The 56,439-nt window shown below is 63.8% G+C and carries 52 protein-coding genes and 1 tRNA gene (2 of these 53 running past the window's edge); 23 read left to right on the top strand and 30 right to left on the bottom strand.

Annotated features, from left to right (window positions below; translation table 11 throughout):
* Positions 1-203 carry the 3' end of an MFS transporter gene (locus CAF92_RS08675; protein WP_085600247.1) on the top strand. Its footprint begins 973 nt before the window's first position, so the window shows 203 of its 1,176 coding nt (coding positions 974-1,176); its start codon lies beyond the left edge, outside the window; it ends in the stop codon at positions 201-203.
* A gap of 142 nt (positions 204-345) precedes the next feature.
* A complete protein-coding gene (locus CAF92_RS08670; protein WP_046615704.1) occupies positions 346-810 on the top strand; it encodes a nuclear transport factor 2 family protein in 465 nt (154 codons plus the stop codon).
* Here CAF92_RS08670 and CAF92_RS08665 read toward each other — a convergent pair whose 3' ends face one another.
* Together CAF92_RS08665 and CAF92_RS08660 are read right to left on the bottom strand one after the other, a co-directional pair.
* A complete protein-coding gene (locus CAF92_RS08665; RefSeq protein ID WP_085600245.1) occupies positions 811-2,166 on the bottom strand; it encodes an ATP-binding protein in 1,356 nt (451 codons plus the stop codon). It lies immediately after the preceding gene.
* Positions 2,163-2,873, bottom strand: coding sequence for a response regulator (locus CAF92_RS08660; RefSeq protein ID WP_085600243.1), 711 nt, complete (start codon positions 2,871-2,873; stop codon positions 2,163-2,165). Before CAF92_RS08660 ends, CAF92_RS08665 begins: the two co-directional genes overlap by 4 nt.
* Before the next feature lie 169 nt (positions 2,874-3,042).
* Between CAF92_RS08660 and CAF92_RS08655 the strand changes: the two genes are divergently transcribed.
* The 5 genes from CAF92_RS08655 to CAF92_RS08630 all read left to right on the top strand — a co-directional run bounded on the left by CAF92_RS08655 (position 3,043) and on the right by CAF92_RS08630 (position 7,616).
* Entirely contained in the window at positions 3,043-3,825 is a 783-nt protein-coding gene (locus CAF92_RS08655) for a VacJ family lipoprotein (RefSeq protein ID WP_085600241.1), read from the top strand.
* Positions 3,815-4,048 carry a hypothetical protein gene (locus tag CAF92_RS08650; RefSeq protein ID WP_256573704.1) on the top strand — a complete coding sequence of 78 codons (234 nt, stop codon included), beginning with the start codon at positions 3,815-3,817 and terminating at the stop codon, positions 4,046-4,048. The genes CAF92_RS08655 and CAF92_RS08650 overlap by 11 nt, the downstream gene beginning before the upstream one ends.
* Before the next feature lie 269 nt (positions 4,049-4,317).
* Positions 4,318-5,550: an MFS transporter gene (locus tag CAF92_RS08640; RefSeq protein WP_046615709.1), complete on the top strand. Its 1,233-nt coding sequence runs from the start codon at positions 4,318-4,320 to the stop codon at positions 5,548-5,550.
* 36 nt (positions 5,551-5,586) lie between these two features.
* Positions 5,587-6,360, top strand: a complete 774-nt coding sequence (locus CAF92_RS08635; RefSeq protein WP_085600237.1) for a helix-turn-helix domain-containing protein — start codon at positions 5,587-5,589, stop codon at positions 6,358-6,360.
* 107 nt (positions 6,361-6,467) lie between these two features.
* Positions 6,468-7,616: a M14-type cytosolic carboxypeptidase gene (locus tag CAF92_RS08630; RefSeq protein WP_085600235.1), complete on the top strand. Its 1,149-nt coding sequence runs from the start codon at positions 6,468-6,470 to the stop codon at positions 7,614-7,616.
* Between the two features lie 193 nt (positions 7,617-7,809).
* Here CAF92_RS08630 and CAF92_RS08620 read toward each other — a convergent pair whose 3' ends face one another.
* From CAF92_RS08620 to CAF92_RS08590, 7 genes are all read right to left on the bottom strand, one after another.
* Positions 7,810-8,778: a spore coat U domain-containing protein gene (locus CAF92_RS08620; RefSeq protein WP_085600234.1), complete on the bottom strand. Its 969-nt coding sequence runs from the start codon at positions 8,776-8,778 to the stop codon at positions 7,810-7,812.
* The gene (locus tag CAF92_RS08615; RefSeq protein WP_143516090.1) at positions 8,775-11,072 is read right to left on the bottom strand and encodes a fimbria/pilus outer membrane usher protein; all 2,298 of its coding nucleotides are present in this window, start codon (positions 11,070-11,072) and stop codon (positions 8,775-8,777) included. The genes CAF92_RS08620 and CAF92_RS08615 overlap by 4 nt, the downstream gene beginning before the upstream one ends.
* 108 nt (positions 11,073-11,180) lie before the next feature.
* Positions 11,181-11,957, bottom strand: a complete 777-nt coding sequence (locus CAF92_RS08610) for a molecular chaperone (protein ID WP_046615713.1) — start codon at positions 11,955-11,957, stop codon at positions 11,181-11,183.
* A gap of 39 nt (positions 11,958-11,996) precedes the next feature.
* Positions 11,997-12,500 (bottom strand): spore coat U domain-containing protein, encoded by a 504-nt coding sequence (locus tag CAF92_RS08605; RefSeq protein ID WP_085600230.1) that lies wholly within the window; start codon positions 12,498-12,500, stop codon positions 11,997-11,999.
* A 3-nt stretch (positions 12,501-12,503) separates the two neighbouring features.
* On the bottom strand, positions 12,504-13,034 hold the full coding sequence (locus CAF92_RS08600; protein WP_085600228.1) for a spore coat U domain-containing protein: 531 nt from the start codon (positions 13,032-13,034) through the stop codon (positions 12,504-12,506).
* A gap of 18 nt (positions 13,035-13,052) precedes the next feature.
* On the bottom strand, positions 13,053-13,589 hold the full coding sequence (locus CAF92_RS08595; RefSeq protein WP_046615716.1) for a spore coat U domain-containing protein: 537 nt from the start codon (positions 13,587-13,589) through the stop codon (positions 13,053-13,055).
* Positions 13,590-13,619: 30 nt separating this feature from the next.
* Complete coding sequence (locus tag CAF92_RS08590) at positions 13,620-14,147, bottom strand: spore coat U domain-containing protein (protein ID WP_046615717.1); 528 nt, start codon at positions 14,145-14,147, stop codon at positions 13,620-13,622.
* Positions 14,148-14,410: 263 nt separating this feature from the next.
* Here CAF92_RS08590 and CAF92_RS08585 point away from each other — a divergent pair, with 263 nt between their 5' ends.
* Genes CAF92_RS08585 through CAF92_RS08575 form a run of 3 tightly spaced genes read left to right on the top strand, consistent with a single transcriptional unit; the run spans position 14,411 to position 19,535 of the window.
* A complete protein-coding gene (locus CAF92_RS08585) occupies positions 14,411-16,660 on the top strand; it encodes an ATP-binding protein (RefSeq protein ID WP_085600226.1) in 2,250 nt (749 codons plus the stop codon).
* 12 nt (positions 16,661-16,672) lie between these two features.
* Positions 16,673-17,134, top strand: a complete 462-nt coding sequence (locus CAF92_RS08580) for a response regulator (RefSeq protein ID WP_046615719.1) — start codon at positions 16,673-16,675, stop codon at positions 17,132-17,134.
* 13 nt (positions 17,135-17,147) lie between these two features.
* Complete coding sequence (locus tag CAF92_RS08575; RefSeq protein ID WP_085600224.1) at positions 17,148-19,535, top strand: response regulator; 2,388 nt, start codon at positions 17,148-17,150, stop codon at positions 19,533-19,535.
* Positions 19,536-19,628: 93 nt separating this feature from the next.
* On the opposite strand, the gene CAF92_RS08570 is transcribed toward CAF92_RS08575, so the two are convergent.
* Positions 19,629-19,703: transfer RNA gene (locus tag CAF92_RS08570), tRNA-Gln, on the bottom strand.
* A 260-nt stretch (positions 19,704-19,963) separates the two neighbouring features.
* Between CAF92_RS08570 and CAF92_RS08565 the strand changes: the two genes are divergently transcribed.
* Entirely contained in the window at positions 19,964-20,206 is a 243-nt protein-coding gene (locus CAF92_RS08565; protein WP_046615721.1) for a DUF465 domain-containing protein, read from the top strand.
* A gap of 1 nt (position 20,207) precedes the next feature.
* Here the strand turns inward: CAF92_RS08565 and CAF92_RS08560 are convergent, their stop codons facing one another.
* Positions 20,208-20,633: a DUF1810 domain-containing protein gene (locus CAF92_RS08560; RefSeq protein ID WP_046615722.1), complete on the bottom strand. Its 426-nt coding sequence runs from the start codon at positions 20,631-20,633 to the stop codon at positions 20,208-20,210.
* A gap of 158 nt (positions 20,634-20,791) precedes the next feature.
* On the opposite strand from CAF92_RS08560, the gene zapE reads away from it, so the two are divergent.
* A complete protein-coding gene (gene zapE, locus CAF92_RS08555) occupies positions 20,792-21,862 on the top strand; it encodes a cell division protein ZapE (protein ID WP_046615723.1) in 1,071 nt (356 codons plus the stop codon).
* A 127-nt stretch (positions 21,863-21,989) separates the two neighbouring features.
* Here the strand turns inward: zapE and CAF92_RS08550 are convergent, their stop codons facing one another.
* Positions 21,990-23,879: a propionyl-CoA synthetase gene (locus CAF92_RS08550; protein WP_085600222.1), complete on the bottom strand. Its 1,890-nt coding sequence runs from the start codon at positions 23,877-23,879 to the stop codon at positions 21,990-21,992.
* Positions 23,880-24,059: 180 nt separating this feature from the next.
* Between CAF92_RS08550 and CAF92_RS08545 the strand changes: the two genes are divergently transcribed.
* Positions 24,060-24,926 (top strand): LysR family transcriptional regulator, encoded by an 867-nt coding sequence (locus CAF92_RS08545; protein ID WP_085600220.1) that lies wholly within the window; start codon positions 24,060-24,062, stop codon positions 24,924-24,926.
* On the opposite strand, the gene CAF92_RS08540 is transcribed toward CAF92_RS08545, so the two are convergent.
* The 5 genes from CAF92_RS08540 to CAF92_RS08520 all read right to left on the bottom strand — a co-directional run bounded on the left by CAF92_RS08540 (position 24,900) and on the right by CAF92_RS08520 (position 28,927).
* The gene (locus CAF92_RS08540; RefSeq protein ID WP_085600218.1) at positions 24,900-26,054 is read right to left on the bottom strand and encodes an HPP family protein; all 1,155 of its coding nucleotides are present in this window, start codon (positions 26,052-26,054) and stop codon (positions 24,900-24,902) included. The genes CAF92_RS08545 and CAF92_RS08540 overlap by 27 nt on opposite strands.
* A 262-nt stretch (positions 26,055-26,316) precedes the next feature.
* The gene (locus CAF92_RS08535; protein WP_046615726.1) at positions 26,317-27,636 is read right to left on the bottom strand and encodes a sensor histidine kinase; all 1,320 of its coding nucleotides are present in this window, start codon (positions 27,634-27,636) and stop codon (positions 26,317-26,319) included.
* On the bottom strand, positions 27,633-28,301 hold the full coding sequence (locus tag CAF92_RS08530) for a response regulator transcription factor (RefSeq protein WP_039614066.1): 669 nt from the start codon (positions 28,299-28,301) through the stop codon (positions 27,633-27,635). The genes CAF92_RS08535 and CAF92_RS08530 overlap by 4 nt, the downstream gene beginning before the upstream one ends.
* Entirely contained in the window at positions 28,302-28,616 is a 315-nt protein-coding gene (locus CAF92_RS08525) for a PepSY domain-containing protein (protein ID WP_085600216.1), read from the bottom strand.
* The gene (locus tag CAF92_RS08520) at positions 28,616-28,927 is read right to left on the bottom strand and encodes a PepSY domain-containing protein (protein ID WP_085600213.1); all 312 of its coding nucleotides are present in this window, start codon (positions 28,925-28,927) and stop codon (positions 28,616-28,618) included. Before CAF92_RS08520 ends, CAF92_RS08525 begins: the two co-directional genes overlap by 1 nt.
* A 273-nt stretch (positions 28,928-29,200) precedes the next feature.
* On the opposite strand from CAF92_RS08520, the gene CAF92_RS08515 reads away from it, so the two are divergent.
* Together CAF92_RS08515 and queD are read left to right on the top strand one after the other, a co-directional pair.
* Positions 29,201-30,280: a hypothetical protein gene (locus CAF92_RS08515; protein WP_085600211.1), complete on the top strand. Its 1,080-nt coding sequence runs from the start codon at positions 29,201-29,203 to the stop codon at positions 30,278-30,280.
* A 53-nt stretch (positions 30,281-30,333) separates the two neighbouring features.
* Positions 30,334-30,690, top strand: coding sequence for a 6-carboxytetrahydropterin synthase QueD (gene queD / locus CAF92_RS08510; protein ID WP_025338446.1), 357 nt, complete (start codon positions 30,334-30,336; stop codon positions 30,688-30,690).
* 38 nt (positions 30,691-30,728) lie between these two features.
* Here the strand turns inward: queD and CAF92_RS08505 are convergent, their stop codons facing one another.
* Positions 30,729-31,988: a hypothetical protein gene (locus tag CAF92_RS08505; protein ID WP_085600209.1), complete on the bottom strand. Its 1,260-nt coding sequence runs from the start codon at positions 31,986-31,988 to the stop codon at positions 30,729-30,731.
* 71 nt (positions 31,989-32,059) lie between these two features.
* Entirely contained in the window at positions 32,060-32,527 is a 468-nt protein-coding gene (locus CAF92_RS08500) for a DUF1289 domain-containing protein (RefSeq protein ID WP_161795747.1), read from the bottom strand.
* Positions 32,528-32,933: 406 nt separating this feature from the next.
* Between CAF92_RS08500 and acnB the strand changes: the two genes are divergently transcribed.
* Complete coding sequence (acnB, locus tag CAF92_RS08495) at positions 32,934-35,543, top strand: bifunctional aconitate hydratase 2/2-methylisocitrate dehydratase (RefSeq protein ID WP_046615732.1); 2,610 nt, start codon at positions 32,934-32,936, stop codon at positions 35,541-35,543.
* 177 nt (positions 35,544-35,720) lie between these two features.
* On the opposite strand, the gene prpD is transcribed toward acnB, so the two are convergent.
* From prpD to CAF92_RS08465, 6 genes are all read right to left on the bottom strand, one after another.
* On the bottom strand, positions 35,721-37,205 hold the full coding sequence (prpD, locus tag CAF92_RS08490) for a 2-methylcitrate dehydratase (RefSeq protein WP_085600207.1): 1,485 nt from the start codon (positions 37,203-37,205) through the stop codon (positions 35,721-35,723).
* A 109-nt stretch (positions 37,206-37,314) separates the two neighbouring features.
* Complete coding sequence (gene prpF / locus CAF92_RS08485) at positions 37,315-38,505, bottom strand: 2-methylaconitate cis-trans isomerase PrpF (protein WP_046615734.1); 1,191 nt, start codon at positions 38,503-38,505, stop codon at positions 37,315-37,317.
* 157 nt (positions 38,506-38,662) lie between these two features.
* The gene (gene acnD / locus CAF92_RS08480; protein WP_046615750.1) at positions 38,663-41,251 is read right to left on the bottom strand and encodes a Fe/S-dependent 2-methylisocitrate dehydratase AcnD; all 2,589 of its coding nucleotides are present in this window, start codon (positions 41,249-41,251) and stop codon (positions 38,663-38,665) included.
* Positions 41,252-41,420: 169 nt separating this feature from the next.
* A complete protein-coding gene (gene prpC, locus CAF92_RS08475) occupies positions 41,421-42,548 on the bottom strand; it encodes a 2-methylcitrate synthase (protein WP_085600205.1) in 1,128 nt (375 codons plus the stop codon).
* Between the two features lie 167 nt (positions 42,549-42,715).
* On the bottom strand, positions 42,716-43,606 hold the full coding sequence (gene prpB / locus CAF92_RS08470) for a methylisocitrate lyase (RefSeq protein WP_085600202.1): 891 nt from the start codon (positions 43,604-43,606) through the stop codon (positions 42,716-42,718).
* A complete protein-coding gene (locus tag CAF92_RS08465; protein WP_025338439.1) occupies positions 43,603-44,319 on the bottom strand; it encodes a GntR family transcriptional regulator in 717 nt (238 codons plus the stop codon). The genes prpB and CAF92_RS08465 overlap by 4 nt, the downstream gene beginning before the upstream one ends.
* 329 nt (positions 44,320-44,648) lie before the next feature.
* On the opposite strand from CAF92_RS08465, the gene CAF92_RS08460 reads away from it, so the two are divergent.
* The 5 genes from CAF92_RS08460 (at position 44,649) to CAF92_RS08440 (ending at position 50,111) form a co-directional block, all read left to right on the top strand.
* Positions 44,649-45,185 (top strand): ATP-dependent zinc protease, encoded by a 537-nt coding sequence (locus tag CAF92_RS08460; RefSeq protein WP_046615736.1) that lies wholly within the window; start codon positions 44,649-44,651, stop codon positions 45,183-45,185.
* 5 nt (positions 45,186-45,190) lie between these two features.
* Positions 45,191-46,726 (top strand): inactive transglutaminase family protein, encoded by a 1,536-nt coding sequence (locus tag CAF92_RS08455; RefSeq protein ID WP_025338437.1) that lies wholly within the window; start codon positions 45,191-45,193, stop codon positions 46,724-46,726.
* Entirely contained in the window at positions 46,726-47,706 is a 981-nt protein-coding gene (locus CAF92_RS08450) for an alpha-L-glutamate ligase-like protein (RefSeq protein ID WP_046615737.1), read from the top strand. Before CAF92_RS08455 ends, CAF92_RS08450 begins: the two co-directional genes overlap by 1 nt.
* 193 nt (positions 47,707-47,899) lie before the next feature.
* A complete protein-coding gene (pabB, locus tag CAF92_RS08445) occupies positions 47,900-49,243 on the top strand; it encodes an aminodeoxychorismate synthase component I (RefSeq protein WP_085600200.1) in 1,344 nt (447 codons plus the stop codon).
* Positions 49,244-49,376: 133 nt separating this feature from the next.
* A complete protein-coding gene (locus CAF92_RS08440) occupies positions 49,377-50,111 on the top strand; it encodes a phosphoadenylyl-sulfate reductase (RefSeq protein ID WP_085600198.1) in 735 nt (244 codons plus the stop codon).
* A 126-nt stretch (positions 50,112-50,237) separates the two neighbouring features.
* Here the strand turns inward: CAF92_RS08440 and cysB are convergent, their stop codons facing one another.
* From cysB to CAF92_RS08420, 3 genes are all read right to left on the bottom strand, one after another.
* Positions 50,238-51,212 (bottom strand): HTH-type transcriptional regulator CysB, encoded by a 975-nt coding sequence (cysB, locus tag CAF92_RS08430; protein ID WP_013971904.1) that lies wholly within the window; start codon positions 51,210-51,212, stop codon positions 50,238-50,240.
* A gap of 128 nt (positions 51,213-51,340) precedes the next feature.
* Positions 51,341-51,838 carry a universal stress protein gene (locus CAF92_RS08425; protein WP_015269711.1) on the bottom strand — a complete coding sequence of 166 codons (498 nt, stop codon included), beginning with the start codon at positions 51,836-51,838 and terminating at the stop codon, positions 51,341-51,343.
* 123 nt (positions 51,839-51,961) lie between these two features.
* A complete protein-coding gene (locus CAF92_RS08420) occupies positions 51,962-52,909 on the bottom strand; it encodes a putative 2-dehydropantoate 2-reductase (protein ID WP_085600507.1) in 948 nt (315 codons plus the stop codon).
* A 231-nt stretch (positions 52,910-53,140) separates the two neighbouring features.
* Here CAF92_RS08420 and CAF92_RS08415 point away from each other — a divergent pair, with 231 nt between their 5' ends.
* A complete protein-coding gene (locus CAF92_RS08415; RefSeq protein WP_085600196.1) occupies positions 53,141-54,217 on the top strand; it encodes a 3-deoxy-7-phosphoheptulonate synthase in 1,077 nt (358 codons plus the stop codon).
* Between the two features lie 131 nt (positions 54,218-54,348).
* Here the strand turns inward: CAF92_RS08415 and CAF92_RS08410 are convergent, their stop codons facing one another.
* Complete coding sequence (locus CAF92_RS08410) at positions 54,349-54,630, bottom strand: GNAT family N-acetyltransferase (RefSeq protein WP_046615741.1); 282 nt, start codon at positions 54,628-54,630, stop codon at positions 54,349-54,351.
* 508 nt (positions 54,631-55,138) lie between these two features.
* Here CAF92_RS08410 and oprI point away from each other — a divergent pair.
* Positions 55,139-55,390: an outer membrane lipoprotei OprI gene (gene oprI, locus CAF92_RS08405; protein WP_003259780.1), complete on the top strand. Its 252-nt coding sequence runs from the start codon at positions 55,139-55,141 to the stop codon at positions 55,388-55,390.
* 131 nt (positions 55,391-55,521) lie between these two features.
* Here the strand turns inward: oprI and CAF92_RS08400 are convergent, their stop codons facing one another.
* Positions 55,522-56,439, bottom strand: the 3' portion of a protein-coding gene (locus tag CAF92_RS08400; protein ID WP_046615742.1) for a L,D-transpeptidase family protein. 60 nt of this gene lie beyond the right edge of the window; 918 of the gene's 978 nt are visible here — the last part of the coding sequence; its start codon lies beyond the right edge, outside the window — the gene reads right to left on this strand; its stop codon occupies positions 55,522-55,524.

Genomic DNA, 56,439 nt, shown 5'->3' with positions numbered 1-56,439 from the left:
TGGCCTCGTCGATCAACGTGGGCGCGTTCAACCTGGGCAATGCCGTGGGCGCGGCGCTGGGTGGTGCGGTGATCAGCCTGAACCTGGGCTATGCGGCAGTGCCGATGGCAGGTGGCGTGCTGGCGGCTGCCGGGCTGCTGCTGGTGTGGCTGGGCGGGCGTAGCAAGGCTACCGGGAAAACCGCAGCCGACGCAGCCAGATAGAGCCCCCCCGCAAGAGCGCGCCTGGCATGGCACCTCGGCATTGTTCCACGCACTGCAATTATGATGTGCCAGGCGCACCCATTCTCTGTTCGGTCAGCGGCTACTACTCTCCTACAAGCCAATCGAACTGAGGAGTACCGCGATGTCCCGTCCACCCCTGCCGCCCTTCACCCGCGAAAGCGCCATCGAAAAGGTCCGCCTGGCCGAGGATGGCTGGAACGGCCGCGACCCGGCCAAGGTTGCGCTTGCCTATACCGTCGACACCGTGTGGCGTAACCGCGCCGAGTTCCCGCGTGGCCGTGCCGAGGTCGAGGCGTTTCTGACGCGTAAGTGGAACCATGAACTGGAGTACCGCCTGATCAAGGAGCTGTGGGCCTTCACCGGCAACCGCATTGCCGTGCGCTATGCCTACGAGTACCACGACGACAGCGGCCAGTGGTACCGTGCCTATGGCAACGAGAACTGGGAGTTTGCCGACGACGGGCTGATGCAGAACCGTCATTCGAGCATCAACGAGCACCCTATCAGCGAAGCCGAGCGCAAGTTCCACTGGCCGTTGGGCCGGCGCCCGGATGATCACCCAGGGCTCAGCGAGATGGGGCTCTGATCAACCCTGCGGCAGCATGATCCTGACTTCCAGCCCACCGCCCGGGCGGTTGCCCAGGGTCATGCTGCCACCCTGCTCCAGCACGATGGCCCGTGCTGCGGGCAGGCCCAGCCCAACGCCACCGGTATTGCGGTTGCGTGAACCTTCGATACGGTAGAACGGCACGAATACCTGCTCATGCAGCTCCGGCGCGATGCCCGGCCCGCGATCCAGCACGGTAATCTCGATCTGCCTGGTGCTCACCGCCAGCACCACCGTTGGCTCACAGCCGTACTTCGCTGCATTGTCGATCAAGTTGACCAGCACACGCCTGATACCCACTGGCCGCCCCGTGTACACGCAGCGGCGCGGCCCGCTGAGGCCGACCTCGACCCCCGCGTCCTTGAAGTCGTCCACCACGGTCAGCAGCAACTCGCCCAGGTCGAATACGGTCGTCTGTTCCAGCCGTGCATCATCACGGAAGAACTCCAACGCCGCATCGACCATCGCCTGCATCTCGTCGACGTCCTTGAACAACTTGGCCTGCAACTGGGCATCGTCGACGAACTCGGCGCGCAAGCGCATGCGCGTCAGCGGTGCACGCAAGTCATGGGAAATGGCCGCGAGCATCTGGGTGCGGTCGTTGAGAAAATGCTTGAGCTGCGCCTGCGTGGCATTGAACGCGAGAATGGCCTGGCGCAGGTCGTGCGGGCCGACCACCGGAATCGGCGGGGCGTTGAAATCCTTGCCAAAACGCCGCGCCCCTTCGGCAAAGCGCTCCAGCGGCTTGGCCAGGTAGCGCGTGGCCAGCAGCGCGACGGCAAGGCTGGAAACCAGCATCAGGCCAAGGATGATCAGGTTGCGAGGCAGTTCATCCAGCCCCCAGCTACGGTTGGTGGCGCGGAACAGCACCCAGGACTTGTCGCTCAGCTCGATCATCAGCGCATAGCCGCGCTCAGGTGCGTATTCCGGCATGTCGGACGGTGCAAAGGCCTCGACCCTGGCATCCGGGCGCTTGAGCAGCGCGCGCAGGATAGGCGTGCCCTCGCTGAACTCGGCATCGACCAGCACTGGCACGCCCGCTTCGTCATGCCGGCGCAACCATCGCACGGAGTATGAGCCGTCGCCCGCCGCACTGGCGATGTTGGCACGTTGCGCCATGGGCGCGGCGTCGAGGATGCGGGTAACCGCTGCAACCTTCTCGATAACCCCGCTCTCCAGCAGCGGAGGCTGCGCCCAGGCACTCAACAGCAGGCTGAACAGTCCCTTGAGCAGCAGCAGGAACAGCATCGCCGTCAGGGTGGTGAGCGCGATCCAGCGGGCAATGGTGATCCTGGGCCTTGGCAGCGCCTGGCGAACCCTGGCCAGCAGCTTCATCGCTTCGCGACCGTGGGCGTGAAAAGGTAACCGGCATTTCGCAGGGTACGGATCAAGGGCTCGTTGCCGTTGTCGGTTTCAAGCTTGCGGCGCAGCCGGCTCACCTGGACATCGATGCTTCGGTCATAGGCGTCATACGCATCGCCACGAGCCATATCCAGCAACTGCTGGCGGCTGAGCACCCGCCGCGGATGTTCGGCGAACACCAGCAGCAGCTCGAACTCACCGTTGGACAGAGGGATCATGACGTTGTCCGGCGAACGCAGTTCGCGCCGCACCACATCCAGCCGCCACCCGGCAAACTCCAGGGTCGCGCAGGCATGGTTCGCCGTGCCACCGGCCGCTTCCCCGGCACGGCGCAGCACTGCCCTCACCCGGGCCAGCAGTTCACGGGCGGCGAACGGTTTGGTCAGGTAGTCGTCTGCCCCCAGCTCCAGGCCAACCACCCGGTCACTCAACTCGCCCATGGCGGTGAGCATGATCACTGCCACTTTGTGCTCGGCCAACAGGCGCTGGCACAACACCAGGCCACTGTCGCCAGGCAGCATCACATCCAGGATGACCAGGTCCGGCACCCGCCGCTCAACGGCTTGCCAGAGCGCCTTGCCATCCGTGGCCACATCAACCTCGTAGCCATGCTGGCAGAGAAACTTCTGCAGCAGGTCGAGCACCTCGACATCATCGTCGACTATCAGCAAATGGCTCACAAAAAAGCACCGCAATACAAGGGTTACCAAGCCGTACTTTAAGGCCATCCCCGCGCAACCGTCATATATTTCAACTTGGAAACAAAGTGTCGACGCCGAGAAAATCCAGACATTTCCAGGCAAAGAAAACCGCGCAGCATTGCCGCCAGTTCTTGCCAGGAATGTATCCATGTCCCTTTCATCATCCGCCTCCCGCTCAGCGCGCTCTGCCGCGCTGGCCTTGTCGCTGCTTGCGGCGGGAGGCTGCAGCCAACGTGCACCGGCCACGGCGGCCTGCGGCAATGTCGCCTATCAGGTCAGTGACCCGGCGGAGCCCGCCAACCGCGCCGTATTCGCCTTCAACCGCACGGTCGACGACTATCTGCTGGCCCCCGTCGCCAGGGGCTACACCGCGCTGCCCGGTTTTGCCCGGCAGGGCATGCACAACTTTGCCAGCAACTTCGGTGAGCCCAAGGTGTTCGTCAACGACCTGCTGCAGGGCAACGGCGAACGAGCGATGACCAGCCTCTCCCGCTTCATCTTCAACACCACCTTGGGTGTGGCGGGGCTGGTCGATGTGTCTGGCAAGATGGGGCTGAGCCAGCATCGCTCGGACTTTGGCCAGACCTTCGGGGTGTGGAACATCGCCGCTGGCCCCATCGTCGAGTTGCCGCTGCTGGGCACCCACAACCTGCGCGATGCCACCGGCACGCTGCTGGGCCTGGCACTGGACCCGTTTAGCGGCAACAGCGATACCGTCGAAACCATGGGCAACGTAGCCACAGCCGGCGGCATCGTCGATACACGGGCCGAAGCACTGCCTTTGACAGACCTGCTGCGCACCTGGCCTGACTACTACCTTGCGCTGCGTGATTACACCGCGCAGCGGCGCAGCAACCGGGTGGCAGAAGGCAAGGCCGGCGAGCCGGGAGCGTGGCCAGTGGATTGTGCAGGGGGTGCCCGTGAAGAATGATGCCCAAGCCGCCATGCTGCTGTTCAGGCGCCTGGAAGGCGCTGCCCGGCAACCGCTGTTGCTGCATGAACTGGAAGCCCGGCTTTCGGCCGATGGCCGGAGCCTGGTGCTGAGCCGCTATCGCGAACGCTTTACCGCCGAAGGCAAGCCTTACCGGCACGAGGCTCACCGCAGCGTACCGATTGCAGCATTGCTGCGCTGGGTGGCGCGTCACGAACGATGAATCCGGCGCGGCCAGGTATTAGCAGGGAGCCTGTGGGAGCGGCTTCAGCCGCGAACACCGGCGCAGCCGGTGCCATGCACCGCGTTGGATTTTCCGCGGGTAAACCCGCTCCCACAGGGTACGCGGACCGCTTGCGAATTCAGGGCGTCAGGCCCGGAATGTCCGAAACGCGACAGTAGCTGCCTGTTCGGCGTGAGACAGGCAAACCGGGCCCTGGCTACCCTTCTTCGGCAAATGCCTTGTTCCCTTTCGCCAGAAGAAGATCGCCCATGACGACCTCCACCGCCTCCATGGCCGCCACCACGCCTGCCGACCAACCCCAGGGCTTTCTGGTCCGCATCGTCGGCGCCGCCGCATTCGCCCACCTGCTCAACGACCTGATCCAGGCCGTGCTGCCATCCATCTACCCGATGCTCAAGAGCGATTTCGCGCTGAGCTTTGCCCAGATCGGCTGGATCGCCCTGATCTACCAGGTGACCGCGTCCCTGCTGCAACCCTGGGTCGGCCTGTACACCGACAAGCACCCGCAACCCTACCTGCTGCCGGCCGGCATGCTGGTGACGCTGGTGGGCATCGCCCTGCTCGCCTTCGCCAGCAGCTATGAAATGCTGCTGGTAGCCGCGGCGGTAGTCGGGGTGGGCTCGGCGACCTTCCACCCCGAAGCCTCGCGAGTGGCCAGGATGGCCTCCGGTGGGCGCTTCGGCACCGCGCAATCGACTTTCCAGGTAGGTGGCAACACCGGCTCGGCCCTCGGCCCGCTGCTGACCGCTGCCATCGTCATTCCACACGGCCAACCGGCCATTGCCTGGTTCATGCTGGCGGCCGCGCTGGCGGTGTTCGTGCTGTTGCGGGTGACCGGCTGGACCGTGCGCCACGGCCAGACCCGGCTCAAGACCTTCGCCGGCCAGCAGGCCCCCGGCCTGTCGCGTGGCGCCATGTGGCGCGCCGTGGCGGTGATCGCCGTGCTGATGTTCGCCAAGTTCGTCTACATCGCCTCGTTCACCAACTACTTCACCTTCTACCTGATCGAGCATTTCGGCCTGAGCGTGCAGCACAGCCAGCTGTACCTGTTCGTGTTCCTCGTGGCCGTGGCCCTTGGCACCTTCGCCGGTGGCCCGGTGGGTGACCGTATCGGGCGCAAGGCAGTGATCTGGGTCTCGTTCCTCGGCGTGGCGCCCTTCGCCCTCGCCCTGCCTTACGCCAACCTGGCCTGGACGGCGGTACTGGCGGTGGCCATCGGCCTGGTGATGTCCTCGGCCTTCGCTGCCCTGGTGGTGTATGCCCAGGAGGCCGTGCCGGGCCGGGTCGGCATGGTGTCGGGGGTGATGTTCGGGTTGATGTTCGGTATCAGCGGCATCGGCGCTGCCGGGCTTGGCGAACTGGCCGACCGGCATGGCATCGAGTGGGTGTACCAGATCATCTCGTTCCTGCCGCTGCTGGGGTTGGCCACGGCGCTGCTGCCGGCAACCCGCTCGCAAGCCCGCCCCAGCCGCTGCTGTTAAAGTGGGCATGCCAGGCTGCCCGTACAAGAGGTCGAAATGCTGAAGCCGCAGCACGAATTGCTGGTGGAGGTGGATGAATGGAGCTGGGAGGTGGGCAGCCGTGCGACGGACTACCCGACCGACTGGTTCATCGAGCCCCACAGCCATGCCAAGCACCAACTGATCTATGCCATAAAAGGCCTGATGATCGTCGAGTCCGGTAACGAACGCTGGACCGTGCCCCCCAGCCGCGGCGTATGGATGCCCTGCGGCCAGGTGCACGCTATACGCTGCGTGGGCGATGTGAAGATGCGCAGTGTGTTCGTGCGCACCGACGCGGCAGTGCAGTTGCCCGTGCAGAGCAAGGCTATCAGCATCTCGCCGTTGCTCAGCGAACTGATCAAGGCTTCCGTAGGCTTTACCGCGCCGTTTGCCGAAGACTCGCGCGAAGCACGGGTGATGCGCCTGATCCTCGACGAGATCTGCGTGCTGCCGACCATGCCACTGAAGCTGTCGCAGCCCCGCGACAAGCGCCTGCAGGCGATCTGCTCGGCATTGCACCAGCGGCCTGACGATAACGCTACCGTGGCCGACTGGGGCCAGCAGCTGGGGGTGGACGAAAAGACCATCCAACGCCTGTTCCGCAAGGAAACCGGCATGACCTTCGGCCAGTGGCGCCAGCAGGCGCGGCTGATGCAGGCACTGGAGCGGATTGCCCTGGGCGAGCGGATCATCGATGTGGCGGGGACGCTGGGGTATGACAGCCCCAGTGCCTTCGCCAGTATGTTCAAGCGCCAGTTCGGCATCACGCCGAGTCAGTTCTTCAAATAGCCTGTAGGAAACATATGATATCGCCCACGCGTTGCTGATCTCGCACAGCAACCCTGTCAAGCCGTGTACAGTACCCTCACAACAAAGCCCCAGAAGGAGCCCGGTACATGACCGTGACGCTGTCCCCACTGCAGATCGACTGCGATTTCGACTCCGGCAACATCCAGGTACTGGATGCCAGCAACCCGGCCCGGGTGCACCTGGCCATCCGCCCGGACACCCACAGCGACCACTACCAGTGGTTCCACTTCAAAGTCAGCGGGCTGACGCCGGGCCAGGTCCATCGCTTCAGCCTCGACAACGCCTCCGGCTCTTCGTACAAGAACGCCTGGAGCGGCTACAACGCCGTGGCCTCCTATGACCAGCAAACCTGGTTCCGCGTCCCCAGCCAGTTCGACGGCACGGCGCTGTCGTTCGAGGTGAAGGCCGAACAGCCGCACATCTGGTTCGCCTACTTCGAGCCCTACCCGCGCGCCCGCCACAACCAGCTGATCGAGCGTGCACGGCAACTGCCGGGGGTGGAATTGCTCGCCAGTGGCCGCAGCGTGCAGGGCCGCGACATTCCCCTGCTACGTGCCGGTGATGGTGCCGCAGGCAAGCGCAAGCTGTGGCTGATTGCCCAGCAGCACCCGGGCGAACACATGGCCGAATGGTTCATGGAGGGCGTGATCGACCGCCTGCAGGCCAACGACGCGGTCATACAGCAGTTGCTGGCCAAGGCCGACCTGTACCTGATCCCCAACATGAACCCCGACGGCGCCTTCCTCGGCCACCTGCGCACCAATTTCAAGGGCAAGGACCTCAACCGTGCCTGGCAGGACGCCAGCGTCGAGTTCAGCCCCGAGGTGTTCTTCGCCCAGGCGCAGATGAAGCAATACGGGGTGGATGCGTTCATCGACGTGCATGGCGACGAGGAGATTCCCCACGTGTTCACCGCAGCCTGCGAGGGCAACCCCGGCTACACGCCGCGGCTGGCCAAACTGGAAGAGCAGTTCCGCAGCACCCTGTGCAGCCTGACCCGCGACTTCCAGACCGTGCATGGCTACACCCGCGACGAACCGGGGCAGGCCAACACGACGCTGGCCTGCAATGCGGTGGGGATGGCGCATGACTGCCTGTCGCTGACCCTGGAAATGCCGTTCAAGGACCATGACGACGCGCCGGATGCTGTCACCGGGTGGTCGGGAGCACGCTCGAAAGCGTTGGCCGGGGCGGTGCTGGAGACATTGGCGAAGATGGTTGGCGATTTGCGCTGAGTGAAACGGCCCATCGCCGGCAAGCCGGCTCTCACAGGACTGCACATGACTCATGGAATTAGCAGGGACCCTGTGGGAGCGGCTTTAGCCGCGAACGCCGGCGTAGCCGGTGCCACGCACCGCGTTGGATTCTTTGCGGCTAAAGCCGCTCCCACAGGTTACGCGGACCGCCGCCCCCACCAGGTCCCTGCGCTCAGAACTGCACATCCAGAAGCACGCTGTCGGTATAGCTCCCAGCCGGGGGTGTAGCCTGGTCGGTGTAGACCTTGGCGTTGTAGTTGAACACCTGGCTACCGGTGCCGGTACCCGTGCCGGGGTTCACATCGGCATCGGTACTGGCCCGTCGTGCAGCCCCTACCGAACCCCAGCGCACCGCACCGGCGCCCTTGAAAATGTCATAGGCCAGGTAGTTGTTGGCCGCCGACTTCATCCGCCGCCGACCATTGGCCACGTTCTGCCCGTCGTCCAGGCCCACGGTGTAGTTGCTGCCCTTGGTGCACGACACACTCAGGCTCTGGCTTACCGTACCGAACCCCGCCACCACTGGCGCGCTGGCGAAGTTGATACTGGGTGTGGTGATCTGGCAGTCGTTGGTCACCGTCATGCTCACCAGCAGGGTCTTGGTACCGGTGCCCTGGTCTCGCCCTATGCAAAGCCCGCCAACACCAATCCCGTCGCAATAGTCCCAGGTCCACTCGACGGTGAGGGTTTCCTGATACAGCCCCGCCGATACATTGCTGCCTACCTGCGTGCGCATGTAGATGGGCACGTTCTTCGGTGTACCGTTGAGCAACCCGAGCAGGTCGAGGATGCCGGTGGTCCTGAATTCGAAGGCGGTGCCACGGGTAATCGGATAGGTGGTTGTGGCGTCGGCATACAGCGTGTAGGGGATCACATCCCCGGTAGGCCCTACCAGCCCGCTGGTGGTAGAGGTGATCTTGATCTTGAAGGAGTCGGTACTACTGAGCACGCTGATCACCGAGCCGTTGCATTGCAGGCCCGAGTTGGTGCTGGAGGCCGTCTGTACCGTGCTACGTACCTGGGTCGAACTGAGCGAACCAAACGCCGCCGGCGCAGTAACCACCGACGTGCACTTGGCCCAGCCCGAGCCTGCCCACACCAACAAGGCACATGCCCATAAACCACGCCAGCAGGCCTTCATTTGCATACCAACGGGCCGATCAAGGGGATCGAGCCTTGCGACTCAGGCAGGTCGAACGCCACCTGGCACTGCCCGCCGCCTTCCAGCTCCACCTGCAGGCGGTTATGCGGCGCCAGGTTCTCCAGATACACCAGGCCATCCCAGCCGACCACCGCCTGGCTGCCGCTTTCTGCATGGGTGACACGGCTGCCCAGCTTGAGTACCTGCCGGTCGGCGTCCACCAGTTCGATACTGGCCGCCAGCACGCGCCTGAGCGGGAACTCCAGCAAGTAGCCACTGCCCCGGCGTACCGCCACCCGCTGCTCCACTTCCGGTGCGAGGATATCCGGCGGCAAGTCCATGGGGTCGATCTCGTACTTGCCGCGGTAGTAACCGCTGCTGTACGGCACCAGCAGGTGGCCATCGGCATCGGTGCGGCCGACCTCCTGGTTTTCATAGCGCACCGGCACATCGGCGTAACCACCGGTGCTGACCACCACGAAGGCATCGTCGATGCGGTTGACAGCGAACAGCCCGGCATCCATCCACACCAGCGAGCCACTGGCATCGGCCCAGCGGGTCATTTCGCCACTGCTGCCATACACACCGGCCTGCAACTGCACCGACTGCAGGCGCCAGGTGGCATCGGCCTGGCGGTAGGCGTCGCGCTCGCTACCGGCGGCGTAGCCGAGGTTGTAACCGACACCACCACCCACTGGCGTCGCGCGGCTGTAGTTGACACGCTGCAGGGTTTCGCCTTGCTGGCTGCGTTCCATGCCCAGGGCCAAGGTACCGTGCAGGTCGAACGGGATCACCAGTTGCGCCTGCACCGCCCACCGGCTGTCCCCCACTTCACGGTTGGCCGACAGATACACGCTGCTGTTGCCCCACAGCGGCCTGCTGTAACTCAGGTTGATCAGCCGCGTACGTGTGCCGTCACCGGCGCGCACATCGAAATAGCCGGCGCCGATGTTGCCGTATTCGTTCAGGTTCAGGCTCAACGTGACCTGTTCGCTGCGCTGGCTCAGCTGTATGTCGCGGCTGTCGACCCGGGTCAGATCGGCATAGTCGCCATGGCGTTGCAGGCGCTGGTAGCTGAAACCGATGCGCTGGCTGTTGTACTGATAGCCGAGGACGACCTGGTGGCCCTTGTCGCCGTCGAACCGGCTCTGCGCCAGGGCCGCGTTGAGCACGCCGAAGTTGCCCAGCCGCATGTTGCCGCCCAGACCGCCCAGCATCAGCGATTCGGCGCTTTCGGCATGGGTCTCCAGGGTGAAGAGGTCGCTGACCCCGTAGCGCAGGCTGGCCGAGGCAATCCCGGGGCCGTAGGCAAAATCGCGTACCCCGTAGTCACGGCGCAGGCTGCCGGCCGCTACCGAATAGTCCGTCAGGCCCTGCTGCAGCAGGCTGCTGGTGACGTAGAACGGCAAGGTGGTCGACACCTGCCGGCCAAGGGCGTCGGTGGTGACCACCACCGCCTCCCCGGCGCCGTTGATGAACGGCACGTTGGTCAACGTGTAGGGGCCCGGCTGCAATTCGCTGGTGCTGGACTTGTAGCCATTGATGAACAGGTCCAGCGAAGTCGGTACCGCCGCTTCACCGGAGAACGCCGGCAGCGGATAGGTGACCAGGTCGGGGCGCGCAGCGAAATCGCGCGATACCTGCAGGCCGCCAACCCGCACCGAGCTGGTCCAGGGCAAGGCCCCGGTCACAAGGTCCCCGGCTTCGTAGGTCAGCAGGCGCTGCTCGTCGGTGAAGCGCCAGGTGGTGTCGTAGCGCAAGAAGCCCTGGCGCAGGTCATCGGTCGGCGCACCATTGAACGACTGGCGCCACTGCCCGGTGCTGGAGAACGTACCCCAGCTGTCGAACAGGCGCAGTTCGTTCCAGGCCGCCAGGTAGCTGCCGCCGTCATCGGTGTCGTTCAGGTACAGGTCGTAGTTGAACAAGGCGCCGAAACTGCTGCGCGCATCGCTGGCCGGGTACAGGTTGCGGTCGCCCAGCTGCTGGTCGGGCAGCCAGGCCGGCGGCACTTGCAGCAGCAGGCGCTGGTTCTGGCTGTCATAGTCGGCATGCATCCCCCCGATGGCCTCCAGCGCCACCTCGCCCTGCGGGTTGCCCGGCAGCGAGACACCGGCCGCCCGCAACACTTCGCTGTCGATGTACAACTGCCCGGCGCGCTGCTGCACCGGCACCAGCTCAGCCTTGGGCATCTGGTTCACCAGCAGTTCGAGGTACAACGTGGCATCGGCGATGGCGGACAGCTCCGTAGGTGGTGGTGGCAGGTCGTCGCCCAGCACCAGGCCAGGGCCGACCAGGGCAAGCCCCAGGTACCAGCGATGCGTCCTCGCTGTCAGCCACCTCACACACGGTTTCCAACCATTGCCGGGTCCTCCCTGGCCCCTGCGCGGCATTCAGGCGCAGGCTCATTGGCTTTGGCGGATGGCGTCCGCGCTGCTCTGGCCGTTTACCCTCCCTTTCAGCACACTGCCGGCGTTCGGTGCCAACGGTGCCGGCCAGCGCATACTGGCCCCCGGCAGCACATAACCCAGCAAGCCGTCGGCCAGTGGCTTGCTCTGGCTGCCCTGCTGCACCACCACATCGGTCAGCCGTGCATGCACCGCGCCGGTGTTGCGCAGCTCCACGTACGGTTTGCCCTGCACGGTCACCGCACGCCAGCTGAGTTGCGGCTTGCCGACGCCCTCGGCATTGCGCTTGCCCTCGGGATCGGCTTTGCCCCACAGGCCTTCGCCGTAGACGAACAGGGGTACCGAGTAGCGCATCTGCAGGCGGATCGCCGCGGTAGTGCCGGGCTCGGCCTTGTCGACTGGGATGGCGGGCGGGATTTCATCGATGATGATGCGATAGGCCTGCTCCTGTCCGACTGGCGAGGGGCTGGTGCGGGTCAGGCGAATCAGTTGCTTCTGCCCGGGGGCGATGTTGGCCACCGGCGGGCTGCCAATGATTTCGCGCTGTGCCTGGTACTGTTCCTGGTAGTCACCCTGGCGCCAGGCGAACACCCGCACCTGCAGGTTGGCCGGTGCGGTACCGCGGTTTTCCAGCCACAGTGCGCCAGCCTTCTGGTCAGCCTCCAGCACCGGGTCGATCGGCCAGATCAGCACCGAGGTGGCCGCCCCGGCTGGCAGGCTCGCCAGCCACAATACTCCGATCAACCCACGCGCCCACTTCGCGCCTGCCCCCATGAAGCTCTCCTTGGATACTGGTCGTTGGTGCCGATGCATTCACCAGGTCACCGTCACTTGCACCACATCGGTGTAGGTCCCTGCCGGCAACGTGCCGGTCAGCTGGACCCGCCCGTACACCGGCAGCTTTATCGCCGTCGGGTCGGTGTAGCTCACGGCCACGCTCTGGCCGATCCCCAGGCTCTGGCTGTATGCCGCGTCCCGGTACAACTGGTAGGCCAGCACCTGTGTGCCGCCCGTGCGCTTGAGGTTGCGTGTGCCACTGGCACTGTTCTGCCCGCCATCAACGCTCATGCTCAACGCCACCCCCGGTGTGCACTGAAAGGTCACCGTGGTGCCGCCCAACGAGGTGTCGAGGCCCCCGGTGGCCAGGGCCGATTGCGAGCCGTAGTCGAGCGTCCCGTAGCTGCTCACGCCGCCCACCACCAGGCACCCGGCGACGATCTGCGCCGTCACCATGAAGCTGCTGGTGGTCGCCGCATCCAGAGGCGCGGCCAGCAGCACGCCGAGGCCACTCAGGCCACATGCCAGCCAGCTACGCATGGCTCAGAACGACAGTTCGACGGACACTGTGTCGGTGTATACCCCTGCCGGCAGGCCGGCCTTGCCGCGCGACTGGCCATACAGGTTGACGATCTGTGCCGTACCGCTGCTGGTCGGCAAGGTGATGGTGCCGTTGATGGCCAACACCTGCGTGCGCCCGGCATCGGTATAGAAATCGTACGGCACGAAGTTGCCGGCGCCATCCGCCAGCGCACGGCTGCCCCCGGCCGACTGGCCATCGTGGACGCCTGCCCCCACGCGGATCACCGGTACCGTGCCAGCCGAGCAGAGAATGCTGATCGCCCCTCCGCCGCCGCCGATCACCTGGGCGTCCGCGCTGGTGAACAGGGCATCGCGAGTACCGAAGTCCAGGGCACCGAAGTTCACCCCAGAAGTGCCCGAGCTGCCATTGACCTGGCACGCTGCGGTCAAGGTCAGCTTCGAGTCGATGGTCCCGGTCGTTGCGGCCTGGGCCTGGGAAGCCAGCATCAGCCCAAGGCCGGTGAGGATGCAGCGTGAAAGGTTCGTTCTCATCGAAGTCTCCTTGCGTTGTTACCAGTCCAGGGTCACCCTCAGGGTGTCACGGTAAAGGCCGGCCGGCAGCGCGCGCGGTTGCGCCACTACCACACCGTAGATGGGAATCGGTATCTGCCGGGTACTGCTGATGGTGAAGGCACGTGCCTGGCCGATGCCGTAGCGGCTGTTACCGCCTGGGTCGATCGCCAGTTGATAGGGGATCAGCTCGCGGCCATTGCTCAACCGCCGTATGCCGTCGCTGCCATTCAGGCCGCCGTTGATGCGCACGTTGAACGCACGCACTTCGGGCGTACAGCTGATCTGCAGGCTACCCTCGCCGCTCACATCATCAACCCGGCTGCGCAGCGGCTGGTCCCAATACGGACCGCGCTCGCCGAAGTCCATCACCCCGGGGTTACCCACCGTCGCCGGTTGCGTCTCGTTGCTGCTGATCTGGCAAGCGGTGCTGATCACCAGCCGCGCCTGGATGAAACCGGTACTGGTGCCATGCGCGGCACCGCCGGGCACCAGCAGCGGGCCGAGGGAAAGCAGCAGGATCGAGGTACGGTTCATGGCGTCGCGTCCTTGTGCATGTTGGCATCCCTACCAGCTGACGGTGACTTTGAGCAGGTCGGCATACAGGCCTGCAGGTGGTATCCAGGCCAGCTTGTCGATCCGTGCATACAACGGCAGCTCGACCGAACCGCTGTTTGGCACACGCGCCGAATGCGCCACATTCACCGCCAGCGGTTCGCGCCAGGCAGCATCGCGGTACAGGCGATACGGGATGAGCCGAGCCGTGTCATCGTCACTGGCCAGAAAGCGCAGCTCGCCGACGCCGCCATGCTGGCCGCCGTCGACGCGAACCTGATAGGGGGTGCCGGGGTTGCATTCCAGGCGTGGCGGGCGCCGGCTCAACAGTGCGCCGGTGAGCGGCGCGCCAGGACCATCCAGCCGTGCAGCAGCGCCCAGGCCGATGCTCCCAAGCGCCTGCGCCCCGGCATCGCGGGGCTGGTTGACCAGCATGCAGCCACGCTGCACCAGCACCCGTACCTCCACCAGGAAGTCCGCCGCCATGACACTGCTACTCAACATGAGGCCCAACAGGGCGGCCAGGTAGCGCTCTGTCACCTAATTATCCTTGTCGATGTCTGCTGACCTGAGCGTAGCAGCGGAGTGGCATCACGCTGCTGGCATCGAGCCATTTTTTTGTATTAGCCAAAAAGCGCTACCACCTGAAAAAAAAGCCGCACGACACAGAACGCATCGCCGGCATTCTCCTCAAATGGCCAAAGGCCGTTATCCGGGCCGATATTCTGTTAGGGTGTATCCCTTTCATCCTGCCTAGACTCATGCGGCATGCATGGAAGGACACGACAGGAGCGTTTTCATAGATGATTGCAGACAGCACGCTCACCCAAGCCCTCGAGCGCTGTGCCCAGGAACCGATCCAGCTGCCTGGCAGCATCCAGCCCCACGGCTTCCTGCTGGTGCTGGACGAAACCGAAATGCGCGTACTCCAGGCCAGTGAAAATATCGAGCATTGGCTTGGCATACCGGCCGCTGAACTGGCCGGTTGCGACTTCGCCGAACTGGTCAGCGGTGCCTTCGACCTGCGCCTGCACCTGGCCCGCCTGCCAGAGGATGAGGTCTTTCCGTTCCACATCAGCGATGTCTTCCTGCGCCAGGGTGCGCCTTACCGCGGCAACCTGCACCTGCTGGTGCATCGCCACGACCAGGTGTTGATCGCCGAATTCGAACCCCCTCGCCTGCCAGCGGATCTTGCCGGGCAAGGCGACTACTACCCACTGGTGCGCAGCTTCGTGGGCCGCCTGCACCAAGCCGGCAGCCTCGAGGAACTGCTGCAGCAAACCGTGCTGCAACTCAAGCGCATCACCGGCTTCGGCCGGGTCAAGGCGTACCGCTTCGATGCCGAAGGCAACGGCCAGGTGCTGGCCGAGGTGGCCGACCCGGGGTACCCGAGCTACCTGGGCCTGTGTTTCCCCGCTTCGGACATACCGCGCCAGGCGCGCGAACTGTACCGAATCAACCGCATCCGCGTGATCGAGGACGCCAACTACCAGGCCTCGCCGTTGCTGCCCGCTGCCAACCCGCGCACCGGCAAGCCGCTGGACCTGAGCTTTGCCGCACTGCGCAGCGTGTCGCCAGTGCACCTGCAGTACATGCGTAACATGGGTACCTTGGCATCGATGTCGCTGTCGATCGTGGTCGACGGGCAACTCTGGGGGCTGGTGTCCTGCCACCATGAACAGCCGCGCCCGGTGGACCTGCGCACCCGTACTGCCTGCGAACTGCTGGCCAGTGTACTGTCGCTGCAGATCGAGTCGCGCGAGTCCCACGCCAACACTCGCCAGTTGCTGGAACTGCGCCAACACATCGTGCGCATGATCTCGTCCATGGCCGACCATGACAGTGTCGGCGACGGCCTGCGCGACTTGCCCGAAGTACTGCTGGCCTTCGCTGGCGCCCAAGGTGCCGCAGTCATTTCCGCCGAGCGGTGCGATCTGATCGGCAAGACCCCTCCGGCCGCGCAGGTAAACGCCTTGGTGCACTGGCTATCCCAGCGTGGTGAAGACAGCGTGTTCCACAGCGACAACCTGCGCCGCGACATTGATGAACTGCCCGAGCTCGCGGCCCATGCCGGCGGTGTGCTGGCAGTGGCCATTTCGCAGATCCACTCGCACTACCTGCTGTGGTTCCGTCCAGAGCAGGTGCGCACGGTGACCTGGGCCGGGCAGCCGAACAAACAGGTCGGGCCGCAGGGCAACCTCGACCCGCGGTACAGTTTCGAAAGCTGGCAGGAAAAACTGCGCGGCTACTGCGAACCCTGGCACCCGCTGGTCATCGAAGGCGTGCAAGAGCTGCGCACGGCAGTGCTCGGCATCGTCCTGCGCAAGGCTGAGGAACTGGCCCAGCTGGCCGGCGAGCTGCGCCGCTCGAACAAGGAGCTCGAAGCGTTTTCCTACAGCGTGTCCCATGACCTGCGCGCGCCCCTGCGCCATATTGCCGGTTACTCCGAACTGCTCGGCGAAATAGAGGGCCAGGGCCTCAGCGAGCGTGGCAGGCGTTTTCTGCAACACATCGAGGAAGCCGCGCATTTTGCCGGAAGCCTGGTCGACAACCTGCTCAACTTCTCGCAAATGGGCCGCTCGGCCCTGCGTCTGTCCGAGGTCGACCTCAACGCCCTGGTCGAAGCCATTCGCAGCGAACTTGCGCCCGACTACCAAAACCGCGAAATTGTCTGGGACATCGCCCAGTTGCCCAAGGTGATCGGTGATCCGGCGTTCATCAACATGGCCTTGCACAACCTGCTGGCCAACGCCATCAAATACACACGTGGGCGGACCCCGGCACGCATCGGCATCAGCGCCGTGCAGCACCCGGGCGAAACCGAGATCTGCATTCGCGACAACGGCGTGGGCTTCGACATGGCCTACGCGAACAAACTGTTCGGCGTGTTCCAGCGCCTGCACCGCATGGAAGACTTCGAAGGGACCGGCATCGGCCTGGCCAGTGTCCGTCGTATCATCGAACGCCATGACGGCCGGGTCTGGGCCCACGGCAAGGTTGGCCAGGGAGCCACCTTCCACTTCACCCTCCCGCGCCACCCCGCTAACACCTGAGGCACCGCTACCATGCTCAAACCCATCCTGCTGGTCGAAGACAACCCACGGGACCTGGAGCTGACGCTCCTGGCGCTGGAGCGCAGCCAGTTGGCCAACGAGGTCATCGTGCTGCGTGACGGTGCCGAAGCACTCGACTACCTGCTACGGCGCAATGCCTATGCCGAACGTGACGATGGCAACCCCGCCGTATTGCTGCTGGACCTGAAACTGCCAAAGGTCGATGGCCTGGAGGTGCTGAAGGAAGTGCGCGCCACCGCCGAGCTGCGCAGCATCCCGACGGTGATGCTGACGTCCTCGCGCGAGGAGCCCGACCTGCTGCGCGCCTACGAGCTGGGAGTGAACGCGTACGTGGTCAAGCCGGTGGAGTTCAAGGAATTCGTCGCCGCCATTTCCGACCTGGGGATATTCTGGGCGGTACTCAACGAACCGCCACCCGGCTCGCTGCGCCTGACCCGGCGTGGCAGCATCTGAGGTGCCCGCGACGATGCTGCCGACACCGCTCAAACTGCTGATGGTCGAAGACAATTCGATGGACGCCGAGCTGACCCTGATGCGCCTGGAACGCAGCGGGCTGAATGTGCAGGCGCAACTGGTGTTCGACCATGCCGGTGTCGAGCAAGCCCTGCGCGAGTCCAGCCATGACCTGATCCTGTGCGACTGCGTGCTGCCGGGCTCGTCCGGCACCGAAGTGCTGGCCATTGCCCAGCGCCTGGCACCGGATATTCCGTTCATCTTCCTGTCTGGTATCTACGGCGAAGAACATGCGGTGGAAATGATCCGCCTGGGCGCCACCGATTATGTGCTGAAGAAGAACCTGCCGCTGCTGCCCAAGGCCGTACGCCGGGCCCTGACCGAAGTGCAGGAGCGCCAGCGCCGACGCCGCGCCGAAGAAGCCCTGGCCGACGTCGAGGCACGTGCACGCATTGCCATCGATGCTGCTGGCATGGGCACCTGGGACATGCGCCCGCAAGAAGGGCTGTTGTTGTGGGACGACCGCTGCAAGACCCTGTTCGGCCTGCCTGTCGATACCGAAATGACCCTCGACGTGTTTTACGCCGGCATCTACCCTGACGACCTGCCGCAGGTGCGCGAGGCGGTAGAGCACGCCATGTGCCCGGAAAGTGGCGGCGTGTATCGGGTCGAGTTCCGCATCGCCCAACCCGCTGGCCTGGAACCGCGCTGGTTGCTCAGCAGCGGCCAGAGCCAGTTCGTCAACGACCAGTGCGTGCGTTTTTCCGGGGTGCTGCAGGACATCCATGCCCAGCGCCTGGCCAACCAGGCACTGCGTCAGCTCAACGAGATGCTGGGTGAAAGGGTCGAGCGCCGCACTCGCGAACGCGACCGTGCCTGGGAGCTGTCGCAAGACTTGCTGGCCGTGCTCAACAAGGACCTGACCCCAGTCGCGCTGAACCCCGCCTGGGAAGCCAGCCTGGGCTTGTCCCGCGAGCGCCTGAGCCAGTCGTCCTTGCTGCACCTGCTACCCGAGCTCGACCAGGAACTGCTGCTCACCGAACTGGCCGCCCTCGCCCACGGCCGCACCAGCGCCCGCTTTGTCGGGCGTATCCTGGATGCCGGTGGCCAGCAGCGCTGGTTGTCCTGGGTGGTGGTGCCGGAAGACACCCTGCTTTACGTGGTGGCACGCGACATCACCAGCGAACGCGAGGCCGCCCTTGGCCTGGCCGAAGCCAACGCCCGCCTGCGCGAGCAGATCGCCGAACGCGAACGTATCGAGGCCGCGCTGCAGCAGATGCAGCGGCTGGAAGCGGTCGGTCAGCTGACCGCCGGTGTGGCGCACGATTTCAACAACCTGCTGACGGTAATCCTCACCGGCGCCAGCTTCCTCGAGCGCGACCTGGCCAAAGCCGACCTGGAAAAAGCCCGTGCGCGGCTCACGCACATTCGCGAAGCCGGCGAGCGCGGCGCCAAGCTGACCTCGCAGTTGCTGGCTTTCTCCCGTCGCCAGCGCCTGGAGCCGGTGGCGCTGAACCTCAACCGCACCTTGGCCGGCCTGGAAGAATTGCTGCGCCGCACCTTGGGCGGCAATGTCTCGGTGCGCCTGGACCTGGAACCAACCCTGTGGCAGGCGCTGACAGACCCGACCCAGACCGAAATGATCATTCTCAACCTGGCGATCAACGCCCGCGATGCCATGCCCGACGGCGGCCAACTGACGCTGTCGACCCGCAACACGCTGATCGACGCCCGCCCACAGCGCCCGGAAGACCCGGACCCTGGCGAGTACGTGATGCTGAGCATCCGCGATACCGGCTGCGGCATGAGCGAAGAGGTGCTGGCCAAGGTGTTCGAGCCGTTCTTCACCACCAAGGATATCGGCAAAGGCTCGGGCCTGGGCCTGGCCCAGGTGTTCGGCTTCGCCAAACAGTCCGGGGGTGGCGTACGTATCGACACCACGCCGGGGCGTGGTACGCAGGTGGCCGTGTACCTGCCGGCAGTCAAAAGTGAAGCCGTCAACGAACCGATACCATCGCTGCTCAGCCACTCGATAAGCGAAAGCGGCCGTAATCGCACCGTGCTGCTGGTGGATGACGACCATCTTGTACGGGACATGCTCGGTGATGTATTGCGCCAGTACGGCTACCAGGTGCGCCAGGCGCACAGTGGCGAACAAGCCTTGGCCTTGCTGGATGAGCAGATCGACCTGCTACTGAGCGATTTCGCCATGCCCGAATTCAATGGTGCGCAACTGGCACTAGCGGCACGCGAGCGGTACCCGCACCTGCCGGTGGTGCTTCTTACCGGTTATGCAGAATTGCAGGGATTGGAGCTGCCGGGCAGCCTGGTGATCCAGAAACCGGTACAGGCCGACGAACTGGCCCGCTTGCTGAACGAGATGCTTGGAACTGCCAGGTGACCGAACAGAGCCCCCGGCAAAACCTGCAGAAACGACAAAGCCCAGCGCTTGTCTTTCCAAGCACCGGACCGAGATACGTTTGAAGCAAGAAAATGGCAGGGGCGGCTGGATTCGAACCAACGCATGGCAGGATCAAAACCTGCTGCCTTACCGCTTGGCGACGCCCCTGTATCGGATGCAGCGTTTGCTGCTCTGACAATTCCAACTGAGTGACAACTGGGTTGTTGTCTTGGAATGCGCGGCACTTTAACAACAAACTTTGGGTCTGTGAACCCCCTGATGAAAAAAAATTACCAAAAAACAGCGAGTTAGTCATTTTTGCGGTTGGCATGGTGACCATCCGTCGTTTTCCGCCCGCTTGGCTTCAACACAATCGCTTTCCTCCCTTCCAATCAGATGAGCCATCTGTATTGACCAAGGAGGACCCCATGCCTGTCTCCCACGACCTTTATCAGGACTTGCACTACCCGCGCGAAATCGTCCAGCAACGCCGTCAGCAGGACAAGGCACTGGATCGGCTGCTGGACGAATACATGGACATCGACAACCAGGTGCTGGCCGCCGAGTCGATCTCGGCGGGCAACTTCGAGGATGAAGACCTGCGCCGCCTGAAAGAACGTCGGCTGGCAGTGAAGTACATGATCGAGCGCCAACTGGAGCACAAGGGTTGAATCAACCCTGCAACATGGCCAGGGTCAGGGCGTCCGGCTCACCATCGTAGAACTGCACCAACGCCAGCTGGAACAGCGGGTTGCCGGGCGCTGCCTTGGCGAACAGGGTCAGGCACGAGCGCAACTTGAGGTGGTCGGGGCTGCCGAGCATTTCACGGGCGCTCTTGTCGCTGTGCTGCAGCAGCGCAGTCACGCAAGCCTCCAGGCGTGGGCCAAGCAGCGGATGAGCAAGGTAGGCACGGGCCTCGTCGATACCGGCCAGCGCATAGCGTTCGGCCATGGCGCTGTGGCCCAGGCCATCGACCTGCGGGAACACGTACCACATCCAGTGGCTGCGCTTGCGCCCGGTCTGCAGCTCCTGCATCACCTGGTCATACACAGGGTTCTGCGCCTCGACGAAACGCTGTAGATCATGGTCGGCGTGCATGCTCGTCCCTCCTCGAACCGATGCCAGCCTTTACTGTACGCCTGCACGGCAAACCTATCTCGTCAGGCGATGATTGCCGCGCAATTTCTGTATTGGTCAAAATGGCCGCCCTCGGGCAAGCTGCACACTGCCCCGCCATCGCCCAAGGAGCTTTGCTTTTGCCTGCCTGGATCCCTACCTCGCTACGTCAGCTTGGCCAACGCCTGCGCGGCGCCGCCGCCAACCAGAGTGAACTGCTCGGCTGGTTCGAGGACAAGGCGCACAGCCGCGGTTACCAGCTCAGCGACGGCCAACGCCGGGTGATCCACTGCATGGCCGAACAACTGGCGCAGCTCGAACAAGGCCAGCCTCGCAGCCTGTACCTTTACGGTTCGGTAGGCCGGGGCAAAAGCTGGCTGCTCGATGGCTTTTTCCAGGCCGTGCCGGTGCAAGCCAAGCTGCGTCTGCATTTCCATGACTTCTTCGCCCGCCTGCACCAGGGCATGCACCGCCACCGGGCGCTGGACGACGCATTGGGAGCGACCCTCGACGAACTGGTAGGCGATTGCAGGGTGCTGTGCTTTGACGAATTCCATGTGCACGACATTGGCGATGCCATGCTGCTCACCCGGCTGTTCAATGCGTTGTTCAGCCGTGGCGTGTTCCTGCTGGTGACGTCCAACTATGCACCTGAAGGGCTGCTGCCCAACCCGCTGTACCACGAGCGCTTCCTGCCGGTGATCCGCCTGATCAACAGCGCGATGGAAGTGCTGGAAGTGAGTGGCGATACCGATTTCCGCAGCCTGCCGGCCAACCGCGAGCATCAGCGCTTTACCCGGGGCCATTATGTGTGGCCGGGCAACGCAGCGCAGCGCCAGGCGTTGAATGTGCCCGAGCCGCAGCCGGTAATGCTGGAAGTGAACAAGCGCCCGCTGCGCGCGCTGGCCGTTGATGGCCGGCGGATTGTGCTTGGCTTTGACGACCTGTGCGAAAAGGCCACGGCAGTTATCGACTACCTGGTGCTGGCCGGGCAGTACGATGAGTGGATCATCGATGGGCTGGATGACTTGTCGGAATGTTCGCTGGCGGCGCAACAACGTTTCGTCAACCTGGTGGATGTGCTTTATGACCAGGATCGGCAGGTGCTGGTGATCGGCAAGCGGCCACTGGAAGAAAGCCTGGGCGGGCCGCTTGCCGACCTGATGCGAACGCGCAGCCGGTTGGGGCAGCTGCATCAGGTAGAGCCCTAGAACTGCATTGCCTGGGCCGGCCTCTTCGCGGGTAAACCCGCTCCGACAGGGATGTCACAGGCCTTGAGAACTGTGCAATACCTGTGGGAGCGGGTTTACCCGCGAAGAGGCCGGCAAAGTCAAAACATCAACCCGCCCTGGGCAAATCCGCCAGCACCGCCTCGATCTCCCCCAGCACCGCAGGGTCATCCAGGGTCGATGGCGGCACATAGTCCTGCCCGTCGGCAATCTTGCGCAACACCGCCCGCAGAATCTTCCCGGAGCGGGTCTTGGGCAGCCGCTTCACCAACCGCACTCGGTTGAAACACGCCAACGCGCCAATCTCCTCGCGCACGCTACCCACCAGGTCCACCAGCAACTGCGCCTCGGCAATGCCTTCGCCGTCCTTGAGCACCACCAGGGCCAACGGCACCTGCCCCTTGATCTCGTCATGCACACCAATCACCGCGCACTCGGCCACCGCTGGGTGGCGCGCCACCAGGTCCTCCATCTCGCCAGTGGACAGCCGGTGCCCGGACACGTTGATCACGTCATCCGTGCGCCCCATGATGTAGACGAAGCCGTCATCGTCCAGGTAGCCACCATCACCCGTGTGGTAATACCCCGGGTAGGTCCGCAGGTAGGCCTGCAGATAACGCTCATGGTCCCCCCACAGCGTCTGGCTGCACCCGGGCGGCAATGGCAGGGCGATGACGATCGAGCCCTGATGGTTCGGCCCCAGCAAGTGGCCCTCGTCATCCAGCACGCGCACGTGGTAGCCCGGCACCGCACGGTTGCTCGACCCTGGCTTCGCCGCGCTGCCTTCCAGCCCGACGCAGGGCGCGGTGACCGGCCAGCCGGTCTCGGTCTGCCACCAATGGTCGTGCACCGGCTTGCCACTGACCCGTTCCAGCCATTCGTGGGTGCTCGAATCCAGTTTCTCGCCAGCCAGGAACAGCTGGCGCAGCGAGCTCAGGTCGTGCTTGCGGATCAGCTCGCCCTCAGGGTCTTCCTTGCGGATGGCGCGCATGGCCGTAGGGGCGCAGAACAATGCGTTGACCTTGTATTGCTCCACCACCCGCCAATAGGCCGAGGCGTCCGGGGTGCGAATCGGCTTGCCTTCGTAGAACACTGTGGTGCAGCCGCTCATCAGCGGCCCATAGACGATCAGCGAATGGCCGACCACCCAGCCCACGTCGGATATGCCCCACCAAACATCGCCGGCCTGCATGCCGTAGATATGGCGCATGGCGTAGCACAGCGCCACGGCATTGCCGCCGTTTTCCCGCACGATGCCCTTGGGTTTGCCGGTGGTGCCAGAGGTATACATGATGTAAAGCGGGTCGCCCGCATCCAGTTCCACCGGTGCCACCGGCTCGGCTTCGGCCAATGCCGCCTGCCAGTCCAGGTCGCGGCCCGGATGCAGCTGGGCACGCGCCTGCGGGCGCTGCAGCACCAGCACATTGCGCGGCTGGTGACGGGCCAGTTGCAGGGCACGATCGACCAGCGGCTTGTATTCGATTACCCGCTCGAACTCCAGCCCGCAGGACGCCGTCAGCAGCAGCGTCGGCCGGGCATCGTCGATGCGCAAGGCCAGCTCGTTGGCGGCAAAGCCACCGAACACCACCGAGTGCACTGCGCCAATCCGCGCGCAGGCCAGCATGGCCATGGCCGCCTGCGGCACCATGGGCATGTAGATGATCACGCCATCGCCCTTGTTCACCCCCAACTGGCGCAACAAGCCGGCCAGTCGCGCCACCTCGTCGCGCAGTTGGTGATAGGTGTAGGCCTGCTGCACACCGGTCACCGGCGAGTCGTAAATCAGCGCCAACTGCTCGCCACGGCCCTGCTCGATCTGGTGATCGAGGGCCAGGTAACAGCTGTTCAGGCGGCCATCGGAAAACCAGCGGTGGGTGCCGTCGGCATTGTCTTGCAGCGTGAGGGCAGGCTTGCGGTGCCAGGCCAGATGCGCGGCCTGTTCCGCCCAGAACGCGGCAGGGTCGGAAATGGAATGGGCGTAGCTGTGCTGGTAGCTCATATCGAAAGAAACCCGGTACTTGTTGTTATTGAAGGGCGAAACTTGAGTATGGACCGCTACACCCGCGCCGCCATGGGACTAAAGTCACAACCGACCTGCAAATTTGCAGACAACGCAAAAACGCCCCACAACGGTGCAAAGCCTCTAGAATAGGCAGCCCCTTCAGCCACCGAGCAGCTCATGGACATCGATCAGGCCCGTACCTTTCTGGAAATCGTGCGTTGCGGCAGCCTGGTCGCCGCCGCCGAACGCCTGTTCGTGTCACAGACGGCGATCACCGCAAGGGTGCAGCGCCTGGAACAGCAACTGGGCTGCCAGCTGTTCGTGCGCAGCCGCAACGGCGCCAGCCTCACCAGCGACGGCGAGGCATTCGTCAGTTATGCCAACCAGATGGTGCAAACCTGGGAAGCGGCGCGGCGCGACCTGCCGCTGCCCGAGGGTTGCCAGCAAGTGCTGCACGTGGGCGGTGAGGTGAGCCTGGGCAACCCGATGCTGCTCGACTGGGTCAGTGCCCTGCACCGCGAGCTGCCCAGCCACGCCATCCGCAGCGAGGTGAGCGACGGCGAAGCGCTGCTGCGCAAGGTCGAGATGGGCCTGCTGGATGCCGCGCTGGTCTACCAGCCGACCTACGGTCCAGGCTTGCAGGTGGAGCAGTTGATGGAGGAGAAGCTGATTCGTGTGCGCCGGGTCAACCAGCCGGCCCCGTACATCTATATCGACTGGGGCGAAGCCTTCCGTCGCCAGCACGATGCCGCCCTGCCCGACTGCGCGCGCCCGGCGCTGAGCTTCAACCTGGGCCCGCTGGCCTTGCAGTTCATACTTGACCAGGGCGGCAGCGGCTACTTCCGCACGCGGGTGGTGCAGGCCTATCTGGACAGCGGGGTGTTCGAGCGGGTACCGCAGGCGCCAGAATTCACCTACCCGACCTTCCTGGTGTACCCGCGCAAGCGCGACAGCGAAGCCCTGCAACAGGCCTTCGCCATCCTGCGCCGGCTGGTGGCCGACGGCGCCAGCGACTGGTCACAACGCTGGGACCCGGTTATCTGAAGCCTCGGCCTTGCTGAGCAGCTGGCGCTTGAGGCCGGCGATCAGGTCGGTCTGGGTGATCACGCCCACCAACTGGTCGGCATCGAGCACCGGCAGGCAATGCAGGCCCTGTTCGCACAGCAACGGCAGCAAGCGCTCCAACGGGTGCTGGCTGCTGACGCTGATTACCCGGCGGCTCATCACCTGCTCCATGCGCACCGCCTTGCGGCCGAACAAACCGCGCCAACTGAAGCTACCACGCTGCATGGCCGGGCCGACCAGGTCGCTGAGGCTGACGATTCCCACCAGTTTGCCCTGCTGCAGCACCGGCAGGGTTTTCAGATGGTGGCTGGCCAGCAGTTTCCAGGCCTGCTCCAGAGTGGTATCGGGGGTGGCGAACTGCACGTCGCGGGACATCACCGAGGCTGCGGTGATGCCACCGAGGCTGCGCTGCAGGGCATGTTGCTCGGTGGCCAGGATGATGCGTTCCAGTTCGTCCCGGGTGACGTCGACGAACTCGCCCAGGTCTTCCAGGGCCTGGTCCAGGTCTTCCCCACGGATGCCTACCCGCTCGCTGGGCAGCGGGTCATGGGTGTGGTGCAGGTCCTTGCGCGGCACCGCGCCTTTCGGGTACCGCACGCCGGTAAGGCGGTTGTAGAGGATCGCCACCGCTACCAGAATCAGTGCATTGAGCAGCACCGGCTCCAGCAGGTGATCGCCCATGGCGGTCAGCCCCGGGTCGGCCAGCACCGCGCTCACCGCCACCCCGCCACCTGGCGGGTGCAGGCAGCGCAGCAGGCACATCACCAGGATCGAGATACCGAGGGCGGCAGCGGCCACCCACAACTCCGGGCCGAAGCCCTGGCGCATGGCCAGGCCGACCACACCGGCCAGGGCGTAGCTGCCCAGCACCGGCCAAGGCTGGGCCAACGGACCGGAGTGCACGGCGAACACCAGCACGGCCGAAGCCGCCAGCGGGCCGAGCAGGTGCAAGGCAATGCTGGGGCCATAGGCCATGCTGGTCAGCCAGCCGGCAAGGAACAGGCCGAGCAACGCGCCGATACCGGCACGCAACCATTCTTTGGGGGGAATATTCAGGGGCGCTGGCAACAGCCGCTGCAGACGACTTTCGGAACGCGAGGCAGACATGTAGGTAATCGGAATCTTTAGTTTTTCTGGTTGAAAAGAAAGCCCAGCCAAGGTGGCCTGGGCCTCGTATTGCGGTTGCAATAGCACAAGGGGCTCCGTCCGTGGAGAGATGGAAACCGCAGGGTTTCGTGTGGGAATTTTGCCGGGTGGGGTGGGATTGGGCTAATTCAAAAAAATGCGGCTGTACTGCAATTTTTTTGCAGTGGTGATATGGCCCACGGAGTCATGCTTGCCGGCGATGGGCCGCAAAGCGGCCCCGATATCACCGAGCCTTGCGCGGCAAGTCGATGCTTACCCGCAAGCCGCCCAGGGGGCTATCCAGCAGCGCCAGGCGCCCGCCCCAGGCCTCGACGATATCGCGCACGATGCCCAACCCCAGCCCGTGCCCGTCGACCTGCTCGTCCAGCCGCGAGCCGCGCTCCAGCACCTGTTGCCGCTGGCCTTCGGGGATACCGGGGCCATCATCATCGACCCACACCTGGTAGCCCTCGGCATTCGGCGCAATTCCCAGCCGTACCTCGCTGTCGGCCCACTTGCAGGCGTTGTCCAGCAGGTTGCCGAGCAGTTCCAGGAAGTCCTCCCGGTCCCACGGCAGCAGCAGCCCGGGCGGTACGTCCCTGGCCAGCAGCAGGCCCTCACCATGGATCATGCCCAGCGTCCCCAGCAACCCCGGCAGCTCGAGGTCGCAATCGAACTGTGCGCCAGGCAGCGCATCCCCCGCCAGGCGCGCACGGTTCAGCTCACGCGCCAGGCGTTGCTGAATCTGCTCCAGTTGCTCACGCATCTGCGTGCGAACATCCGGCAGGTCCTTCAGGCGCTCGCTGGAGGCCAGGCTCAGCAACACCGCCAGTGGCGTCTTCAGTGCATGGCCCAGATTGCCCAGGGCATTGCGGGAACGGCGCAGGCTGTCTTCGGTATGGCTCAGCAGGTGGTTGATCTGCCCCACCAGCGGCGCCAGTTCGCTGGGCACTTCGGCATCCAGCTGCGAACGCTGGCCCTGCTGCAACTGGGCGATCTGCTGGCGTGCCCGCTCCAGCGGCCGCAGCGAGCGGGTCACGGTGATGCGCTGCAACACCAGCACCAGGATCAGCGCCACCAGGCCCATGCCCAGGCCGATCTGCTGCAGGCGCCGGAAACCTTCGCGTACCGGTGAATAATCCTGTGCCACGCTGATCGAGATGTCCTGGCCCAGGCGCCGGTAATCGGCACGCAGGGCCAGCAGCTGCTGGCCTTCCGGGCCGAGTTCGTGGCTGTCGGAAAGGCCCGGCGCGGCGGGCTTGGGCATGTCCAGATCCCACAGCGAACGGGAACGCCAGGTGCCTTTATCGAAATCGATGCGGAAGTAATAGCCGGAAAACGGCCGCTGGTAGGCGGCCGAGATACGCCGCTCATCCAGCTGCAGGCCCGAAGGCCCGCGCACCAGGGCCACCAGCAGGTTTTCGCTTTCCTTGCGCAGGCCGTTCTCCAGGTAGCGCTGCAGGCCGACTTCGAACAGCCACAAGGTCAGCTGTGCCAGCACCAGACCGACCACCACCAGCACCGCCACCAGGCCCAGGCTCAGGCGCGCCTGGATCGACTTCACGCGGCGCTCCCGGCGTAGATGTAGCCTTGCCCGCGGCGGGTCTCGATGACGCTGCGGCCCAGCTTGCGTCGCAAGTGGTTGACGTGCACTTCCAGCACGTTGGAGTCGCGCTCGGTTTCACCGTCGTAGAGGTGCTCGGCCAGGTGGCTCTTGGACAGGATCTGCTGCGGATGCAGCATGAAGTAGCGCAGCAGCCGGAACTCGGCGGCGGTCAGCTGGATATCCACGCCGTCCCGGCTCACGCACTGCCGGCTTTCGTCCAGGTGCAGGCCGGCCGCTTCCAGCGTCGGCTGGTTGGCCAGGCCACGGGCACGGCGCAACAACGCCTGGATGCGCAACTGCAGCTCTTCGGGGTGGAAGGGTTTGCTCAGATAGTCATCGGCCCCGGCCTTCAGCCCTTCGATACGCTCGGCCCACGAGCCACGGGCAGTAAGGATCAACACCGGCGTGGCCAGGCCGGCAGCACGCCACTGGGCCAGCACTTCCAGGCCCGGCAGGCCCGGCAGGCCAAGGTCCAGGATGATCAAATCGTAGGGTTCGCTCTGGCCCTGGTACACCGCGTCACGGCCGTCGGCCAGCCAGTCCACGGCGTAGCCCTGGCGCTGCAGGCCGGCGGTCAGTTCATCGGCCAGCGGTACATTGTCCTCGACAAGCAACAGGCGCATTCAGTCGTCTTCCTCGTCTTTGAGCAGGGCACCGCTGCTGGCGTCGAGCTTGATCTCGCGCACCACGCCTTCAGCCGTCAGCAACTCGACTTCGTATTCGTAGCGATTGTCGTCTTCTTCCAGCTCGGCCTCCAGCAGGCGCGCCCCGGGGTGACGCCCCAGGGCGGTTTCCAGAAGATGCTCGAGCGGCAGGATGATGCCCTTCTGGCGCAGCTCCAGGGCTTCGTCCTGGTCCAGGTCGCGGGCAACGGCCAGGGAACACACGGCCAGCAGGGCCAGCGCGAGGTAGCGCGCCGGCCGCAGTAGGTGGATCATCAGTTGTCCCGCTCGTCCTTCAGCACTTCACCGGTCTTGGCGTCCAGCGCCACATCCCATTCGACGTTCTGCGTGTCGCGCAGCTCGACCTTGTAGATGTAGCGGCCGTACTCGTCTTCAAGCTCCGAGTCGGTGACGGTGGCACCTGGGTGCTTGGCCACGGCGGCGGCCTTGAGTTCGTCCAGCGACTTGACGGTCTTGGCATTGACCAGTTTGACCACTTCGTCGGGCTGCACATCCTTGGCGATGGCGGAATGGGCGCCCAGGGCAAGGGCGGCGGCTACGGTGAACAGGGCAGTCATGCGTTTCATCGTTCTTCTCTCCTGAGAACTGTGCAAGTTGTCTACGGGGTTAAGATTAACCACCGGTCCTTAATTCAACCTGAAAACAACTGGCGCCATGATAGCGCAGGTCAGGCTACTGTCTCGCCATCACCAAATACTGCGCGCCCCTGTGGGAGCGGCTTCACCCGCGAACACCGGCACAGCCGGTGCCATGCACCGCGCTGGATTCTTCGCGGCTAAAGCCACAGGGTATTCGTATGAAGCCCTATAATGACCCGCCTGCCGCCCAAGAGGTCCGCCATGAGCGCCATTCACATCAAATACCCCGCCCTGACCTTCAAGGCCGGCCAACGTGCCCTGCGGCAGGTCCGCGAGCGCGGCCTGCAGGCGGCCGATGTCGGAGTGCTGCCAGGTGCGGCTGGCGGGCCGAAGCCGCTGGGCATCCAGGGCCTGGACCTGGCGCTGTTCGGTGAGTGGCTACCGTCGGCACCACGCCAACGTGCGCTGATCGGCGCCTCGATCGGCGCCTGGCGCTTCGCCAGTGCCTGCCTCGACGACCCGGTCGCAGGCATCCGTCGTCTGGGCGAACTGTACACCGAGCAGGATTTCGCCAAGGGCGTCACCCCGGCCGAAATCAGCCGTAGCTGCCAACACATGCTGGATGACCTGCTGCAAGGCCGCGACGGCCAGCTGCTGGCCAACCCGCACTATCGCCTGAACATCCTGGTAGTGAAGAGCCATGGCCAGCTCGCCCACGACCATCGCGGCCGCCTGGGCTTCGGTCTGGGTTCTGTGATCGCCAGCAACTTGCTCGGCCGTTCACGCCTGGCCCGGCATTTCGAGCGCATCATCCTGCATGACGGCCGCGCCACGCCGCCGCTCGACGCACTGACCGACTTCCCCTCACGCTGCCTGCCGCTGGACCTGACCAACCTGCGCCATGCCCTGCTCGCCTCGGGCTCCATCCCCATGGTCATGGAGGGTGTGAAAGACATCCCCGGCGCAGGTGCAGGTACCTACCGCGACGGCGGCTTGCTCGACTACCACCTCGACCTGCCCTACCGTGGCGACGACCTGGTGCTGTACCCGCACTTCACCGACAAGGTCGTACCCGGCTGGTTCGACAAAGCCCTGCCCTGGCGCAAGGGCGATGCCACCCGCCTGCAGAACGTGCTGCTGATGACACCCTCGCCGCAGTACCTGGCGGCGCTGCCCTACGGCAAGCTGCCCGACCGCAACGACTTCAAGCGTTTCATGGGCGATGCGCCTGGCCGCAAGCGCTACTGGTACAAGGCCATTGCCGAGAGCCAGCGGCTGGGCGACGAGTTGCTGGAGCTGATTGCCACCGGGCGGTTGCATGAACGCCTGCAAGCCTTGTAGCGGCCATGCTGGTAGACTGCGCGCATTCTTGATTCACATAGAGTTATGACAGCGTGGAAATCTTCAAGGAATTCACATTCGAATCGGCCCATCGCCTGCCTCACGTCCCTGCCGGGCACAAATGTGGTCGCTTGCACGGCCACTCGTTCAAGGTCGGCCTGCACCTGACCGGCCCGCTCGACCCGCACACCGGCTGGATCCGGGACTTCGCCGAGATCAAGGCGATCTTCAAGCCGATCTACGAGCAACTGGACCATAACTACCTGAACGACATTCCTGGCCTGGAAAACCCCACCAGCGAAGTGATCGCCAAGTGGATCTGGGACCAGGTCAAACCGCTGCTGCCGGAACTGTCGAAGGTCCGCATCCACGAGACCTGCACCAGTGGCTGCGAGTACAGCGGTGACTGAACCCTGGCAAGGGCGCTGTATCAGCGCCCTTGCGCCCCCTAGAACCTGGCTGAGGTTTCCACTACCTGCACAGTCAGGGATCCTTCTTCACCCAGCGCCTCCGTCCCCAGCCTGCGTTCGGCACGATCTGCCAGCTTCACGACACGGCCACTGCTGTGCCGGAGCTTCACGTTGGCCACTGTTGCCCCCACTTGCAAGGCAGCCGGGTCCAACCCGTCCAGATGCCAGAGAAAATCCGCCTCTGCACGATTCGCCTGCCAACGCTGCGCCAGGTTCATGGTCCAGCCTTTCTGTTTGCGAAGGGTGAAGTTCAAGCGCCGACCACGCTTGTCGAGCGGCCAGACTTCGTACGCATACACCCCGTTACTGAGGTAGGCAGCAAACCAGAAACGCTCGCATGCCGGGCGGGTTTCACCCTCGCGCCAACGCATACCCAAAGCATCGGCCTGCTCCACACTCAACCTTGCCCGTGGGTTCCACTCCGAGCCTTCGTCAAAACGAGCTGCCACCAAGCCCTGCAGGCCGTCAGTGGAGCCGGTAGGCCCGGCTGGTGTTCCGTCGGCCCGCCAGTACAGGCTGGCGATGAAACTGTGCTCTGCCTTGAACACATGACTGCTGCCTGCGCGCTGCAGGCCCGAGCCCCAGGCGACCTCACGCGCTTCATGGGCGTAGTCCAGCACTTCCAGGGCCATCAGGCCCGGTTGGCCGGACAACGTGTTTATAAGCCACGCCCCCCGGTTGGCCAAGCGTCTGGCCCGTTGCCCGGCGGCGTTGACCAGAACGACATTGCATAACCGCGCCCCGCGCTTGATATCCTCGTGGTTCATACCCGACAGGCTCCAAAGGTGCTGCGGGTCGGTCAGACGCTGGCGCCCGGCCGCCGCCTCGGTCTGGTCCTTGACGCCTGCATAGCCTGACAGCGCGCCCGGGTTACCGTGGACAATCCGGTTCAGCGGTTTCCAGTTCCGGTCATAAGGCCGTATTTCATAACGCAGCGTCGCACCGGTTCGGTCTGTACCGCTGATATAGGCACCGAACCAGAACAGCTCGCCATAGACATGACCGGGCTTGGTATAGCTCCAAGTCTGCAGTCGCAATTGCCCTGTGCCTTCGGGCTCGGCCCGCAGGTACCTGTACCAGTGATCGTTGTGAAGCGCGGCCCCGCCGTAATGCAGCCACATGGGAGCGAGCTTGGCGATCGAAGCGTCCCACTGATCGGCGCGCAGGACCTCATCGCTCAGCTGCCACCAGCAGCGAGCCAGAAAGGAAAATTCCGGATGGTAGACATAGTCACTCATGGGCGCTTCCTGTACATGGAAAACGCCGGACACTACGCGAGAAATGCCGCCCGAAATCAGCGGGAAACAGCCTACTCCAAAGCCTGTTGCAGGAACGCCGGGGCGATGTAGCGCTGGTAATGCGCCTCGGACAGCAGGAAGAACTCGCGGTCGATGGCGTCGCGCAACTGCGGCAGCTCCCAGTCGCGGAATTCCGGCAAAAGCACCATGCCATAGGCCTCCAGGTCACGGATCATTCGCGCTCCGCGGGCAATCAGCTGGTACGCCCAGCAGTATTCCGACTGCTGCTCGACAAAGCGGATGGAACGCTGCTCCAGTTGCTGGCGCAGCAGGCCTTTATCGAACACCTCCAGCTTGGCCATCATCACCTGCACCAGCAGCTGCTCAAGGCGCAGCCACACGGCGCGCTTCTGCGCATCGTCGTAGCCGTTCCAGTTGATCACTTCGTGGTGGAACCGCTTGCAGCCACGGCAAACCGTGTCCCCGTACACCGTGGAGCACAGGCCGACACAAGGGGTCTTGATGGACTTGTTGGACATGAAAAACAACAGCTTGGCGGTGGAACACGGTCCCATGTTAGCCCTTTGTCTAACCAGGGTCACTCGTTAAAGTCATCTTCGCCGCCTTACCTTCGGGCTTTTTTTGCCGTAGAATCATCCGGCCTTTTCAAAGGCAACAATGTCCGTTGGAAGCTGTTTTCAAAGCGTCACGAGCACAGTTCATCCGGTAGAACGGCGTTGGCCCGGGCCATGCATCCCTCGCATGCCCGTGCCAGCCCTCATCAGCTCCCCGTTCTGCTGGCGTAAAACTTTGAAAGCAGCTTCTGTAAGGATTCTTTGCGACTCTGGCTGGGCGGCCCACAAAGCCGTGGCAGCGCATGGGTGCATTGAATGCTGGATGAGCGTCCCGGACCCCCTTTAGGGACCACTGATGAGGGAAATAACTGTGCTTGAAGCCTACCGCAAACACATCGAAGAGCGTGCCGCCCTGGGTATCGTGCCCCAGCCGCTGAACGCCGAACAAACTGCAGGCCTGGTCGAGCTGCTGAAAAACCCGCCGGCCGGCGAAGAAGCCTTCCTCGTAGACCTGATCACCAACCGCGTACCGCCAGGGGTCGACGAAGCCGCCTACGTCAAGGCCGCTTTCCTCTCCGCCGTCGCCAAGGGCGAAGCCAAGTCGCCACTGATCGACCGCAAGCACGCCACCGAACTGCTGGGCACCATGCAGGGCGGCTACAACATCGAAACGCTGGTCGCACTGCTGGATGACGCCGAACTGGGCGCCGTCGCGGCCGAACAGCTCAAGCACACCCTGCTGATGTTCGATGCCTTCCACGACGTGGCCGAAAAAGCCAAGGCCGGCAACGTTCACGCCAAGACCGTGCTGGAATCCTGGGCTGCCGGCGAGTGGTTCACCTCGCGTCCGGCCATCGCCGACAAGTACACCCTGACCGTGTTCAAGGTGCCTGGCGAAACCAACACCGACGACCTGTCCCCTGCTCCGGACGCCTGGTCGCGCCCTGACATCCCGCTGCATGCCCTGGCCATGCTGAAGATGGCCCGCGACGGCATCGAGCCGCAGCAGCCTGGCTCGGTCGGCCCGCTGGCCCAGATCGAAGCCGTCAAGGCCAAAGGCTTCCCGGTTGCCTACGTCGGTGACGTGGTCGGTACCGGTTCCTCGCGCAAATCCGCCACCAACTCGGTGCTGTGGTTCTTCGGCGACGATATCCCGTACGTGCCGAACAAGCGCGCCGGTGGCTTCTGCTTCGGCACCAAGATCGCCCCGATCTTCTACAACACCATGGAAGACGCCGGCGCCCTGCCGATCGAATTCGACTGCACCAACCTGGCCATGGGCGACGTCATCGACGTTTACCCGTTCAAGGGCGAAGTACGCCGTCACGGTAGCGACGAACTGGTCACCAACTTCGAGCTGAAAACCGAAGTGCTGCTGGATGAAGTCCGCGCTGGCGGCCGTATCCCGCTGATCGTCGGCCGCGGCCTGACCGAAAAAGCCCGTGCCGAACTGGGCCTGGGTGCTTCCGACCTGTTCAAGAAGCCGGAGCAGCCTGCCGATTCGGGCAAGGGCTTCACCCTGGCACAGAAAATGGTCGGCCGTGCCTGCGGCCTGCCAGAAGGCCAGGGCGTGCGCCCAGGCGCCTACTGCGAGCCGAAGATGACCACCGTCGGTTCCCAGGACACCACTGGCCCGATGACCCGCGACGAGCTGAAAGACCTGGCGTGCCTGGGCTTCTCCGCTGACCTGGTGATGCAGTCGTTCTGCCACACCGCGGCCTATCCGAAGCCGATCGACGTCACCACCCACCACACCCTGCCAGACTTCATCCGCACCCGTGGCGGCGTGTCGCTGCGCCCTGGCGACGGCATCATCCACAGCTGGCTGAACCGCATGCTGATGCCTGACACCGTGGGTACCGGTGGCGACTCGCACACCCGCTTCCCGATCGGCATCTCGTTCCCGGCAGGTTCCGGCCTGGTGGCCTTCGCCGCCGCCACCGGCGTCATGCCGCTGGACATGCCAGAATCCGTGCTGGTGCGCTTCAAGGGCAAACTGCAGCCAGGCATCACCCTGCGTGACCTGGTCCACGCCATCCCTTACTACGCCATCCAGAAGGGCCTGCTGACCGTCGAGAAGAAGGGCAAGAAGAACATCTTCTCCGGCCGCATCCTCGAGATCGAAGGCCTGAACGAGCTGACCGTCGAGCAAGCCTTCGAGCTGTCCGACGCCTCGGCCGAGCGTTCCGCTGCCGGTTGCACCATCAAGCTGCCAGAGAAGGCCATCGCCGAGTACCTGCAGTCCAACATCACCCTGCTGCGCTGGATGATCGGCGAAGGCTACGGCGATGCCCGCACCCTGGAGCGCCGCGCCCAGGCCATGGAAGCCTGGCTGGCCAAGCCTGAGCTGCTGTCGGCCGACGCCGATGCCGAATACGCCGAAATCATCGAAATCGACCTGGCCGAGGTGAAAGAGCCTGTGCTCTGCGCGCCGAACGACCCGGACGATGCCCGCCTGCTGTCTTCGGTACAGGGCGAGAAGATCGACGAAGTGTTCATCGGTTCGTGCATGACCAACATCGGCCACTTCCGTGCTGCCGGCAAGCTGCTGGACAAGGTCAAGGGCGGCATCCCGACCCGTCTGTGGCTGGCTCCGCCAACCAAGATGGACGCTCACCAGCTGACCGAAGAAGGTTACTACGGCATCTACGGCAAGGCTGGCGCGCGCATGGAAATGCCAGGCTGCTCGCTGTGCATGGGTAACCAGGCACGTGTGCAGACCGGTTCGACCGTGGTCTCCACCTCGACCCGTAACTTCCCGAACCGTCTGGGCGACGCCACCAACGTGTACCTGGCATCGGCCGAGCTGGCTGCTGTCGCTTCGATCATCGGCAAGCTGCCGACCGTCGAAGAGTACATGCAGTACGCGAAGGACATCGACAGCATGGCTGCCGACGTTTACCGCTACCTGAGCTTCGACCAGATCGCCGAGTTCCGCGAAGCGGCAGCCAACGCCAAGATCCCGGTGGTTCAGGCGTAAGCTGAGTTGTAGGATGTAAAGGAAAGCCCCGGCAGAAATGTCGGGGCTTTCTTGTTTCAACCTGTACCGGCCTCTTCGCGGCTAAAGCCGCTCCCCACAGTGCCCCCACAGTTGTCGAGGACTGCGCAGGACCATGTGGGAGCGGCTTTAGCCGCGAAGAGGCCAGCACAGGCAACCTCACATCACGAACAGGTCGACAAACCTGTGCACCGCCATCTGTTCCAGCTTTTGCTGGTCCTTGCACACCTCAAGAATCTCCCCACACCGCTGCCGCGCAAAGCGCGTCGCCAGGTTGTCCCTGAACTTGGCCTCCAGCAACGGTATGCCCTCCCCTCGCCGCCGGCGATGCCCGATCGGGTATTCCACCACCACCTGATCGGTACTGCTGCCATCCTTGAAGAACACCTGCAGCGCGTTGGCGATCGAGCGTTTGTCCGGCTCCAGGTATTCACGGCTGAAGCGCGGGTCTTCCACCACCTCCATCTTCTCGCGCAGGCGGTCGATACTGGGATGGTTGGCATGGAAGGTGTCTTCGTAATGCTCGGCCACCAGATGACCGAAAATCAGCGGCACCGCCACCATGTACTGCAGACAGTGATCGCGGTCGGCGGCATTGGCCAGCGGGCCGCTCTTGGAAATGATGCGGATTGCCGACTCCTGGGTGGTAATGACGATACGGTCGATTTCGTGCAGGCGGTTACGCACCAGTGGATGCAGGGTTACCGCTGCCTCGCATGCGGTCTGGGCGTGGAACTCGGCCGGGAAACTGACCTTGAACAGCACGTTCTCCATCACGTAGCTGCCCAGGGCCTGCGGCACGCGCAGCTCTTGCTGCTCGGACGGCTTGAGCGCAAGGTCCTTGTTGGTGTGGCTGAACAGCACATCGTAGAAGCCCCACTGTGGCGCAGTGAGTACACCCGGCACGCCCATCTCGCCACGCAAGGCAATATCGGCCAGGCGCACGCCACGGCTGGAAGCATCACCGGCGGCCCACGATTTGCGCGAACCGGCGTTGGGCGCATGGCGGTAGGTACGCAGCGCCTGGCCGTCGACGAAGGCGTGGGACAAGGCACTCAGCATCTGCTCACGGCTGGCCCCCATCAGCCTGGCGCACACGGCGGTGGAGGCCACCTTGACCAGTATCACGTGGTCGAGGCCAACACGGTTGAAGGCGTTTTCCAGCGCCAGTACGCCCTGGATCTCGTGAGCCATGACCATGGCTTCGAGCACATCACGCATCAGTAGCGGTGTTTCACCTGCGGCCACGCGCTTCTGGGAAAGGTGATCGGCAACGGCCAGGATGCCCCCTAGGTTGTCCGAGGGGTGGGCCCATTCGGCGGCCAGCCAGGTATCGTTGTAATCCAGCCAGCGCACCGTGCAACCGATGTCCCAGGCGGCCTTGACCGGGTCCAGGCGGTAGGCGGTGCCGGGGACGCGGGCGCCGTTGGGCACAAAGGTGCCTTCCACCTGGGGGCCCAGTAGTTTGGTGCATTCGGGGAAGCGCAGGGCCAGCAGGCCGCAGCCGAGGGTATCCATCAGGCAGTTGCGTGCGGTGTCCAGGGCTTCGGCGGATTCGACCCGGTACGTGAGGGCGTAATCGGCGAGGGTTTGCAGCACCCGGTCGTAGTCCGGGCGGGCGTTGAGGTCTACGTTGGCGCTCATATCCAGCTCCCTTCAGAATTGCCGGGGCTGCGGTGCGCCCCTTCGCGGACAAGCCCGCGAAGGGGCGCAAAGCGGCCCCAACGAACTAAAGCCGAGCGCCAGTGGTGCGTTAGAAGCTATCGCCAGGCACGCGAACCCAGCCCTCCATCAGCACGCGAGCACTGCGGCTCATGATTGCCTTGGTCACTGTCCATTCACCATTCACCTGGCGCGCCTCGGCCCCCACCCGCAGGGTGCCCGAGGGGTGGCCGAAACGCACGGCGCTGCGCTCGCCCCCGCCTGCGGCGAGGTTGACCAGCGTGCCCGGAATGGCCGCCGCGGTGCCGATGGCCACCGCGGCCGTCCCCATCATTGCATGGTGCAGCTTGCCCATCGACAAGGCCCGTACCAGCAAGTCGATATCACCTGCCTGCACCGCTTTGCCACTGGACGCAGTGTAGGTGCTCGGCGGCGCGACGAAAGCCACTTTCGGTGTGTGCTGACGCCCGGCAGCCTGGTCGACGTTGTCGATCAGGCCCATGCGTACGGCACCATAGGCGCGAATCGTCTCGAAGCGCAGCAGCGCCTGCGCGTCGCCGTTGATGGCGTCCTGCAGTTCGGTGCCGGTGTAGCCGATATCCGCCGCATTGACGAAGATGGTCGGGATACCGGCATTGATCAGGGTCGCCTTGAACGTCCCGACACCTGGCACATCGAGGTCATCGACCAGATTGCCGGTGGGGAACATCGCCCCGCCGTCGCCATCTTCATCGGCCGCCGGGTCGAGGAACTCCAGCTGCACCTCTGCAGCCGGGAAGGTCACCCCGTCCAGCTCGAAGTCGCCGGTTTCCTGCACTTCTCCCTCGGTGATCGGCACATGGGCGATGATGGTCTTGCCGATGTTGGCCTGCCAGATGCGCACGGTGGCGATGCCGTTGCGCGGAATGCGTGCCGGGTCGACCAGGCCGCTGCTGATGGCGAACGATCCGACCGCGGCGGAGAGGTTGCCGCAATTGCCGCTCCAGTCGACGAAGGCCTTGTCGATGCTGACCTGGCCGAACAGGTAGTCGACATCGTGTTCAGGCTTGATGCTTTGCGACAGGATCACGGTCTTGCTGGTGCTCGAAGTGGCACCGCCCATGCCGTCGATCTGCTTGCCATAGGGGTCGGGGCTGCCGATCACCCGCAGCAGCAGTGCATCACGGGCAGGGCCGGGGATCTGCGCCTGCTCGGGCAGGTCTTGCAGGCGGAAGAACACGCCTTTGCTGGTGCCGCCACGGATGTAGGTGGCGGGGATTTTTACTTGCGGTACATGAGCCATGGATGTGCTGTCCTGTCTGATAGGCATAAAAACCCGGGGCTGCCATGCAGCCCATCGCCGGCAAGCCAGCTCCCACAGGAACCCAGCTGGCTGCAGGATGTGCAATCCCTGTGGGAGCTGGCTTGCCGGCGATGGGCCGCAAAGCGGCCCCCTGCAATTAGGCGGTCGCTTCGAGGAAGTCCTGGGCGAAGCGCTGCAGCACGCCGCCGGCTTCGTAGATCGACACTTCCTCGGCGGTATCCAGACGGCAGGTCACCGGTACCTCCAGACGCTCGCCGTTGGCGCGAGTAACCACCAGGGTCAGCGTCGCCCGCGGCGTACGCGCGCCCAGTACGTCATAGGTCTCGCTGCCATCCAGGCCGAGGGTCTTGCGGTCGGTGCCCGGCTTGAACTCCAGCGGCAGCACGCCCATGCCCACCAGGTTGGTACGGTGAATACGCTCGAAGCCTTCGGCGACGATCGCTTCGACACCGGCCAGGCGCACGCCCTTGGCCGCCCAGTCACGGGACGAACCCTGACCGTAGTCGGCACCGGCGACGATGATCAGCGGCTGCTTGCGCTCCATGTAGGTCTCGATCGCCTCCCACATGCGGGTGACCTTGCCTTCCGGCTCGATACGCGCCAGCGAGCCCTGCTTCACGCTGCCGTCTTCCTTGCGCACCATTTCGTTGAACAGCTTGGGGTTGGCAAAGGTAGCGCGCTGGGCGGTCAGGTGGTCGCCACGGTGGGTAGCGTAGGAGTTGAAGTCCTCCTCCGGCAGGCCCATCTTTGCCAGGTACTCGCCGGCAGCGCTGTCGAGCATGATGGCGTTGGACGGCGACAGGTGGTCGGTGGTGATGTTGTCCGGCAGCACTGCCAGCGGGCGCATGCCGCGCAGGGTACGTTCGCCGGCCAAGGCACCTTCCCAGTACGGCGGGCGGCGGATGTAGGTGCTCATCGGGCGCCAGTCGTACAGCGGTGCCACCTTCGGCCCACGGTCTTCCTCGATGGCGAACATCGGGATGTACACCTTGCGGAACTGCTCCGGCTTGACCGCGGCACGCACCACGGCGTCGATCTCTTCGTCGCTGGGCCAGATGTCCTTGAGGCGGATTTCCTTGCCATCGACCACACCCAGCACATCCTTCTCGATGTCGAAGCGGATGGTACCGGCGATGGCGTAGGCCACCACCAGTGGCGGCGAGGCGAGGAAAGCCTGCTTGGCATACGGGTGGATGCGCCCGTCGAAGTTGCGGTTGCCCGACAGCACGGCAGTGGCGTACAGGTCACGGTCGATGATTTCTTGCTGGATCACCGGGTCCAGGGCGCCGGACATGCCGTTGCAGGTAGTGCAGGCGAAGGCGACGATGCCAAAGCCGAGCTGTTCCAGCTCCTTCTCCAGCCCGGCCTCTTCCAGGTACAGCTGCACGGCCTTGGAGCCAGGCGCCAGCGACGACTTGACCCACGGCTTGCGGGCCAGGCCCAGCTTGTTGGCATTGCGCGCCAGCAGGCCTGCGGCAATCACGTTGCGCGGGTTGCTGGTGTTGGTGCAGCTGGTGATGGCGGCAATGATCACCGCGCCATCAGGCATTTGCCCCGGCACTTCTTCCCAGCTGCCGGCGATGCCCTTGGCCGCCAGGTCGCTGGTGGCAACGCGGGCATGCGGGTTGGACGGGCCGGCCATGTTGCGTACCACGCTCGACAGGTCGAAGCTCAGGGTGCGCTCGTAGACTGCGCCGCCCAGGCTGTCGGCCCACAGGCCGGCGGCCTTGGCATAGGTTTCCACCAGCTTGACCTGCTGTTCTTCGCGGCCGGTCAGGCGCAGGTAGTCGATGGTCTGCTGGTCGATGGCGAACATCGCCGCAGTGGCGCCATATTCCGGGGCCATGTTGGAGATGGTGGCGCGGTCGCCCAGGGTCAGGGCACGGGCACCCTCGCCGTGGAACTCCAGGTAGGCGCCGACGACTTTCTGCTTGCGCAGGAATTCGGTCAGGGCCAGCACCAGGTCGGTAGCAGTGATGTTCGGCGCCAGCTTGCCGGTCAGCTCGACGCCGACGATTTCCGGCAGGCGCATCCACGAGGCACGGCCGAGCATCACGTTCTCGGCTTCCAGGCCACCCACGCCGATGGCGATCACGCCCAGGGCGTCGACATGCGGGGTGTGGCTGTCGGTGCCGACGCAGGTGTCCGGGTAGGCCACGCCACGGTCGTTGTGGATCACCGGCGACATCTTCTCCAGGTTGATCTGGTGCATGATGCCGTTGCCCGGCTGGATCACGTCGACGTTCTTGAACGCCTTCTTGGTCCAGTTGATGAAGTGGAAGCGGTCTTCGTTGCGGCGGTCTTCGATGGCGCGGTTCTTTTCGAAGGCCTGCGGGTCGAAACCACCGCACTCGACGGCCAGCGAGTGGTCGACGATCAGCTGCACCGGCACCACTGGGTTGACCTGGGCCGGGTCGCCGCCTTTGTCGGCAATGGCGTCACGCAGGCCGGCGAGGTCAACCAGTGCGGTCTGGCCGAGAATATCGTGGCATACCACGCGGGCCGGGAACCACGGGAAGTCGAGGTCGCGCTTGCGCTCGATCAGCTGGCCCAGCGAGGCGTCGAGGGTAGCCGGGTCGCAGCGACGCACCAGGTTTTCGGCGAGTACGCGAGAGGTGTAAGGCAGGCCGTCGTAGGCGCCAGGCTTGATTGCCTCGACCGCCGCGCGGGCATCGAAGTAGTCCAGGTCGGTGCCTGGCAGGTGCTTGCGGAATGCTGTGTTCATATCGTTATCAGGCTCGGTCACGGTATTCGGGGGCAGGTGCGGCTCAGGCCTCGGGGGCGCTACGCGCCCCTTTCGCGACACAAGGCCGCTCCCACAGGTACTGCGCCGTCCCTGTGGGAGCGGCCTTGTGTCGCGAAAGGGCTGCGCAGCAGCCCCAGCGATCTATGACTCAGCGCTGCTCGATCGGTACGAACTGGCGCTGCTCGACACCGACATACTCGGCGCTCGGGCGGATGATGCGGTTGTTGGCGCGCTGTTCGAAGACGTGCGCCGCCCAGCCGGTCAGGCGCGAGCAGACGAAGATCGGGGTGAACAGCTTGGTCGGGATGCCCATGAAGTGGTACGCCGAGGCATGATAGAAGTCGGCGTTGGGGAACAGGCGCTTCTGCTCCCACATGGTCTTGTCGATAGCTTCGGAAACCGGGTACAGCACCTTGTCACCCACTTCGTCGGCGAGCTGTTTCGACCAGCCCTTGATCACCTCGTTGCGCGGGTCGGACTCTTTGTAGATGGCGTGGCCAAAGCCCATGATCTTGTCCTTGCGTTCCAGCATGCGCAGCAGCTCGGCAGTGGCCTCCTGCGGGCTCTGGAAACGCTCGATCAGCTCCATCGCCGCCTCGTTGGCACCGCCATGCAGCGGGCCACGCAGCGAACCGATGGCAGCGGTTACACAGGAGTACAGGTCGGACAGGGTCGAGGCACAGACGCGGGCGGTGAAGGTCGAGGCGTTGAACTCGTGCTCGGCGTAGAGGATCAGCGACACGTTCATGACCTTTACGTGCAGCTCGCTCGGCTTCTTGCCGTGCAGCAGGTGCAGGAAGTGGCCACCGAGGGTGTCTTCGTCACTGCTGCAGTCGATACGCACGCCGTCGTGGGTGAAGCGGTACCAGTAGCACATCACCGCAGGGAACAGCGCCAGCAGGCGATCGGTCTTGTCACGCTGGGCATCGAAGGTCAGTTCGGGTTCCAGGGTACCCAGCACCGAACAACCCGTGCGCATCACGTCCATCGGGTGGGCGTCACGCGGGATGCGCTCGAGCACTTCCTTCAGGGCTTGCGGCAGGTCACGCAGGCCCTTGAGCTTGCGCTTGTAGTCGGCCAGTTCGGCTTTGCTTGGCAGCTCGCCGTACAGCAGCAGGTAAGCGACTTCCTCGAACTCGGCACCCGCCGCCAGGTCACGCACATCGTAACCACGATAGGTCAGCCCGGCACCGGCCTGGCCCACGGTCGACAATGCGGTCTGGCCGGCCACCTGGCCGCGCAGGCCTGCGCCACTGAGTACTTTTGCTTCGGCCATGGTGTTTCTCCTTTCTTGAACTTGTTATGGATTCTTTCTGGCTAATTCGGGGGTGGCTGCATCGGCCCTATCGCCGGCAAGCCAGCTCCCACAATGTCTTGCACAGGGCTCGAACCTTGTGCGGCACCTGTGGGAGCCGGCTTGCCGGCGAAAAGGCCCTCACAGGCTCAACCTTTTTTCTGGGCAAACAACGCATCGAGGCTCTGCTCGAAGGCGTGGTAACCAATAGCATCGTAGAGCTCCATGCGGGTCTGCATGGTGTCGATCACGTTCTTCTGCGTGCCGTCGCGGCGCAGCGCGGTGTACACGTGCTCGGCTGCCTTGTTCATCGCGCGGAACGCCGACAGCGGGTACAGCACCAGCGAGACATCGACCGAGGCAAGCTCTTCGGTGGTGTACAGCGGCGTGGCGCCGAATTCGGTGATGTTGGCCAGGATCGGTGCCTTCACCCGGTCGGCGAAGGTCTTGTACATCTGCAGTTCGGTGATGGCTTCCGGGAAGATCATGTCGGCACCAGCCTCGACACAGGCGGCGGCGCGGTCCAGGGCGGCGTTCAGGCCCTCGACGGCCAGGGCGTCGGTACGCGCCATGATCACGAAGCTGTCATCGGTACGGGCATCGACTGCGGCCTTGATGCGGTCGACCATTTCCTGCTGGCTGACGATTTCCTTGTTCGGGCGGTGGCCGCAGCGCTTGGCGCCAACCTGGTCCTCGATATGGATGGCGGCAGCGCCGAACTTGCTCATCGAGCGCACGGTACGGGCGACGTTGAAGGCAGAGGCGCCGAAACCGGTGTCGACATCCACCAGCAGCGGCAAATCGCACACGTCGGTGATGCGGCGCACGTCGGTGAGTACATCGTCCAGGCCGCTGATGCCCAGATCCGGCAGGCCCAGCGAACCGGCGGCGACGCCGCCACCGGACAGGTAGATGGCCTTGAAGCCGGCGCGCTTGGCCAGCAGGGCATGGTTGGCGTTGATGGCGCCAACCACCTGCAGCGGATGTTCAGCGGCAACGGCGTCGCGGAAACGCTGACCGGGGGTGCTCTTCACAGTCATTTCTCACCTCGTGGGCTGTTGTTGTGGGCGTCCAGGTAGTGACGCTCGATATTGCGCTTGGACGCGCCGATGTGGCGGCGCATCAGGAGTTCGGCCAGCTCGCCGTCACGGTCGGCGATGGCATCGAGAATGCGGTGGTGCTCGGCAAAGGCCTGGCGCGGCCGGTTGGGCGTTGCGGAGAACTGGATGCGGTACATGCGCACCAGCTGGTACAGCTCGCCGCAGAGCATCTTGACCAGGGTCTGGTTACCACTGCCCTGGATGATCCGGTAATGGAAGTCGTAGTCGCCTTCCTGCTGGTAATAGCCCAAGCCGGCCTGGAACGCGGCATCACGCTCGTGGGTGTCGAGCACCCGGCGCAGTTCGTCGATGTCGGCCTGGCTCATGCGTTCGGCGGCCAGGCGGCAGGCCATGCCTTCCAGCGATTCGCGAATTTCGTACAGTTCGATCAGTTCGGCGTGGTTCAGCGACACCACCCGCGCCCCCACATGCGGCACGCGCACCAGCAGGCGCTGGCCTTCGAGGCGGTGAATCGCCTCGCGCAGCGGCCCGCGGCTGATGCCGTAGGTACGCGCCAGCTCCGGCTCGGAAATCTTGCTGCCGGGGGCGATATCGCCCTTGACGATGGCCGCCTGGATGCGCCGGAAGACGTTTTCGGACAAGGTTTCCGTTTCGTCTGCCAGCACCGGGCTGGGGGTGGATAGGTCCTGCATATTGTCGACACCTTGCAAATCTCTTTGCCAGAAATTAGCCAATTCGACAGTAGCAGTCAAAGACAAAATGAATATTGTCGACAATCGTCTAAGAACGAACTAACGCCGGCCCGGTGCTGTCAGATCGCGCACCGCTGGCGTCAAGGCGCCGGCGTGATAGAATGCCGCGCCTCCGTTGGAGTATGGATAGCCTGTCTGTCATCCATTCATGCTGTTGACAGATGAACAAGGAAGCTTGCGCAGTCGCTGCCAGTCGCCTTGCCCTGAACACGGCTCTGAACATGGCTTTGAAAACAGCCCCGAACCTTGCACTGCACCGCGCCAGGAATATGAGACTTACACCCGCATTATTGCTGCTCTGCCTCACCCTGCTGCCGGCCCTTGGCCAGGCCGCAGGCAAGACCGTGTACGGTCTCAACGAATATGCACGCCTGGGCGACCTGGACCTGGAAGTGGCCGCCAAGCTCGACACCGGCGCCAAGACCGCATCGCTCAGCGCCCGCGACATCAAGCGTTTCAAGCGCAACGGCGAAAGCTGGGTGCGCTTCTACCTGGCCATCGACGCCGCCCATTCCCACCCCATCGAACGCCCGCTGGCACGCGTAAGCAAGATCAAGCGCCGGGCCGGCGACTATGATGCTGAATCGGGCAAGGCCTACACCGCACGCCCGGTCATCGAACTTGAAATCTGCATGGGCCAGGCCGTGCGCACCATCGAAGTCAACCTCACCGACCGCAGCGCCTTCCAGTTCCCGCTGCTGATCGGCTCCGAGGCGCTCAAGCACTTCGACGCGCTGGTCGACCCAAGCCTTAAATACGCGGCCGGCAAACCTGCCTGTGCCACCGACGCTCCCAAAGCAGAGTAATCCCGATGCGCTCTCTTACCCTCCATCTGAAAGTCCTGATCACCGTGCTGGTGCTGTTGGGCGTGGCGGTCACGGCTTATCAGATCTTCGTACTCGGCATCCCGGTAACCGAGGATGAAACCGACGACCTGTGGAACATCGACGCCAAGGTCGAGTTCGTGGCCAGCACCAAGGACCCGGTCAAGGTGCAGATGTTCGTGCCACCGCTGAACCGCGACTACGTCAGCCTCAACGAGAGCTTCATCTCCAACAACTATGGGGTGAGCGTCAACCGTGCCGACGGCAACCGCAAGGTCACCTGGTCGGCCCGCCGCGCCAGCGGCAACCAGACCCTCTACTACCGCCTGGTGCTGACCAAGCGCTACAGCAACGAGAAAACCACGGTCAAAGGCCCCACCTTCCGTGACAGCCTTGCAGTGGAAGGCCCCGAGAAGATTGCCGCCGAGGCCCTGATGGCGCCGATCCGCCAGCACTCGGCCGACGTCGAGACCTTCGTCAGCGAGACCATCAAGCGGGTCAACAACCTCAACGACGACAACGTCAAACTGCTGCTGGCCGGCGACACCACGGCCATGAAGAAGGCCCAGGTCATCGACCTGCTGCTGTCGATCGCCCATGTACCGATGGAGAAGGTGCACACCATCCGCCTGGTGGCCGACACCCCGCAAACCCCGGAACTGTGGCTGCGCAGCTTCAACGGTACCGACTGGCTGTACTTCAACCCGGACACCGGTGAGCAGGGCCTGCCCAGCGATCGCCTGCTGTGGTGGACCGGTGACGACAACCTGATCACCGTCGATGGCGGCAAGAAGGCCAACGTTACCTTCAGCATGAACAACAGCGAGATGAACGCCATCCGCCTGGCCAAGCTGACTGACGAGAATACCGACGCCGACTTCCTCGAATATTCGCTGTACGGCCTGCCGCTACAGACCCAGCAAACCTTCATGATCATGGTGATGATCCCGATCGGCGTGCTGGTGATCCTGGTGCTGCGCAACCTGGTCGGCCTGCAGACACTGGGTACCTTCACCCCGGTGCTGATCGCCCTGGCCTTCCGCGAGACCCAGCTGGGCTTCGGTATCGTGCTGTTCACGGTAATCACCGCCCTGGGCCTGTCGCTGCGCTCGTACCTGGAACACCTGAAGCTGCAGATGCTGCCACGCCTGTCGGTGGTACTGACCTTCGTCGTGGTGCTGATTGCCGCCATCAGCCTGTTCAGCCACAAGCTGGGCCTGGAGCGCGGGCTGTCGGTAGCGCTGTTCCCGATGGTGATCCTGACCATGACCATCGAGCGCCTGTCCATCACCTGGGAAGAGCGTGGCGGCGGCCATGCCATGAAAGTGGCCATCGGCACCCTGTTCGCCGCTTCCCTGGCACACCTGTTGATGATGGTGCCGGAGCTGGTGTACTTCGTGTTCACCTTCCCGGCCGTGCTGCTGATCCTGGTGGGCTTCATGCTGGCGATGGGTCGCTACCGCGGCTACCGCCTGACCGAGCTCGTGCGCTTCAAGGCATTCCTGAAGAAGGCTGACGCCTGATGTTTGGCCTGATCAAGACGTGGAAAGCCCTGGAGGCCCGGGGCATCATGGGTATCAACCGGCGCAACGCGGACTACGTGTTGAAGTACAACAAGCGCCACCTGTACCCGATCGTCGACGACAAGATCATCACCAAGGAGCGCGCCCTGGCGGCCGGCATCCATGTGCCGGAAATGTACGGCATCATCGAGACCGAGAAAGAGATCGAGAAGCTCCACCAGATCATTGGTGGGCGCAGCGATTTCGTCATCAAGCCGGCGCAGGGCGCCGGTGGTGACGGCATCCTGGTGATCGCCGACCGCTTCGAGGACCGCTACCGCACGGTGTCGGGCAAGATCATCAGCCACGAGGAGATCGAGCACCAGATCTCGAGCATCCTCACCGGCCTGTACTCGCTGGGCGGGCACCGCGACCGCGCGCTGATCGAGTACCGGGTCACCCCCGACCAGATCTTCAAGAGCATCAGCTACGAAGGCGTGCCGGACATTCGCATCATCGTGCTGATGGGCTACCCGGTGATGGCCATGCTGCGCCTGCCGACCCGCCAGTCCGGCGGCAAGGCCAACCTGCACCAGGGCGCCATCGGCGTGGGTGTCGACCTGGCTACCGGCGTGACCCTGCGCGGCACCTGGCTGAACAACATCATCAGCAAGCACCCGGACACCACCAACGCGGTGGATGGCGTGCAACTGCCGAACTGGGACGGCTTCATGAAGCTGGCCGCCGGCTGCTACGAGCTGTGCGGCCTGGGCTACATCGGTGTCGACATGGTGCTGGACCAGGACAAGGGGCCACTGATTCTCGAGCTCAACGCCCGCCCCGGCCTGAACATCCAGATCGCCAACGACTGCGGCCTGACCCAGCGCACCCACGCCATCGAGGCGCACCTGGAAGCGCTGGCCAAGGATGGCATAAGCGAAGATGCCGAACAGCGCGTGCGGGTATCGCAAGGCATGTTCGGGCACGTGCATCCGCGCTGAAATCGCCAAGGGCTGCCCTGCAGCCCATTCACAGCACAAGGCTGCTCCTACAGATAACGCGATATCCTGTAGGCGCAGCCTTGTGCTGCGAACGGGCTGCAAACACATTGTTGAATGTCGCGCCCAGTGCTAGGCGCATTTCCCGCACAGGTCTACAATCGCCCTCCTCGCTTTTACATCGCCGTCCATACTGATGCCGACCTGTACGCTTCACCCCCTGCCCTATCAGCCCGACCCTGCCGCCTATTTCGCCCGCCTGCGCCAGGCCCCCGGTGCGATCCTGCTGGACAGCGCCCGCCCCGGCGCCGAACGCGGGCGTTTCGACCTGCTCAGCGCCTGGCCGCTGCAACACCTGCAGGCGCAGCCCGACGAAGATGGGCGCAGCTTCCTCCAGCGCCTGCGCGCCGGCCTAGCACGGTTGGGCCATGCGCAGTTGCCCGCAGGTACCGAGCTGCCGTTCGCTGGCGGCCTGATCGGGTACCTGAGCTATGACTTCGGCCGCCGCCTGGAACACCTGCCCAGCCTGGCCGTGGACGACCTTGGCCTGCCAGACGCGCAACTGGGCCTGTATGCCTGGGCGCTGGTGACCGACCACCAGTGCGCGACCAGCCAACTGGTGTTCCACCCGCGCCTGTCGGGCAGCGAACGGGAACGCCTGATCGCCCTGTTCGAAGGGGCCGACAACGCGGAAATCGGCAGCTTCCAGCTACTCGCGCCGATGGCCGGCGACCTGCAGCCCGAGCAGTACAAGGCCGCCTTTGACCAGGTGCAGCGCTACATCCAGGCCGGTGATTGCTACCAGATCAACCTTACCCAGCGCTTCCGCGCGCCTTGCCAGGGCGACCCGTGGCACGCTTACCAGGCCCTGCGCAAAGCCTGCCCCACCCCCTTCTCCGGCTACCAGCAACTGGCCGACGGCAGCGCCCTGCTGAGCTTTTCGCCCGAGCGCTTCATCCGCGTCAGCCAGCGCCAGGTGGAAACCCGGCCGATCAAGGGCACCCGCCCGCGCGCCAGCAACCCGGCAGAAGACATGCGCAATGCCGAGGAGCTGCTGCACAGCCCCAAGGATCGCTCGGAAAACCTGATGATCGTCGACCTGCTGCGTAACGATCTGGGGCGCACCTGCGAGATCGGCTCGGTGAAGGTGCCGGAGCTGTTCAGCCTGGAGAGCTACCCCAACGTGCACCACCTGGTCAGCAGCATCACCGGCCAGCTGGCCAGCGACAAGGACGCCCTGGACCTGATCGGCGACAGCTTCCCTGGCGGCTCGATCACCGGCGCGCCGAAGATCCGCGCCATGCAGATCATCGACGAACTGGAGCCGACGCGCCGGGCGCTGTACTGCGGCTCACTGCTATACGTGGACGTGCGCGGCGAAATGGACAGCTCGATTGCCATTCGCAGCCTGCTGGTCAAGGGCGGGCAGGTCAGCTGCTGGGGCGGCGGTGCCGTGGTTGCCGACTCCGAGTGGCAGGCCGAGTATGAAGAGTCGATTGCCAAGGTGCGGGTGCTGATGGAGACCCTGCAAGGCTTGTGATCGTTGGTGAATTCTTCGCGGGCGAGCCCGCGAAGCAGGCGCCACCGACTCCAAGACCGCCTGCCCCGCCATTTTTTGTTACCATCACCTCACTACGAGCGCACAGCGCCACAGCCAAGATGGAAACCGCCTGATGAGCCAACCCTTCGACGTCGCCGCCCTGGCCGCGACCTATGCCAACAAGTCCCCGCAGGACATCCTCAAGCTTGCTTTCGAGCACTTCGGTGATGACCTGTGGATCTCCTTCAGCGGCGCCGAGGACGTGGTGCTGGTGGACATGGCCTGGAAACTGAACAAGCAGGTCAAGGTGTTCAGCCTCGACACCGGCCGCCTGCACCCGGAGACCTACCGGTTCATCGACCAGGTCCGCGAGCAGTACGACCTGCCGATCGAGATCCTCAGCCCCGACCGCGCCAAGCTCGACCCGTTCGTCAAGGAAAAGGGCCTGTTCAGCTTCTACAAGGACGGCCACGGCGAGTGCTGCGGCATCCGCAAGATCGAGCCGCTGCGCCGCAAGCTGGCCACCGTGAGCGCCTGGGCCACCGGCCAGCGCCGTGACCAGAGCCCGGGCACCCGCAGCCAGGTGGCGGCAGTGGAAATCGACAGCGCCTTCTCCACCGCCGAACGCACCCTGTACAAATTCAACCCGCTGGCGCAGATGACCAGCGAGGAAGTGTGGGGTTATATCCGCATGCTGGAGCTGCCATACAACAGCCTGCACGAGCGCGGCTTCATCAGCATTGGTTGCGAGCCCTGCACCCGCCCGGTGCTGCCAAACCAGCATGAGCGCGAAGGGCGCTGGTGGTGGGAAGAGTCGACGCAGAAGGAATGCGGGTTGCACGCAGGCAACCTGATTACCAAGGCATAAACAGCTGGGCCGTTGTGGGAGCGGGTTCACCCGCGAACACCGGCAAAGCCGGTGCCATACACCGCGTCGCCTTCTTCGCGGGTAAACCCGCTCCCACAGGGGCCATGCGGCCCCTGCAATTCCGGATCAGTGCACCGGCAGTTCGACGCCTTCGAACAGATCTTCCAGCTCCTGCTTGTTGTGGCACTGTATGGCCTTGGCCATCACTTCACGGGTCAGGTGCGGGGCGAACTTCTCGATGAAGTCGCACATGAAACCACGCAGGAAGGTGCCGCGGCGGAAGCCGATCTTGGTGATGCTGGCTTCGAACAGCTCGCTGGCATCCAAGGCCACCAGGTCGCTATCGAGCTTGGTGTCCACCGCCATCTTGGCGACGATCCCCACGCCCAGCCCCAGGCGCACATAAGTCTTGATCACGTCGGCGTCAGCCGCGGTGAACACCACTTTCGGCGTAAGGCCGCGGTGGTTGAACGCTTCGTCCAGCTTCGAACGCCCGGTGAAACCGAACACGTAGGTAACGATCGGGTATTCGGCGACCGCTTCCAGGGTCAGCTTCGGCAGCTTGGTCAACGGATGGCCCTGCGGCACTACCACGCAGCGGTTCCACTTGTAGCACGGCATCATGATCAGGTCGCCGAACAGCTCCAGCGCCTCGGTGGCGATGGCGAAGTCGACCGTACCGTCCGCGGCCATCTCGGCAATCTGCATGGGCGACCCCTGGTGCATGTGCAAGGACACTTCCGGGTACTGCTTGATGAAATTGCTGATCACCGGCGGCAAGGCATAACGCGCCTGGGTATGAGTGGTGGCGATGGACAGCGTGCCCTTCTTCTCGTTGGAGAACTCTTGGGCAATCTGCTTGATGCTTTCGACCTTGCGCAGGATTTCGCCGGCGGTATTGATGATGCGCTCACCGGCCGGGGTAACGCGGGTCAGGTGTTTGCCGCTGCGGGCAAAGACTTCAACACCCAGTTCATCCTCGAGCAGGCGGATCTGCTTGCTGATACCTGGCTGGGAGGTATACAGGCTCTGCGCCGTCGCGGAGACGTTGAGGTCATGGTGCGCCACTTCCCAGATGTAGCGCAGTTGTTGAAGCTTCATAGGTTCCCCTCGGTTCAGCGATGAGTCCGCGGCAGCAGGCAGCGACGATATATAACTATATTAGTGGTTCTGGAAATAAATCTAGAACTATTTTGTTACATACCCCACGAAATGGCCTACGGCCATCTTCATGCTTTCCTACGCCCCAAATGCTGCGCCAGCGGCACCATGTACACGGGTACCGGCGACAGCTGCAGCAGCCGCACCGCCGTACGCCCCAATGGCACATCCACGCCGGCGCCAGCGCTGTGGCTACCGAAAATCAGCAGGTCGACGCTCAGCCGCTGTGCCTGGTCGAGGATCACCTGCGCCGGGTCGCCCTGGCGTACCCGCACCGCCTTGATCACCGCCAGATCGGCCTCCTCGCCCAGTTCGTCGCGAAAGTTTTCCAGCACACGCTGCTCGATATTGGCCATCACCGTGTTCACCCCCTGGCTGTGCAACTGGTCGAGCGTCTGTTCATCGAGGTAGCTTTGCAGGAGAGATTCAGCGAACTGGCCCATGGGCTCCACCGCGTGGATCACATACAACTCGGCGCCGAATGTGCGCGCCAGCGCCAGCGCGTGTTGCATGACAAAAGGGGCGTAGACACCGAGGTCGGTGGCGTACAGCATGGAGTGGATCATTCGACCTCCTCGACTGCCGCTGCGGCAGAGCAAGCTTCAGCTTAGCAGCGCGCCGGACGCACGCTTTGCCGTCCGGCGTGCTGGTGATGCGGGCTGGAGGGCCCGGCAGCGCCAGCGCCACCCTCAGCGGGTCTGTTGGCCCCGGTCGATGAAAGCCAGCGCCTGGTACAGCATCTCCATGCGCGGCAAGTGGCAGCCCGCCGCACGCGCCTGTGCCAATGGCTCTGCATAGATGGCCTGCAGTTCCAGCGGGCGCTTGTGGACATGGTCGTGGTACATGCTGGGCCAGTAATCGGGCATGCGCTCGGTCACCTGGAACAGGTGCTCGGCATACCCTTCGGGCAATACATGGCCACACGCCGCCGCCCCCTGGACCACCTCGGCCATCAAGGCCTGAATCAGGGCGCGGCCATGGCTGTCGGCCATCAGCGGCGTGGTGCTGGCACCGAGCAGCACCGACAGGCCGTTGTAAGGCACGTTCCAAACCAGCTTCTGCCAGCGTGCCTGGGCCAGGTCGGGCATGGCCTGCGAGTCGATGCCCGCAGCCCGGAACAGCCCCGCGCCTTCATTGACCAGTGCAGCACCGCCATCATTGGCCGGCCCGCTGTGGTAACCGAGGTTGACCGCACCCAGGGCCTGATGGCGGATCACACCGGGCGCCTGGCGGTTGACGCAGATGAAACACAGGCCGCCGAGCAGGTGCATGTCACTGCGCAAGGCAGGGCGCAACTGCTCTTCCACGCCCAGGCCGTTCTGCAGCAGCACCACCTTGGCGCCAGGTGCGGCCGCCTGCACGATCAGCGGCGCCAGCTGGTCATTGCTGGTGGCCTTGGCCCCCACCAGCAGCCAGTCGCAGGGCGGCATGTCGGCGACACTGGCATAGGCCTGCACCTTCATCTGCAAGTTGCCATGCACGGCACTGTCCATGGCCAACCCCTTCTCGCGGACAACCTCGTACTCGCTGCGCAACAGAAAATGCACATCGAAGCCGGCCCGGGCCAGCATCAACCCATAGAAGCCGCCGATGGCGCCACTGCCGATGATGCCGATACGTGGTGTGTGCGAATGCATGCCGATCTCCAGGTAAAAGTCAGCCCTCTTTTTACACAGGTTGCGCAGCGCTGGGCAGCCCATGCACGACAAACACCTGCCATCTCGGAAAAACCCCATACGGACTGGGCCCAGCCCATTGTCGCGCCACCTGTAACGCGCTAAGGTTCGGCTCCCCGCTGCGATTATTCTTGCTGCTGGGCCGCACGGGGATAGTTGGCGGCCGGCACCCGTGACCTGACGAGTAACACGATGGCTGATTTACCGATCGATGACTTGAACGTTGCCTCCAACGAGACCCTGATCACTCCTGATCAACTCAAGAAGGAACTACCCCTCAGCGCCAAGGCCCTGCAGACCGTTACTGCCGGCCGTGAAGTGGTGCGCAATATTCTCGACGGCAAGGACCATCGCCTGTTCGTCGTGGTCGGCCCTTGCTCGATCCACGACATCAAGGCCGCCCACGAATATGCCGAGCGCCTGAAAGTGCTGGCCGAGGAAGTGTCCGACACACTGTACCTGGTCATGCGCGTGTATTTCGAGAAGCCGCGCACCACCGTCGGCTGGAAAGGCCTGATCAACGACCCGTACCTGGATGACTCGTTCAAGATCCAGGATGGCCTGCACATCGGCCGCAAGCTGCTGCTGGACCTGGCCGAAATGGGCCTGCCGACCGCCACCGAAGCACTCGACCCGATTTCCCCGCAGTACCTGCAGGACCTGATCAGCTGGTCGGCCATCGGCGCCCGCACCACCGAATCGCAGACCCACCGCGAAATGGCATCGGGCCTGTCCTCGGCGGTCGGCTTCAAGAACGGCACCGACGGCGGCCTGACCGTTGCCATCAACGCCCTGCAGTCGGTGTCCAAGCCGCACCGCTTCCTTGGCATCAACCAGGAAGGCGGCGTGTCGATCGTCACCACCAAGGGCAACCCGTACGGCCACGTGGTACTGCGCGGCGGCAACGGCAAGCCGAACTACGATTCGGTCAGCGTCGCCCTATGCGAGCAGGACCTGGCCAAGGCCAAGATCAAGGCCAACATCATGGTCGACTGCAGCCACGCCAACTCCAACAAGGACCCGGCCCTGCAACCGCTGGTAATGGAGAACGTCGCCAACCAGATCCTCGAAGGCAACCAGTCGATCATCGGCCTGATGGTCGAAAGCCACCTGAACTGGGGCTGCCAGTCGATTCCGAAGAACCTGGACGATCTGCAGTACGGCGTGTCGATCACCGATGCCTGCATCGACTGGTCGGCTACCGAGAAGACCTTGCGCAGCATGCGTGCCAAGCTGAAGGATGTGCTGCCGCAGCGCAAGCGCGGCTGATACAAGAAAGCGGGGCCGCTTCGCGCTCCATCGCCGGAAAGCCAGCCCCCACATTTCAGGCGTTTCGCCGTACGTGTGGGAGCCAGCTTGCCGGCGATGGACGCGAAGCGGCCCCGCTTTTTTTTACAGAATCAGACCTTGCTCGAATGCCGTTGCTGGCGCTCCATGTAGCGCTCCACGTACGAGCAGGACGGAATCACCGTGTAGCCCATCTGGTCAGCGTACTCCAGGGCCCGTTCGGTCAGGGCGGCAGCAATCCCGCGGCCGCGCAGGGCGTTGGGTACGAAGGTGCGATAGATGTCCAGCGTCTGCTTGCCCAGGTCCATGTACGTCAGATAGGCACGATGACCGTCCACGCTGGTCTCGAACTGATGACCGGCCTGGTCATGGTGGATGGTCAGCGCTTCGCTCATCACTACTCCTCGCAGGTCTACTCGGCAGACCCATACCTTAACCGATGGTGGTTTATCCGGCACAGAATCCTCTACGCCACCTGTTGCCCCTTCGACCACTGGACGATTGCAATCGTTCGGATCCTGTGGCACTCACAAGATAGTAGGCGCCGCAGGCGGGATTGCTCAAGGTGGTGGCGGTTAAAAATGGCGAAAATGCAGCCAGATGTCATTCTTGCCAGCGCACCAGGAAGCCACCCGGTGTACTAGGGCTTAAGACGCTGAAGGACAGTTAAAGTCACCCTTAGTTCAACAAAAAAGTTCCCGTACTACAGTCGCTTGCGAACCCTGTACGTTTTTTTCACAGGCGTGTCGCAAATCTTGTCGGAAAGGCGTCAAGCAACATTTTTTTTGCAGTTCTTGCGCTTAGTCAGTTTACTTACTACAAGTAATGGGTACTATGTACGCCGGCCAGTTTCTCTTTTCCGAGAGATGGCTATTTAATAGAAAGTCCTTGAAGGGGAACACGATGAACAACGTTCTGAAATTCTCTGCTCTGGCTCTGGCCGCAGTTCTGGCTACCGGTTGCAGCAGCGTATCCAAAGAAACCGAAGCTCGTCTGACTGCGACTGAAGACGCAGCAGCTCGCGCTCAAGCTCGTGCAGACGAAGCCTACCGTAAGGCTGACGACGCACTGGCAGCCGCTCAGAAGGCTCAGCAGACCGCTGACGAAGCCAACGAGCGCGCTCTGCGTATGCTGGACAAAGCCAGCCGCAAGTAATAATCCTCACGGATTGTTATGGAGCCGACCCACTTGTGGGTCGGCTTTTTTATTGCCGGTACACAAGCAAACGCGCCTGGCAGAAACGAAAAGGCCTGCACTAAGGCAGGCCCGGGTGTGTCGCAATTACCTTACTGCAGTTCGGGCGGAATGCTCGAAACCATCGGTGCCCCACCCTGGCTTTCGGCCGGCACGGCAATTTCCACAGGCATGCCATCTTCCGCGGCCACCACGTCACGCACCATGTCCCAGTTCATGCGTAGGTTATTTGCCAGGTCTTCACGCTTGAGCAAGGCGTTGATAACAGCAGTGTGTTTATCGACCACCGACGGATTACCCTGGTCGTCCAACGGCGTGTGCGCCTCCAGATAGACCTTTCCGCCACTGATACCGAACTTGTAGGGCTCATTGATGATGCGCACCGGCGTACCCACCGGCACCATCTTCGACAGTTCCAGCACGTTGTTGTTGAGCATGCGGAAGCAACCGTGACTGGTACGCATGCCAATGCCGAATTTCTTGTTCGAACCATGAATCAGGTAACCCGGTACGCCGAGGGTGAACTTGAACGGCCCCAGCGGGTTGTCCGGGCCGGCCGGCACCACGCTCGGCAGGATGTCACCGTCAGCCGCGTGCTCGGCACGGATCGACGCTGGAGGGGTCCAGGTCGGGTTCGGCGTCTTGGCGGTGATCTTGGTATTGGCGATCGGCGAACCCCAGCCTTCACGGCCAATACCCAGAGGGAAGGTATGCACCACGTTCTGCCCTTTCGGGAAGTAGTACATGCGGTATTCGGCCAGGTTGATGACGATACCCTCACGCGGGCCCGGCGGCAGGATGTAGCGGGTCGGCAGGATGATCTCGGTGCCGGCACCTGGCAGCCATGGATCCACGCCCGGGTTGGCGGCGATCATTTCCAGGTAGCCGAGGTCGTTGGCGGTGCCGATATCGGCGAACGTGTCCTCGTACTTTGCCTTGATCACATGCACCTGGCCGATGATGTCTTCACCGGGTGGTGGCAATGGCAGCTCCAGCGCAGCAGCGGGGCC

It is taken from the genome of Pseudomonas sp. B10(2017), from assembly GCF_002113295.1.
In the GTDB taxonomy this organism is placed as follows: domain Bacteria; phylum Pseudomonadota; class Gammaproteobacteria; order Pseudomonadales; family Pseudomonadaceae; genus Aquipseudomonas; species Aquipseudomonas pudica.
This window is presented reverse-complemented; position numbering and strand designations above follow the sequence as displayed.

Bases quoted from the DNA above. Each gene is read 5' to 3' on its own strand.
- CAF92_RS08500 (WP_161795747.1), bottom strand. From the start codon at position 32,527: ATGTCCAACAAGTCCATCAAGACCCCTTGTGTCGGCCTGTGCTCCACG.
- CAF92_RS08565 (WP_046615721.1), top strand. From the start codon at position 19,964: ATGCCTGTCTCCCACGACCTTTATCAGGACTTGCACTACCCGCGCGAA.
- CAF92_RS08465 (WP_025338439.1), bottom strand. From the start codon at position 44,319: ATGCAGGACCTATCCACCCCCAGCCCGGTGCTGGCAGACGAAACGGAA.
- CAF92_RS08575 (WP_085600224.1), top strand. From the start codon at position 17,148: ATGCTGCCGACACCGCTCAAACTGCTGATGGTCGAAGACAATTCGATG.
- CAF92_RS08595 (WP_046615716.1), bottom strand. From the start codon at position 13,589: ATGAACCGTACCTCGATCCTGCTGCTTTCCCTCGGCCCGCTGCTGGTG.
- CAF92_RS08450 (WP_046615737.1), top strand. From the start codon at position 46,726: ATGTTTGGCCTGATCAAGACGTGGAAAGCCCTGGAGGCCCGGGGCATC.
- prpD (WP_085600207.1), bottom strand. From the start codon at position 37,205: ATGAGCGCCAACGTAGACCTCAACGCCCGCCCGGACTACGACCGGGTG.
- CAF92_RS08580 (WP_046615719.1), top strand. From the start codon at position 16,673: ATGCTCAAACCCATCCTGCTGGTCGAAGACAACCCACGGGACCTGGAG.
- CAF92_RS08440 (WP_085600198.1), top strand. From the start codon at position 49,377: ATGAGCCAACCCTTCGACGTCGCCGCCCTGGCCGCGACCTATGCCAAC.
- CAF92_RS08640 (WP_046615709.1), top strand. From the start codon at position 4,318: ATGACGACCTCCACCGCCTCCATGGCCGCCACCACGCCTGCCGACCAA.
- CAF92_RS08415 (WP_085600196.1), top strand. From the start codon at position 53,141: ATGGCTGATTTACCGATCGATGACTTGAACGTTGCCTCCAACGAGACC.
- CAF92_RS08540 (WP_085600218.1), bottom strand. From the start codon at position 26,054: ATGTCTGCCTCGCGTTCCGAAAGTCGTCTGCAGCGGCTGTTGCCAGCG.
- CAF92_RS08665 (WP_085600245.1), bottom strand. From the start codon at position 2,166: ATGAAGCTGCTGGCCAGGGTTCGCCAGGCGCTGCCAAGGCCCAGGATC.
- acnD (WP_046615750.1), bottom strand. From the start codon at position 41,251: ATGAACACAGCATTCCGCAAGCACCTGCCAGGCACCGACCTGGACTAC.
- CAF92_RS08420 (WP_085600507.1), bottom strand. From the start codon at position 52,909: ATGCATTCGCACACACCACGTATCGGCATCATCGGCAGTGGCGCCATC.
- prpC (WP_085600205.1), bottom strand. From the start codon at position 42,548: ATGGCCGAAGCAAAAGTACTCAGTGGCGCAGGCCTGCGCGGCCAGGTG.
- CAF92_RS08630 (WP_085600235.1), top strand. From the start codon at position 6,468: ATGACCGTGACGCTGTCCCCACTGCAGATCGACTGCGATTTCGACTCC.
- CAF92_RS08560 (WP_046615722.1), bottom strand. From the start codon at position 20,633: ATGCACGCCGACCATGATCTACAGCGTTTCGTCGAGGCGCAGAACCCT.
- CAF92_RS08605 (WP_085600230.1), bottom strand. From the start codon at position 12,500: ATGCGTAGCTGGCTGGCATGTGGCCTGAGTGGCCTCGGCGTGCTGCTG.
- CAF92_RS08460 (WP_046615736.1), top strand. From the start codon at position 44,649: ATGAGACTTACACCCGCATTATTGCTGCTCTGCCTCACCCTGCTGCCG.
- CAF92_RS08525 (WP_085600216.1), bottom strand. From the start codon at position 28,616: ATGATCCACCTACTGCGGCCGGCGCGCTACCTCGCGCTGGCCCTGCTG.
- CAF92_RS08610 (WP_046615713.1), bottom strand. From the start codon at position 11,957: ATGGGGGCAGGCGCGAAGTGGGCGCGTGGGTTGATCGGAGTATTGTGG.
- prpB (WP_085600202.1), bottom strand. From the start codon at position 43,606: ATGACTGTGAAGAGCACCCCCGGTCAGCGTTTCCGCGACGCCGTTGCC.
- oprI (WP_003259780.1), top strand. From the start codon at position 55,139: ATGAACAACGTTCTGAAATTCTCTGCTCTGGCTCTGGCCGCAGTTCTG.
- prpF (WP_046615734.1), bottom strand. From the start codon at position 38,505: ATGGCTCATGTACCGCAAGTAAAAATCCCCGCCACCTACATCCGTGGC.
- CAF92_RS08505 (WP_085600209.1), bottom strand. From the start codon at position 31,988: ATGAGTGACTATGTCTACCATCCGGAATTTTCCTTTCTGGCTCGCTGC.
- CAF92_RS08455 (WP_025338437.1), top strand. From the start codon at position 45,191: ATGCGCTCTCTTACCCTCCATCTGAAAGTCCTGATCACCGTGCTGGTG.
- pabB (WP_085600200.1), top strand. From the start codon at position 47,900: ATGCCGACCTGTACGCTTCACCCCCTGCCCTATCAGCCCGACCCTGCC.
- CAF92_RS08550 (WP_085600222.1), bottom strand. From the start codon at position 23,879: ATGAGCTACCAGCACAGCTACGCCCATTCCATTTCCGACCCTGCCGCG.
- CAF92_RS08635 (WP_085600237.1), top strand. From the start codon at position 5,587: ATGCTGAAGCCGCAGCACGAATTGCTGGTGGAGGTGGATGAATGGAGC.
- CAF92_RS08520 (WP_085600213.1), bottom strand. From the start codon at position 28,927: ATGAAACGCATGACTGCCCTGTTCACCGTAGCCGCCGCCCTTGCCCTG.
- CAF92_RS08620 (WP_085600234.1), bottom strand. From the start codon at position 8,778: ATGAAGGCCTGCTGGCGTGGTTTATGGGCATGTGCCTTGTTGGTGTGG.
- CAF92_RS08600 (WP_085600228.1), bottom strand. From the start codon at position 13,034: ATGAGAACGAACCTTTCACGCTGCATCCTCACCGGCCTTGGGCTGATG.
- CAF92_RS08530 (WP_039614066.1), bottom strand. From the start codon at position 28,301: ATGCGCCTGTTGCTTGTCGAGGACAATGTACCGCTGGCCGATGAACTG.
- CAF92_RS08670 (WP_046615704.1), top strand. From the start codon at position 346: ATGTCCCGTCCACCCCTGCCGCCCTTCACCCGCGAAAGCGCCATCGAA.
- CAF92_RS08585 (WP_085600226.1), top strand. From the start codon at position 14,411: ATGATTGCAGACAGCACGCTCACCCAAGCCCTCGAGCGCTGTGCCCAG.
- CAF92_RS08515 (WP_085600211.1), top strand. From the start codon at position 29,201: ATGAGCGCCATTCACATCAAATACCCCGCCCTGACCTTCAAGGCCGGC.
- CAF92_RS08545 (WP_085600220.1), top strand. From the start codon at position 24,060: ATGGACATCGATCAGGCCCGTACCTTTCTGGAAATCGTGCGTTGCGGC.
- CAF92_RS08655 (WP_085600241.1), top strand. From the start codon at position 3,043: ATGTCCCTTTCATCATCCGCCTCCCGCTCAGCGCGCTCTGCCGCGCTG.
- cysB (WP_013971904.1), bottom strand. From the start codon at position 51,212: ATGAAGCTTCAACAACTGCGCTACATCTGGGAAGTGGCGCACCATGAC.
- CAF92_RS08425 (WP_015269711.1), bottom strand. From the start codon at position 51,838: ATGATCCACTCCATGCTGTACGCCACCGACCTCGGTGTCTACGCCCCT.
- CAF92_RS08410 (WP_046615741.1), bottom strand. From the start codon at position 54,630: ATGAGCGAAGCGCTGACCATCCACCATGACCAGGCCGGTCATCAGTTC.